The 55729-nt window shown below is 72.0% G+C and carries 53 protein-coding genes (2 of these 53 running past the window's edge); 21 read left to right on the top strand and 32 right to left on the bottom strand.

What is annotated here, in order from left to right; genetic code table 11:
* Window positions 1–594: the 5' portion of an SDR family NAD(P)-dependent oxidoreductase gene (locus ACWD1Z_RS10970; protein WP_451117498.1), read on the bottom strand. Its footprint begins 282 nt before the window's first position; 594 of the gene's 876 nt are visible here — the first part of the coding sequence; its start codon is at window positions 592–594; its stop codon lies off the left edge, out of view.
* A gap of 85 nt (window positions 595–679) precedes the next feature.
* On the opposite strand from ACWD1Z_RS10970, the gene ACWD1Z_RS10965 reads away from it, so the two are divergent.
* The gene (locus tag ACWD1Z_RS10965; protein WP_451117497.1) at window positions 680–1606 is read left to right on the top strand and encodes a cyclase family protein; all 927 of its coding nucleotides are present in this window, start codon (window positions 680–682) and stop codon (window positions 1604–1606) included.
* A 411-nt stretch (window positions 1607–2017) separates the two neighbouring features.
* Here ACWD1Z_RS10965 and ACWD1Z_RS10960 read toward each other — a convergent pair whose 3' ends face one another.
* From ACWD1Z_RS10960 to ACWD1Z_RS10950, 3 genes are all read right to left on the bottom strand, one after another.
* Entirely contained in the window at window positions 2018–2494 is a 477-nt protein-coding gene (locus tag ACWD1Z_RS10960; RefSeq protein ID WP_451117495.1) for an ATP-binding protein, read from the bottom strand.
* A gap of 502 nt (window positions 2495–2996) precedes the next feature.
* Entirely contained in the window at window positions 2997–3860 is an 864-nt protein-coding gene (locus ACWD1Z_RS10955; protein ID WP_451117493.1) for an acyl-CoA dehydrogenase family protein, read from the bottom strand.
* Between the two features lie 2 nt (window positions 3861–3862).
* Window positions 3863–4993, bottom strand: coding sequence for an acyl-CoA dehydrogenase (locus ACWD1Z_RS10950; protein WP_451117491.1), 1131 nt, complete (start codon window positions 4991–4993; stop codon window positions 3863–3865).
* Between the two features lie 123 nt (window positions 4994–5116).
* On the opposite strand from ACWD1Z_RS10950, the gene ACWD1Z_RS10945 reads away from it, so the two are divergent.
* Window positions 5117–6625, top strand: a complete 1509-nt coding sequence (locus tag ACWD1Z_RS10945; RefSeq protein WP_451117490.1) for a class I adenylate-forming enzyme family protein — start codon at window positions 5117–5119, stop codon at window positions 6623–6625.
* Here the strand turns inward: ACWD1Z_RS10945 and ACWD1Z_RS10940 are convergent.
* Window positions 6604–7116, bottom strand: a complete 513-nt coding sequence (locus tag ACWD1Z_RS10940) for an EF-hand domain-containing protein (RefSeq protein WP_451117489.1) — start codon at window positions 7114–7116, stop codon at window positions 6604–6606. The two genes, ACWD1Z_RS10945 and ACWD1Z_RS10940, sit on opposite strands and share 22 nt — an antisense overlap.
* Window positions 7117–7268: 152 nt before the next feature.
* Complete coding sequence (locus ACWD1Z_RS10935) at window positions 7269–7649, bottom strand: STAS domain-containing protein (protein ID WP_451117487.1); 381 nt, start codon at window positions 7647–7649, stop codon at window positions 7269–7271.
* A 307-nt stretch (window positions 7650–7956) separates the two neighbouring features.
* Between ACWD1Z_RS10935 and ACWD1Z_RS10930 the strand changes: the two genes are divergently transcribed.
* Together ACWD1Z_RS10930 and ACWD1Z_RS10925 are read left to right on the top strand one after the other, a co-directional pair.
* Window positions 7957–8529: a sigma-70 family RNA polymerase sigma factor gene (locus ACWD1Z_RS10930; RefSeq protein WP_451117485.1), complete on the top strand. Its 573-nt coding sequence runs from the start codon at window positions 7957–7959 to the stop codon at window positions 8527–8529.
* Window positions 8526–9818 carry a maleylpyruvate isomerase N-terminal domain-containing protein gene (locus ACWD1Z_RS10925; protein WP_451117483.1) on the top strand — a complete coding sequence of 431 codons (1293 nt, stop codon included), beginning with the start codon at window positions 8526–8528 and terminating at the stop codon, window positions 9816–9818. The genes ACWD1Z_RS10930 and ACWD1Z_RS10925 overlap by 4 nt, the downstream gene beginning before the upstream one ends.
* Window positions 9819–9985: 167 nt before the next feature.
* On the opposite strand, the gene purU is transcribed toward ACWD1Z_RS10925, so the two are convergent.
* Window positions 9986–10867, bottom strand: coding sequence for a formyltetrahydrofolate deformylase (purU, locus tag ACWD1Z_RS10920; RefSeq protein WP_451117481.1), 882 nt, complete (start codon window positions 10865–10867; stop codon window positions 9986–9988).
* 47 nt (window positions 10868–10914) lie between these two features.
* Window positions 10915–11415, bottom strand: coding sequence for an SCO4402 family protein (locus ACWD1Z_RS10915; RefSeq protein ID WP_186284491.1), 501 nt, complete (start codon window positions 11413–11415; stop codon window positions 10915–10917).
* Between the two features lie 117 nt (window positions 11416–11532).
* On the opposite strand from ACWD1Z_RS10915, the gene ACWD1Z_RS10910 reads away from it, so the two are divergent.
* A complete protein-coding gene (locus tag ACWD1Z_RS10910) occupies window positions 11533–12840 on the top strand; it encodes an ABC transporter substrate-binding protein (protein WP_451117479.1) in 1308 nt (435 codons plus the stop codon).
* A 4-nt stretch (window positions 12841–12844) separates the two neighbouring features.
* Here the strand turns inward: ACWD1Z_RS10910 and ACWD1Z_RS10905 are convergent, their stop codons facing one another.
* Both ACWD1Z_RS10905 and ACWD1Z_RS10900 read right to left on the bottom strand, forming a co-directional pair.
* Window positions 12845–14497 carry a hypothetical protein gene (locus ACWD1Z_RS10905; RefSeq protein ID WP_451117477.1) on the bottom strand — a complete coding sequence of 551 codons (1653 nt, stop codon included), beginning with the start codon at window positions 14495–14497 and terminating at the stop codon, window positions 12845–12847.
* A gap of 212 nt (window positions 14498–14709) precedes the next feature.
* Window positions 14710–16095 carry a transcriptional regulator gene (locus ACWD1Z_RS10900; RefSeq protein ID WP_451117476.1) on the bottom strand — a complete coding sequence of 462 codons (1386 nt, stop codon included), beginning with the start codon at window positions 16093–16095 and terminating at the stop codon, window positions 14710–14712.
* A 285-nt stretch (window positions 16096–16380) separates the two neighbouring features.
* On the opposite strand from ACWD1Z_RS10900, the gene ACWD1Z_RS10895 reads away from it, so the two are divergent.
* From ACWD1Z_RS10895 to ACWD1Z_RS10885, 3 genes are read left to right on the top strand one after another with little or no spacing between them, the layout of a single operon-like run.
* A complete protein-coding gene (locus ACWD1Z_RS10895) occupies window positions 16381–17043 on the top strand; it encodes a bifunctional DNA primase/polymerase (RefSeq protein WP_451117474.1) in 663 nt (220 codons plus the stop codon).
* Between the two features lie 21 nt (window positions 17044–17064).
* The gene (locus ACWD1Z_RS10890) at window positions 17065–17835 is read left to right on the top strand and encodes an ABC transporter ATP-binding protein (RefSeq protein ID WP_451117473.1); all 771 of its coding nucleotides are present in this window, start codon (window positions 17065–17067) and stop codon (window positions 17833–17835) included.
* The gene (locus tag ACWD1Z_RS10885; RefSeq protein ID WP_451117471.1) at window positions 17832–19457 is read left to right on the top strand and encodes a transporter; all 1626 of its coding nucleotides are present in this window, start codon (window positions 17832–17834) and stop codon (window positions 19455–19457) included. The genes ACWD1Z_RS10890 and ACWD1Z_RS10885 overlap by 4 nt, the downstream gene beginning before the upstream one ends.
* A gap of 137 nt (window positions 19458–19594) precedes the next feature.
* Here ACWD1Z_RS10885 and ACWD1Z_RS10880 read toward each other — a convergent pair whose 3' ends face one another.
* Together ACWD1Z_RS10880 and ACWD1Z_RS10875 are read right to left on the bottom strand one after the other, a co-directional pair.
* Window positions 19595–20470: an alpha/beta fold hydrolase gene (locus ACWD1Z_RS10880; RefSeq protein ID WP_451117469.1), complete on the bottom strand. Its 876-nt coding sequence runs from the start codon at window positions 20468–20470 to the stop codon at window positions 19595–19597.
* Between the two features lie 434 nt (window positions 20471–20904).
* The gene (locus ACWD1Z_RS10875; RefSeq protein ID WP_389418163.1) at window positions 20905–21597 is read right to left on the bottom strand and encodes a metal-dependent transcriptional regulator; all 693 of its coding nucleotides are present in this window, start codon (window positions 21595–21597) and stop codon (window positions 20905–20907) included.
* A gap of 275 nt (window positions 21598–21872) precedes the next feature.
* On the opposite strand from ACWD1Z_RS10875, the gene ACWD1Z_RS10870 reads away from it, so the two are divergent.
* Window positions 21873–22628: an SIS domain-containing protein gene (locus ACWD1Z_RS10870; RefSeq protein WP_451117467.1), complete on the top strand. Its 756-nt coding sequence runs from the start codon at window positions 21873–21875 to the stop codon at window positions 22626–22628.
* A gap of 4 nt (window positions 22629–22632) precedes the next feature.
* Here the strand turns inward: ACWD1Z_RS10870 and ACWD1Z_RS10865 are convergent, their stop codons facing one another.
* The 3 genes from ACWD1Z_RS10865 to ACWD1Z_RS10855 form a co-directional block, all read right to left on the bottom strand.
* The gene (locus ACWD1Z_RS10865; protein ID WP_451117465.1) at window positions 22633–24030 is read right to left on the bottom strand and encodes a PAS domain-containing protein; all 1398 of its coding nucleotides are present in this window, start codon (window positions 24028–24030) and stop codon (window positions 22633–22635) included.
* Window positions 24031–24173: 143 nt separating this feature from the next.
* Complete coding sequence (locus ACWD1Z_RS10860) at window positions 24174–24398, bottom strand: hypothetical protein (protein WP_451117463.1); 225 nt, start codon at window positions 24396–24398, stop codon at window positions 24174–24176.
* Between the two features lie 413 nt (window positions 24399–24811).
* Window positions 24812–25912: a citrate synthase 2 gene (locus tag ACWD1Z_RS10855; RefSeq protein ID WP_451117462.1), complete on the bottom strand. Its 1101-nt coding sequence runs from the start codon at window positions 25910–25912 to the stop codon at window positions 24812–24814.
* Between the two features lie 298 nt (window positions 25913–26210).
* On the opposite strand from ACWD1Z_RS10855, the gene pdxH reads away from it, so the two are divergent.
* Window positions 26211–26879: a pyridoxamine 5'-phosphate oxidase gene (gene pdxH, locus ACWD1Z_RS10850; protein ID WP_389418159.1), complete on the top strand. Its 669-nt coding sequence runs from the start codon at window positions 26211–26213 to the stop codon at window positions 26877–26879.
* 65 nt (window positions 26880–26944) lie between these two features.
* On the opposite strand, the gene ACWD1Z_RS10845 is transcribed toward pdxH, so the two are convergent.
* The 8 genes from ACWD1Z_RS10845 to ACWD1Z_RS10810 all read right to left on the bottom strand — a co-directional run bounded on the left by ACWD1Z_RS10845 (window position 26945) and on the right by ACWD1Z_RS10810 (window position 36997).
* Window positions 26945–27562, bottom strand: a complete 618-nt coding sequence (locus tag ACWD1Z_RS10845) for a TetR/AcrR family transcriptional regulator (RefSeq protein ID WP_451117459.1) — start codon at window positions 27560–27562, stop codon at window positions 26945–26947.
* Window positions 27550–28284, bottom strand: a complete 735-nt coding sequence (locus ACWD1Z_RS10840; RefSeq protein ID WP_451117458.1) for an enoyl-CoA hydratase family protein — start codon at window positions 28282–28284, stop codon at window positions 27550–27552. The genes ACWD1Z_RS10845 and ACWD1Z_RS10840 overlap by 13 nt, the downstream gene beginning before the upstream one ends.
* A complete protein-coding gene (locus ACWD1Z_RS10835; protein ID WP_451117456.1) occupies window positions 28281–29849 on the bottom strand; it encodes a 4-coumarate--CoA ligase family protein in 1569 nt (522 codons plus the stop codon). The genes ACWD1Z_RS10840 and ACWD1Z_RS10835 overlap by 4 nt, the downstream gene beginning before the upstream one ends.
* Before the next feature lie 17 nt (window positions 29850–29866).
* The gene (locus ACWD1Z_RS10830; protein ID WP_451117455.1) at window positions 29867–31000 is read right to left on the bottom strand and encodes an acyl-CoA dehydrogenase family protein; all 1134 of its coding nucleotides are present in this window, start codon (window positions 30998–31000) and stop codon (window positions 29867–29869) included.
* Between the two features lie 82 nt (window positions 31001–31082).
* Window positions 31083–32927 (bottom strand): ATP-binding protein, encoded by a 1845-nt coding sequence (locus tag ACWD1Z_RS10825; protein ID WP_451117454.1) that lies wholly within the window; start codon window positions 32925–32927, stop codon window positions 31083–31085.
* 10 nt (window positions 32928–32937) lie between these two features.
* Complete coding sequence (locus tag ACWD1Z_RS10820; protein ID WP_451117452.1) at window positions 32938–34536, bottom strand: acyl-CoA carboxylase subunit beta; 1599 nt, start codon at window positions 34534–34536, stop codon at window positions 32938–32940.
* Window positions 34533–36206 carry an acyclic terpene utilization AtuA family protein gene (locus ACWD1Z_RS10815; protein WP_451117450.1) on the bottom strand — a complete coding sequence of 558 codons (1674 nt, stop codon included), beginning with the start codon at window positions 36204–36206 and terminating at the stop codon, window positions 34533–34535. Before ACWD1Z_RS10815 ends, ACWD1Z_RS10820 begins: the two co-directional genes overlap by 4 nt.
* A complete protein-coding gene (locus ACWD1Z_RS10810) occupies window positions 36203–36997 on the bottom strand; it encodes a TIGR03084 family metal-binding protein (protein WP_451117448.1) in 795 nt (264 codons plus the stop codon). The genes ACWD1Z_RS10815 and ACWD1Z_RS10810 overlap by 4 nt, the downstream gene beginning before the upstream one ends.
* Before the next feature lie 120 nt (window positions 36998–37117).
* Here ACWD1Z_RS10810 and ACWD1Z_RS10805 point away from each other — a divergent pair, with 120 nt between their 5' ends.
* Window positions 37118–37966: a helix-turn-helix domain-containing protein gene (locus ACWD1Z_RS10805; protein ID WP_451117446.1), complete on the top strand. Its 849-nt coding sequence runs from the start codon at window positions 37118–37120 to the stop codon at window positions 37964–37966.
* Complete coding sequence (locus ACWD1Z_RS10800) at window positions 37926–38204, top strand: DUF397 domain-containing protein (RefSeq protein ID WP_451117444.1); 279 nt, start codon at window positions 37926–37928, stop codon at window positions 38202–38204. The genes ACWD1Z_RS10805 and ACWD1Z_RS10800 overlap by 41 nt, the downstream gene beginning before the upstream one ends.
* An 11-nt stretch (window positions 38205–38215) precedes the next feature.
* Here the strand turns inward: ACWD1Z_RS10800 and ACWD1Z_RS10795 are convergent, their stop codons facing one another.
* Window positions 38216–39154 (bottom strand): EamA family transporter, encoded by a 939-nt coding sequence (locus ACWD1Z_RS10795; protein WP_451117443.1) that lies wholly within the window; start codon window positions 39152–39154, stop codon window positions 38216–38218.
* 82 nt (window positions 39155–39236) lie between these two features.
* Window positions 39237–42110: an FAD-binding and (Fe-S)-binding domain-containing protein gene (locus ACWD1Z_RS10790; RefSeq protein ID WP_451117441.1), complete on the bottom strand. Its 2874-nt coding sequence runs from the start codon at window positions 42108–42110 to the stop codon at window positions 39237–39239.
* Window positions 42111–42189: 79 nt separating this feature from the next.
* Between ACWD1Z_RS10790 and serC the strand changes: the two genes are divergently transcribed.
* Complete coding sequence (serC, locus tag ACWD1Z_RS10785; RefSeq protein ID WP_451117439.1) at window positions 42190–43308, top strand: phosphoserine transaminase; 1119 nt, start codon at window positions 42190–42192, stop codon at window positions 43306–43308.
* Between the two features lie 84 nt (window positions 43309–43392).
* Here serC and ACWD1Z_RS10780 read toward each other — a convergent pair whose 3' ends face one another.
* Window positions 43393–44214, bottom strand: coding sequence for an ABC transporter permease (locus ACWD1Z_RS10780; RefSeq protein ID WP_451117437.1), 822 nt, complete (start codon window positions 44212–44214; stop codon window positions 43393–43395).
* The gene (locus tag ACWD1Z_RS10775) at window positions 44211–45173 is read right to left on the bottom strand and encodes an ATP-binding cassette domain-containing protein (protein ID WP_451117435.1); all 963 of its coding nucleotides are present in this window, start codon (window positions 45171–45173) and stop codon (window positions 44211–44213) included. The genes ACWD1Z_RS10780 and ACWD1Z_RS10775 overlap by 4 nt, the downstream gene beginning before the upstream one ends.
* 88 nt (window positions 45174–45261) lie before the next feature.
* Here ACWD1Z_RS10775 and ACWD1Z_RS10770 point away from each other — a divergent pair, with 88 nt between their 5' ends.
* Entirely contained in the window at window positions 45262–46029 is a 768-nt protein-coding gene (locus ACWD1Z_RS10770) for a TetR/AcrR family transcriptional regulator (protein ID WP_451117433.1), read from the top strand.
* 10 nt (window positions 46030–46039) lie between these two features.
* Here the strand turns inward: ACWD1Z_RS10770 and ACWD1Z_RS10765 are convergent, their stop codons facing one another.
* A complete protein-coding gene (locus ACWD1Z_RS10765) occupies window positions 46040–47011 on the bottom strand; it encodes a WD40 repeat domain-containing protein (protein ID WP_451117431.1) in 972 nt (323 codons plus the stop codon).
* Between the two features lie 94 nt (window positions 47012–47105).
* Between ACWD1Z_RS10765 and ACWD1Z_RS10760 the strand changes: the two genes are divergently transcribed.
* The 4 genes from ACWD1Z_RS10760 to ACWD1Z_RS10745 all read left to right on the top strand — a co-directional run bounded on the left by ACWD1Z_RS10760 (window position 47106) and on the right by ACWD1Z_RS10745 (window position 50119).
* Window positions 47106–47792 carry an SGNH/GDSL hydrolase family protein gene (locus ACWD1Z_RS10760; RefSeq protein ID WP_451117429.1) on the top strand — a complete coding sequence of 229 codons (687 nt, stop codon included), beginning with the start codon at window positions 47106–47108 and terminating at the stop codon, window positions 47790–47792.
* A 72-nt stretch (window positions 47793–47864) separates the two neighbouring features.
* Window positions 47865–48449: a Uma2 family endonuclease gene (locus ACWD1Z_RS10755; RefSeq protein WP_451117427.1), complete on the top strand. Its 585-nt coding sequence runs from the start codon at window positions 47865–47867 to the stop codon at window positions 48447–48449.
* Window positions 48450–48463: 14 nt separating this feature from the next.
* Complete coding sequence (locus ACWD1Z_RS10750; RefSeq protein WP_451117425.1) at window positions 48464–49084, top strand: maltokinase N-terminal cap-like domain-containing protein; 621 nt, start codon at window positions 48464–48466, stop codon at window positions 49082–49084.
* Window positions 49085–49129: 45 nt separating this feature from the next.
* Window positions 49130–50119 carry an aldo/keto reductase gene (locus tag ACWD1Z_RS10745; RefSeq protein WP_451117423.1) on the top strand — a complete coding sequence of 330 codons (990 nt, stop codon included), beginning with the start codon at window positions 49130–49132 and terminating at the stop codon, window positions 50117–50119.
* 159 nt (window positions 50120–50278) lie between these two features.
* Here ACWD1Z_RS10745 and thpR read toward each other — a convergent pair whose 3' ends face one another.
* The 3 genes from thpR to ACWD1Z_RS10730 are packed head-to-tail and all read right to left on the bottom strand — an operon-like array spanning window position 50279 to window position 52673.
* Window positions 50279–50851: an RNA 2',3'-cyclic phosphodiesterase gene (gene thpR, locus ACWD1Z_RS10740; RefSeq protein ID WP_451117422.1), complete on the bottom strand. Its 573-nt coding sequence runs from the start codon at window positions 50849–50851 to the stop codon at window positions 50279–50281.
* Window positions 50852–50867: 16 nt separating this feature from the next.
* The gene (locus tag ACWD1Z_RS10735; protein WP_451117421.1) at window positions 50868–52208 is read right to left on the bottom strand and encodes an MFS transporter; all 1341 of its coding nucleotides are present in this window, start codon (window positions 52206–52208) and stop codon (window positions 50868–50870) included.
* A 27-nt stretch (window positions 52209–52235) separates the two neighbouring features.
* A complete protein-coding gene (locus ACWD1Z_RS10730; protein WP_451117420.1) occupies window positions 52236–52673 on the bottom strand; it encodes a MarR family winged helix-turn-helix transcriptional regulator in 438 nt (145 codons plus the stop codon).
* Window positions 52674–52826: 153 nt separating this feature from the next.
* Here ACWD1Z_RS10730 and ACWD1Z_RS10725 point away from each other — a divergent pair, with 153 nt between their 5' ends.
* A complete protein-coding gene (locus tag ACWD1Z_RS10725) occupies window positions 52827–53009 on the top strand; it encodes a BrnA antitoxin family protein (RefSeq protein ID WP_250071919.1) in 183 nt (60 codons plus the stop codon).
* Here the strand turns inward: ACWD1Z_RS10725 and ACWD1Z_RS10720 are convergent.
* Window positions 53002–54453 carry an NCS2 family permease gene (locus ACWD1Z_RS10720; RefSeq protein ID WP_451117417.1) on the bottom strand — a complete coding sequence of 484 codons (1452 nt, stop codon included), beginning with the start codon at window positions 54451–54453 and terminating at the stop codon, window positions 53002–53004. The genes ACWD1Z_RS10725 and ACWD1Z_RS10720 overlap by 8 nt on opposite strands.
* Window positions 54454–54564: 111 nt before the next feature.
* On the opposite strand from ACWD1Z_RS10720, the gene ACWD1Z_RS10715 reads away from it, so the two are divergent.
* Window positions 54565–54816 (top strand): DUF2530 domain-containing protein, encoded by a 252-nt coding sequence (locus ACWD1Z_RS10715; protein WP_451117415.1) that lies wholly within the window; start codon window positions 54565–54567, stop codon window positions 54814–54816.
* Window positions 54817–54928: 112 nt separating this feature from the next.
* Window positions 54929–55729 carry the start of a cation-translocating P-type ATPase gene (locus tag ACWD1Z_RS10710; RefSeq protein ID WP_451117413.1) on the top strand. It continues 1593 nt past the right edge of the window, so the window shows 801 of its 2394 coding nt (coding positions 1–801); the start codon lies at window positions 54929–54931; the stop codon falls past the right edge of the window.

Genomic DNA, 55729 nt, shown 5'->3' with positions numbered 1-55729 from the left:
CGTACGGGCGACGGGGGCCACCGCGTTGGCGGTCACGCCGTACTTGTGCAGCCCCAGCGCGGCGCTGCGCACCAGCGAGATGATGCCGCCCTTGGCCGCGCTGTAGTTGGCCTGCGAGAAGGACCCCTGATGGTTTCCGCTGGTGAATCCGATCAGGGTGCCGGAGCGCTGTCCGCGCATCACCGCGCAGGCCGCGCGGAACACCGTGAACGTCCCCTTGAGATGAGTGGCGATCACCGGATCCCACTCCTCCTCGGTCATGTTGAACAGCATCCGCTCCCGCAGGATCCCGGCGCCGCACACCACCCCGTCGATCCGCCCGTACGACGACACGGCCACGTCCACGACCCGCTGCCCGCCCGCCATGGTGGAGATGTCGTCGGCCACCGCGACCGCCTCTCCCCCGGCCGCCTGGATCTCCTTGACGACGCCCTCGGCGACCTCGCTGGCGGGCGAGGCGCCGTCCACCGCCACCCCGTAGTCGTTGACGACGACCCGCGCCCCCTCGGCCGCCGCCGCCAGCGCCACCGCCCGCCCGATCCCCCGCCCCGCGCCGGTCACGGCGACGACCTTGCCTGCCAAGAAGTTCCCCATGCCCGGCCCCTTCCCGCGGTTTCTGACGGACCGTTAGATTTTATGACCCGCCGGACAGTCGGAGACAAGCCCCGGGGAGGGACCGATGTCACTGCCGGACGCGTTCCACGAGATCGCCAAGCGCGTGAACAACTGGGGCCGTTGGGGAGCAGACGACGAGATCGGCACCCTGAACCTGATCACCGACGAGGTCGTGCGCGAGGCCGCGGCCTGCGTCCGCAGCGGTCGGCGGGTCCCGCTCGCGCTGCCCTTGTGCCAGGACGGCGTACAGACCGGGATGATCCCCGGGCGGGTGAATCCGCTGCACGTCATGGTGCAGATCAACCAGGAGATCTTCGGTCCGGGCACGGTCGCGTGCAGCGACGACGCGGTGACCATGGGCCTGCAGGCGGGCACCCATTGGGACGCGCTGCCGCATGTCTCGCACGCGGGGCGGCTCTACAACGGCCGCCCGGCGGGCACCGTCACCGCGCACGGCGGCGCCGCCTTCGCGGGGATGGCCACCGCGCGGCACATCGTCTCGCGCGGGGTGCTGCTCGACGTGGCACGCGCGCGTGGCGTGCAACGGCTGGACGGCGCGCACGCCGTGACACCCGAGGACCTGGAGGCGGCCGAGGAACTCGCGGGCACGCGCGTGCGGGCGGGGGACATCGTGCTCGTCCGCACCGGCCAGATGCGGCTGTGCCTCGCCGGGGACAGGCACGGCTACGGCCATCCGTCGCCGGGGCTCTCGATCCGCACTCCGGAGTGGTTCCACGCGCGCGATGTGGCCGCCGTAGCCAACGACACCCTCACGTTCGAGATCTTCCCGCCGGAGATCGAGGACCTGTGGCTGCCCGTGCACGCGCTCGACCTGGTGGAGATGGGGATGCCGCAGGGGCAGAACTGGAATCTCGAAGAGTTGTCCACAGCCTGTGGACAAGAAGAGCGGTACGTCTTCCTGTTGTCGGCGACGCCCGAGCCGTTCGTCGGCGCGACGGGGGCCCCGGTGGCACCGGTCGCCGTCCTCTGAGCCTGAAGTGCGGCTGGCGGCGCGCGATCTGCCCGCCCCGAGCACGGCAGCGCGCACCGCCATCCGACTTCCGGCGCTCCCGCCCCGGCTGCCCCTCGGGCCCTGAGGGAGCCGACGCCGAATCACGACCCACACTCGTCGAGGGCTCCCGTCACCGGAACCCTCGTCGTCCCCTCGCGGCGAATCGCTGACCACAAGCGTGATCAAACGGACACGTCTCGTCAACACCCGCTCGGGGATTTATGGCGTACGCCCTATATGCCACGGGCGCACGTGGAAGCATGTCCCGGCGCACCGCACCGCGTCCGGCGCAAGGGCCTCCGGCCCGGTCCGCACGGACAGTGCCGCGTCCTCCGCGAGAACTGCGCCGCGCACTCCGCGAACACCCTCACACCGACCGCGGGCGCGCCCTCACACCGCCTCGAAGGCCAGCCCTTCAAACGCTCCGCCGCCATACGCCACCACCGGCTCCCGCCCCTGGGCGCACTGGTCCAGTTCGCACCAGATCCGCTTGCCGGGCCCCTCGGGCATCCAGCCCCAGCGGTCCGCGAGACCGTCGACCAGGGCGAGGCCACGCCCGCCCGTCTCGCCGCCGCCCGCACAACGCGGCACCGGGGCCCGGCCGCTGGCGTCCACCACTTCCAGCCGTACGGTGACCGGCTCGGCGCCGGCCGCCATCCCCGGCAGGAACAGCCGCAGCACGGCCGGACAGCCGGTGTGCACCACGGCGTTGGTGACCAGTTCGGACACGAGCAGGATCAGGGTCTCCGACAGCGACTCGTCGACCCCTATCCCGGATCCGGCGAGCCGCGAGCGGGCCCACCTCCGGGCTCGCCCCACTTCAGCGGGGTCGGGCCGGATCTCCAGCTGCACTTGAAGCACCTGCACCGCTCACACCATCCGAACCGGCGGACTCATAGCCCCGCGCTTCACGAGGGCCACGATCGTAGCCATTTTTTGCATGACCAGAACAATGGCCGGAGCCAGGGTCACGGAACGTGAATCCCTTAAGGGAAAGCATGGTTGACGTACAGTCACCCCAACAAGCGCTTCGGGCATATTCCAGCGCGAAGGAGTACCCGTGCGGGATACTGTGCGACGCTCTTGACGGGGAGTCGAACAGGCGGGGGCGGAAACCGCGCCCGTCCTGCGAGAACCGGCGCGCACCGCCGGATCCGGAGCCGCCTCCAGGGCAACTCCGGCATGGCTCGTGCTCGGAACCACTCGCATCTCACACAAGGTACCGGAGCACGGCGCCGACTCCGGGCCGTGACGAGTCACACCTAGGACACAACCCGATCTCAACGCTCCGTAGTTCCGGTGCGCCACGATCCGCGACACCTCCGGCCACCGCGTCCACGGTTCCGCAGGCGGGCGCCCTTTTCGCTTTTCATGCGAGCAGATCGACGGCCAGCAGTTCCTCACTCTCCGTGCCGCCACCGGCACGCTGGGCCCGCACCCACGCCCGCTTGAGATGCAGATGCACCTCGCATTCCCAGGTGAAGCCCATACCGCCGTGCACCTGGAGGCAGTCGCGGGCGCCGCGTACGGCGGCCTCGTCGGCCAGCAGCCGGGCTGCGGCGATGTCGGCGGGGTCCTCGGTCACGGCGGCCGCGTAGACGGCGGCACGGGCCGTCTCCGCCCGCACCAGCATGTCGGCGCACAGATGCTGCACCGCCTGGAAGGCGCCGACCGGCCGTCCGAACTGTTCCCGGGTCCGGGCGTGTTGCGCGGCGAGTTCGCACGCGCGCGTGGCGGTGCCCAGTTGCTCGGCGGCCGTGAGGAGGACGGCGAGGGGATCCGCCCCCCGCCCGCCGGGCACCCGGTGGAGCGGCGTCAGCGGGTCCACCGACCGCAGGGGTACGGCCTTCGCCGCGTCGCCGAGGACCACGTCCGCCTGCGTCAGCCACTCCACGGTTCCGCCGTCCACGGCCGTCACGACCGTTTCCCCGCCGGCCGCCCCCGGCACCGAGCCCGCCGCGAGATGCGTGGCGACCAACGGCCCCGGCAGCAGCGCCCGCCCCGTCTGTTCGAACGCCAACACCGCCTCGGGCAGCCCGAGTCCGACCCCGCCGTCCGCCTCCGGCACCCGCAGCGCGAAGAACCCCGCCTCCCCCAGCTCCCGCCACAGCGCCCGGTCCAGTACGGGCCCGGCCGCCGCCGCCCGCAGCGCCTCGGCACCGAACCGCCGGTCCAGCAGCTCCCGTACCCCCGCCCGCAAGGCCCGCTGGTCGTCGGTCAGTTGGAAACGCATGCTCATCGCCCCTTCGGCAGCCCCAGGATCCGCTCGGCCACGATGTTCCGCTGGATCTGCGAGGTACCGGCCGCGATGGTGTACGACAGCGACGAGAGCCGGTCGAGGACCCAGGGTTGGTCGAGATCGAGGGCGTCGGGTCCGAGGACGTCGGCGGCGGCGTCGTAGAGCTCCTGGCGGGCGTGCGAGTACCTCAGTTTGAAAACCGAACCCCCGACACCGGGTACCCCGCTCGCCGACGCCTCGCTCACGTTCCACTGCGTCAGCCGCCACAGCGCGCGGAACTCGGCGTTCAGGCGGCCGAGTCTGCGCCGCAGCGCCGGGTCGTCCCAGCGGCCGTTCCCGCGGGCCCGGGCGGCCAGTTCGCGCAGGACGCGGCGGCAGGCCACCACCTCGCCCACGAAGGCCGTGCCGCGCTCGAAGGACAGGGTGACCATCGTGACGCGCCAGCCGTCGTTCTCCGCGCCGACCCGGTGCGCGACCGGCACCCGCACCTCGTCGAGGAAGACCTCGGCGAACTCGGTGGACCCGGCGAGGGTCCGCAGCGGCCGTACGGTCACGCCGGGCGCGTCCATCCGCAGGGCGAGCCAGGTGATGCCCCGGTGCTTGGGCGCCTCGGGGTCGGTGCGCACCAACAGCTCGCACCAGTCGGCGACTTCGGCGTGCGAGGTCCAGATCTTGGACCCGGTGACCACATAGGCGTCGCCGTCGCGCCACGCGCGCGTGCGCAGCGCCGCGAGGTCGGATCCGGCGCCGGGTTCGCTGAAGCCCTGGCACCAGACCTCCGCCCCGCGCAGGATCGGCGGCAGCCAGCGCGCCCGCTGCTCGGGGGTGCCCTCGGCGGCGATGGTGGGGCCCGCGTGGAGCAGCCCGACGAAGTTGGCGCCGACATAGGGGGCGCCCGCGCGCTCGGTCTCCTCCAGGTAGATGAGCCGGGTGGTCGGGGAGGCGTCCCAGTGGACGTCGGCGTACCCGGCGTCGTGGAGCATGCGCTGCCAGCCGAGGTCGTAGGCGCGCCGTCCGGGCCAGTCGGAGGGGGCGGGCGCGGAGGGCAGCTTCGGCAGCACCTCGCCGAGCCACCGCCTCAGGCGCGCCCGGAACTCCTCCTCCTCGGGCGTGTACGTGAGGTCCATGCCGGCGAGCCCCCATCTGACGGTCCGTCAGTTCAGGCTAGCCCCGCACCCCTGGACCGACAAGGCGGTCCGCCCTACGCTCTGTCCACCATCTGACGAGCCGTCAGCAAGGGGGTCGCCGCCGTGACCGACACCGCACTCGACCTGAGTTCCGCCCGGACCCTGTGGGACCTGCTCGCCCGCCGCGCCGCCCGCACCCCGGACCGGCCCGTCCTCCTCCAGGAGGACCGCTCCGTGAGCTTCGGCGAGCTGCACGCGCGGGCCGAGCGGGTGGCGGCGGGCCTGCACGACCTGGGCGTGCGCCCCGGCACGGTCGTCGCCTGGCAACTGCCCACCCGGATCGAGACGGTCCTGCTCTCCCTCGCCCTGGCCCGCCTCGGCGCCGTGCAGTCCCCGGTCATCCCCTTCTACCGGGACCGCGAGGTCGGCTTCGCCCTGCGCGAGTCCAGGGCCGAGTACGTCGCCGTACCGGGCACCTGGCGCGGCTTCGACCACACGGCGATGGCGCGGCGGCTCGGCGCGAAGGGCGTCTTCGAGGCGTACGACCGGCTCCCGGACGGCGATCCCCGGGTGCTGCCCGCCCCGCCCGCCGAGGGCACTTGCGTGCGCTGGATCTACTGGACCTCCGGCACCACCTCCGACCCCAAGGGCGTGCTGCACACCGACCGTTCGCTGATCGCCGGCGGCTCCTGCCTCGCCCACGCCCTGCGCCCGACCGGCACCGACGTCGGCTCGATCGCCTTCCCCTACGCCCATATAGGCGGCCCGGACTACCTGGTGATGCTGCTGCTGTACGGCTTCCCGGCCGTGCTGTTCGAGCAGTTCGCGCTGCCGGACGCGCTGGCGGAGTACCGCCGGCACGGGGTGACGATGGCGGGCGGATCGACGGCGTTCTACTCGATGTTCCTGACCGAGCAGCGCAAACGGCCCGGCGCCAAGGTGGTTCCGACGCTCCGGCTGCTGGCGGGCGGCGGGGCGCCGAAGCCGCCGGAGCTGTATCACGCCGTGGTCCGGGAGATGGGCGTGCAGCTGACCCACGGGTACGGCATGACCGAGGTACCGATGATCACGATGGGCGACCCGGACGACGATCCGGAACTGCTCGCCGGCACGGAGGGGCGCCCGCCCGAGGGGATGGAGATCCGGATCGTGGACGGGGAGGTACGGCTGCGCGGGGAGGCTGTGTGCCGGGGCTATCTCGACCCGGACCAGACCGCGCGCGCCTTCGACGAGGACGGCTTCCTGCGCACCGGCGACCTGGGGCGGCTCACCGGCACCGGGCATCTGGTGCTCACCGGGCGGCTGAAGGACGTGATCATCCGCAAGGGCGAGAACATCTCGGCGCGGGAGATCGAGGAGCTGCTGCACCGGCATCCGGCGGTCGCGGACGCGGCCGTCGTCGGACTGCCGGATCCCGAGCGCGGGGAACGCGTGTGTGCCGTGGTGGAACAGCCGCAGGGGGCCGAGGAGTTGAGCCTCGCGCAGGTGACGGCGTATCTGCGCGCGGAAGGGCTGGCCGTGCACAAGCTGCCGGAGCGACTGGAGGTGGTGGACGCCCTTCCGCGCAACGACACGCTGCGCAAGGTGCTCAAGTACAAGCTCAGGGAGCGCTATTCGGGGACGGTGAAGTAGCGGGCGAAGGCGGTCACGATCTCGGACTCCTCCACCCGGCCGTCGCTGTCCGCGTCGAGGGTGGCCGCCGCGGCCTTCGCGGTGTCCGCGTCCACGCCGAGGGCGGTCAGCACGCGCGCGGTGTCCGCGACGGTGGCCGCTCCGTCGCCGTCCGCGTCGGCCACGGCGAGCGCCGCGTGCAGGAAGGGGCGGGCGATCTCGGCGAATCGGTCGGGGTTGTCGCGCAGCCGCTTGACCGCGCCGTCCACGAACTCGCCCCGGGTGATGCGCTGGTCGCCGTCCCGGTCCGCCATTCCGGCCATGCCCTGCCAGAACGCCTCGGCGCCGCTGTACAGCGCCTGGCCCTTGTCGGACCGGGCCGCCGTGCCGAACTCGGCGAGCAGCGCCTTGGCCGCCCCCATGAAGTCCGCACGGTCGATGTAGCCGTTGCCGTCCTGGTCGAAGGTGGCGAAGCGGGCGGCGATCTTGCCCTCGTACTCGCTGCTGACCATGTCTTTTCGTGCCGCCTTTACGTCACGGGGGGCGTGGGGCCCCGGCCTTCCCAGGGAGCGTACGACGTCAGGGGCCGTCCGGGAGCGGGAAAGCCACGGTTGTGCCAAGACCGGGGGAATTTCGGGACAACGGTGTGGCTGAGCGGGGGGAACTACGCCGACAGGGGTCCCGACTCGTCGGTGGTGGCGGAGTCCACGTCGGGATGGACCTCGAAGAGGCGGCGGACGCCGAGGGCGCCGAGGACGCGGTTGACGTGGGAGCCCTCGACGGCGCCGTGCGCGGGCAGTATCAGGCGCAGCCGGCCCCGGCAGGAGCGGACGAGCCGGCGGGAGGCGATGAGCACGCCGACGCCGCTGGAGTCGCAGAAGAAGACCTCGGACAGATCGAGCACCAGGCTGTGCCGGCCCTCGGCCACTTCGTCGTGCACGCGTTGGCGCAGCGCGGGCGACGTCACCAGATCCAGTTCGCCGGACACCCGCAGGACAGCCCAGCCGTCCTGCTCTCCGCAGGTCACCTTGAACGCCACCGCCATGCCCTTCGCTCGCCGGACCCCCCGCAAACGGAAGTCGTCCCTACGCTTCCATGCAGCGCGGCTGCCCAGCGGCTGTGCCCTGAAACACCGGGCCAGAAACAGAAAGAGAGCGGAAAAGGCTTGTTTCCGCCATCTCCGGTCTTGTTCGATCAGCAGGGGACCGGGTAGGCGACGGTTCACTATCACCCGGGGCCCGTCAGGGGGCGCACATTGCGACAAAGGGGCGTGCGCTGTCAGAGGTGCCGACTACATTCGAGGAGACAGTGGGAGCAGGCTTGACCAGGCACAGGCACGGTGAGGGGGCCGCATGGCGAAGAAGGACGCACCGCCCCGCTGGGACCGCAAGATGCAGCAGCGGCTCGCACGCGGTGAGGCGGCCGCCCTCGGCGAGCTCTACGACCGTTTCGCCTCCCTGGTGCACGGCCTGGCCCACACCGTCCTCGCCGACGAGCGCGGCGCCGACGCCGTGACCCGCGAGGTCTTCACCCACCTCTGGGAGCACCCCGACGCCTACGACCCCAGGCAGGGCCCGTTGCGCTCCTGGGTCGCCACCCTCACCCACCGGCTCGCCGTGCAGCGCCTGCGCGCCACCGAGACCGCGGCGCTGGCCCAGGGCGGCCAGGGCACCACCGAGGAACTGGAGCGCAAGGTGCGGCACGCCTCCGTGGCCGCCCGCGCCGACTACATCGTCCAGGCCATGCCGGTGCCGCTGCGCGCCGCCCTGGAGCTGGCCTACTTCCAGCGCCGCGACTACCGCCAGACCGCCGCCGACCTCGGCGTCACCGAGGACGAGGCCCGCCGCCGGCTCCGCCTGGGACTGCAACTGCTCTCCACCGCCCACGACGCCGGCGCCCCGCCGGGATACGGGGGTGCGGTGTGAACGACCCGGAGCGGTTCGAGCCGTTCGACGAGGGCGAGCCCAAGGACGGGCCGGAGGCGGACGACAGCGGCACCGGCAACGGCCCGGAGCAGCCGCCGCCCCGCATACCGTTCCCCCGCGCCTCCGTGGAGGACACCGGCAGGCCCCTGCCCGACCTCGCCGTGGACCCGGTGCCGCTCGTCCTGGAGCACCGGGTGCTGAAGTCGCTGCTCGGCGCCTGGGCGCTGGCCGCGTGCTCGGCGGAGGAGACGACCGCCGTCGAGGTCCACCTCGGTGACTGCGGCTCCTGCGCCGACGAGGCGCTGCGGCTGCGCGAGGCCGTGGGCCTGCTGCACCCCTCCGAGAGCCTCGACCTGGACCCCGCCCTGCGCACCCGCGTCCTGTCGACCTGCCTGGAGCGCCGCCCGCCGCGCATTCCGGTGCCGGGCTGGGCGGCGGCGTACGACGCGGAGACCGCGCGTCTGGACGCGCTGCTGCAGGACTTCGGGGACGCGGAGTGGCACGCGCCCGTGCGGCTGCGGTGGTTCAGGTCCGACGAGGCGACGACCCGCCGTACGACGGTGGCCGGGGTGATCGCCCATCTGCTGACCGTCGACGGCCTGATCGCCGTCGCCCTCGGCCTCGACGACCCCCTGGGCGACATCCCGGCCGACCGCCCCACCCCGTCCTCCCGCACCGAGGCGTACTGGCGCGCCTCCCACTTCCCGCCCACCCGCTCGGTGCGGGCGCCGTGGCGGGAACAGAGCCACGACCTGGTCCGCACGGTCTCCTTCACCGGCGGCCAGGCAGGCGGAATGCCGGTCTCCTACGGCGACTTCGAGCTGCCCCTGCACGACGCGATGCTGGACCGGGCCTTCGAGTGCTGGGTGCACGCGGAGGACATCGCGGAGGCGGTGGACTACCCGTACGCGGCGCCCTCGGCACGCCATCTGCACGACATGATCGACCTCGCCGCCCGCATGCTGCCCGCCGTGCTGGCCGAACGCCGGCGCGAGGGGCTGGCGGCGCCGTCGCACGGCCGCCACCTGGGCGTGGCCGGCGGCCCCGGCCGGAGCCTCCGGCTGGAGATCGAGGGCTCTGGGGGCGGCGAGTGGCTGATCCCCCTGGACTCCCCGGCGGCCGTGGGCTCCACGGAGTGGGAGGTGGCCCATGTGGCGCTGGACGGCGTGGAGTTCTGCCACCTGGCCGCGGGCCACGTGTCTCCGGCGGAGGCGGCAGCGGGGCAAGTGGGCGACCGCGAGGCGATCAGAGACGTGCTGTTCTCGGTGGCGTCGCTGAGCCGGATGTAGGGGTGGGCGGCGGCTTCGTCGGCGGCTGCGGGTGGGAGGGGGCTGGTCGCGCAGTTCCCCGCGCTCCTAAGAGGTCGGGCCGGTGGACGAACCCTCAGGGGCGCGGGGAACTGCGCGAACGGCCACGACGGGCCCGCAGCCGCCATCGAACAGCCGCTCCCCGCCCTTCAGGCGAAAACGACCGTCCTACGCCCGTTCAACAGAATCCGCCGCTCCGCATGCCACTTCACGGCCCGCGCCAGCGCCTGGCACTCCACATCACGCCCCACCGCCACCAGCTGATCCGGCGTGACACCGTGCCCGACCCGCTCGACCTCCTGCTCGATGATCGGCCCCTCGTCGAGATCGGCCGTCACGTAGTGCGCCGTCGCCCCGATCAGCTTCACACCCCGCGCATGAGCCTGGTGATACGGCTTCGCACCCTTGAAGCTCGGCAGGAAGGAGTGGTGGATGTTGATGATCCGGCCGCTCAACTGCTTGCACAGGTCGTCCGAGAGGACCTGCATGTAGCGGGCGAGCACGACCAGCTCGACGTTCTCCTCGCGCACGATCTCCAGCAGCCGCGCCTCGGCCTGCGACTTCGTGTCCTTCGTCACCGGAATGTGGTGGAAGGGAATGGCGTACGAGCCCACCAGCTCGGCGAAGTCCGTGTGGTTGGAGACCACAGCGGCGATCTCCACCGGCAGCGCCCCGATCCGCGCACGGAAGAGCAGGTCGTTCAGGCAGTGCCCGAACTTGGAGACCATCAGGACGATGCGCATCTTCTCGTCGGCCCGGTTGAGCTGCCAGTCCATCTGGAAGGAGTCACCGATCGCCGCGAAGCTCGCCCGGAGCTTGTCCACGGTCACCGGCGGGTCCGCCGAGAAGTGGACGCGCAGGAAGAACAGACCCGTGTCGTGGTCGCCGAACTGCTGACTGTCCTCGATGTTGCAGCCGGTCATGAAGAGGTAGCTGGACACGGCGTGCACGATGCCCTGCTTGTCGGGGCAGGACAGGGTCAGGACGTACTGGTCGGTGGGGACCGCGGCTCGGCCGGACTGCTCGTTCATGCACCACAGGGTCCCACACCCCGAGCCCGCCGATCACGGTCGTCCCGCTAGGCGGACCTCGTCATGATCCGCAGTACTTCGAGGGTGCGCGGGGGTGCGTCCGGGTCGTCCCCGTCGCTCGCCGCCATCCGTACGTGCGCGTCCCGCGCGGCGCGCACCGCGTCCGGCCACCCCTGGTGCTCCAGGTACGCGGCGACCGGCGCGTCGGGTCCGACCTGGTGCATGATCCGCAGCACCCGCAGCACGGCGGTGTCGACGAGCGCCGCCTCCTGGGAGTCCCGGAAGATCGTGCCGACGTACTTCTCGGCGGACCAGTTGTCCAGCCAGGTGTCCTCGACCAGGCGGTACACGGCGTCGGTGACGTCTCCGTAACCGTCGACGCCGGCCAGCCAGGCGTCGCGCTGGAACACCGGGTCGGAGAGCATGTGCAGCGCGGAGCGCACATTGCTGCGCCAGCGCCACCACGGCATGTCGTTCAGTGGCATGCCGCCCATGGTGGAGGAGCGACGGCCGCGACGGGAAGAGTTCTCCGAACCTTGCACGGTCATCGATCGTACGTTCCCGCCCGGCCGCTGGTCACGGCCCCCCGTAATTCACCGTGATGTCACCTTCCGTCGACCGTGGATCACTTCCGGGTTAGCGGTGTGAGGGAATCGTGCGTGTGCATGACCGGCAGGCGTCGTTTCCGCAGTACGCACCTCCCCGCGCTCACCCGACCCGTCAGAGCCACCGCCGGCAGAGCGGCGGCCCTGGCCGTGTGCGCGTCCCTCGCCGTCGGTTGCGGGGTCATCCCCGGTGTCTCGGGGGGCGCCGGGGACGATCCCATCACCGTCATGACCTGGGCACCGCAGGACACCACCGCCACCAACAAGCCCGGTATGCCCGCGCTGGCGCTGGCGTACGCCCGCTGGATCAACTCCCAGGGCGGCATCAACGGCCGCAAGCTGCGCGTGCTGAACTGCAACGACCACAACGACAGCGTCTCGGCGGCGAAGTGCGCCGAGCGCGCCGTCGACGAGAAGGTGGTCGCCGTCGTCGGCTCCTACAGCCAGCACGGCGACTCCTTCTTCCCCACGCTGGAGAGCGCCGGAATCCCGTACATCGGCGGCTACGGCGTCACCGGCGCCGAGTTCACCAGCCCGCTGTCCTACCCCGTCAACGGCGGCCAGCCCAGTCTCCTGGCCGGTCTCGGCCGGGAGCTCGCCAAGGACTGCGGTCCCGTCGCGCTCGTACGGCCGGACAGCATCGCGGGCGACGAGCTGCCCGCCCTGCTCAACTCGGGCCTCTCCGCGGGCGGCCACGCGGACGCGGGCGACCAGCTGGCGGCGGAGGACGCCACCGAGTACTCGGAGCACTCCAAGAGGGCCCTGGAGTACACCGGCACCGACCCGGCGCGGCCCGGCTGTGTGGTGCCCGCCCTCGGGGACCGCACCAGCACCTTCATGGACTCCTTCCGGCGCGACCGCGAGGACTATCCCGGCGTGCGCACGGCGACCGTGCTGGGCAGCGTCGACCAGACCGTGATCGACGCCTCCGGCGGCAAGTCCGGGCCCTACGAGGGCGCGTACATCACCGGCTGGTACCCCGTCGCCAGCGACCAGCGCTGGGACGAGATGAAGAAGGTGATCAGCGCGCACGCCTTCGGCGACAACCGCATCGACGCCGCGGACGCCGGAGTGCAGACCACCTGGATCGCCTACACCGTGTTCAGGTCCGTCATCGATTCCCTGGGCGGCGGCGAGGTGACCGCCCGCTCGGTCCGCCGGGCCCTGGACAACGGTCTGGAGATCAGCACCGGCGGTCTCACCCCGCCGCTGAACTGGGACTACACCGAGAGCCTCGCCTCGGTGGGCTTCCCGCAGCTGGTCAACGCCGACGTGACCCTTCAGGTCGTACGGGACGGCCGGCTGGTGTCGGCCCGGAAGGGCTTCGTCGATGTGACGAAGACCCTCCAGCAGGCCGACCTCGGCTGAGCGCTCAGAGCTGGGTCGGCTGGCGCTCGGTCAGGCCGTACGACTTGGCGATCGAGTTCCACAGGCCCGCGGCCTTGGCCTTCTCGGCGCTGGCCGTGCCGCTGGCCGTGTTGCCGGCCTGGGTCTGCGGGGTGGACCGGGCCTGCCCCTTCTTGCAGAGGTTGCCCTTGCGCTGCGCGACCTGGTCGGCCCAGGCCGCGTAGTGGTTGTCGGCCGACGCGGACGCCTGCCAGGCCTTGTTGAGGGCGGCGGTCAGCTCGGTGTGCTGCGGCAGCTTGTCCACGGCCAGCGTGGACAGCTTGGTCACCAGGTCGGTGCGCTGCTTGGCCGCGTCCCTGAGGTCCTTGGCCGCCTGGGCGAGGTTGGTGCAGGCCTTCACATCGGCCACCGCGTTGATGACCATGGTCCGGCTGTTGCCGCTGTCGGCCAGCAGCTTGTCCAGCTCCACGGCCTGCTGCCGGACGGGGTCGACGGACGGGGAGGGCGAGGCGGCGGACTCGCTCGCCGGCGCCGCGGCGGCGACGGGCTTGTTGTCGCCGGTGTCGTCCCCGCCGCCACTGGCCAGCAGCGCGCCCGCGCCGATGCCGACGACCGCGATGGCGACGCCGATGGCGGCGAAGAGCGTCACCCGCGAGCCGGTGCGCCCGCCCTGGCGGCGGTCCTCGTCGTCGTGGGTCTCACGCCGCGGGATGAATGCCGGCGGCCGGCCGCCGTGAGGCCCCGGCTGGGGCTGCTGGAACCGCGGCATCTGCTGGGTGGCGGCGGCCGGGGGCTCGCCGCCCGGCTCGCTGCGGAAGAGGCTGTCGAACTCGGCGGGCGGCTGCCGCTCGCCGCCCTCGCCCGCGGGCACGGGCGCGATGTACTGCGTGGCCTCGGCGTCCGGGCTCGGCACGGGATTCGGCACCGGGCCCGCGTTCCGCCGGACCCGGCCGAGCACCTGGGTGCTCTCGGCGGGGGCCTCGGGGGTGATCTCGGGCGGCAGGGCGCCGCCGCCGACCGGCGGGATGTACTGGGTGGCCGCGTCGCCGGCGACCGGCGGTATGTACTGCGTGGGGCCGTCCGCGACGGGCGGGAGGTACTGGGTGGCCCCGTCGTCACCGTAGGGCGCGGGCGCGGCGGGCGGCAGCGCTCCGGCGCCCTGGGGGTCGTAGCCCGGGGAGGGAGTGCCGTAGTCCTGCGCGCGGTAGTCCTGGGTGCCGTAATCCTGGGTGCCGTAGCCCTGCTGGCCGTAGTCCTGCGGGCCGTGGTCCTGTGTGCCGTGGTCCTGTGTGCCGTGGTCCTGTGTGCCGTACGACGGTGCCGGGGCGTTCTCCGGCGGGAGCGGCTGGGAGGCGGCCGGCGGCCGGTCCGGGGTGCCCCAGGCCGCCGCGGGCCGCTCCGGCCCGGCCCACGGCTGGGCGGGATCGGGCGTCCAGCCCTGGCCCGGGGGCGGGGTCGCCGGGGGCTGGTGCTGCTCGGGGCCCCAGGCGCCGTTCCAGGCCTGGCCGCCGGGCGGGGCCGCCGGGGCGGGCGGCGGGGCCGGCTGGGCGTACTGCCGGGGGCCGCCGGGGCCGCCCGTCATGCCCGGGAGCAACGGCTCGCCTCCGTCGGAGGGCAGCACGATGCCTTCGCGCGCGGGTCGCGCCGAGGGCTCCTCGCCCTGTCCACTCTGCGTCACCGGGACTCCTACCAATGGGGGACCTTCGGGATCGTCGGCTCACGCTACCGGGTCCCGAGAGCCGCGTGCCACGCAGCGCAGACCGTGACGCCCGTCCCTGTGACCGCCGTTACAGAGCGGCCCCCCATTCCCTGTCCCCGCCCTCCTCTCCCTTTCCCTTCCCTTTCCCTGCCGCCGTTTCCGCTGTGTTCACGGCAGGGTTTCCGGGCCGTTCACGCAGCCGCCTGAAGCTCCAGCCGGGCGCCGAACTCCCTTACCACGGGCTCCTCCCGGTACGGCTCCAGCCGCTGCTGGAAGTCCTCGAGATAGTCGGCGCCCCGGTTGGACCACAGGGTCTCCAGCAGCTCCACGGCCTTCAGGCCGGTGTGGCAGGCCTGTTCGACCTCGCGCTGCTGGACCTGCGCCGTGGCGAGCAGCACATAGCCGATCGCGCGCCGCCGCGCCTTGCTCTCCGGCAGCCCGGCCAGCGACTCCTGCGCCCGCCGCGCCGCAGCCTCGGCCTGCCCGAGGTCGCGGTGGCAGTGCGCCAACTCGTCGGCCAGATATGCCTCGTCGAAGTGGGCGATCCACACCGGGTCGTCCCCGGCGGCCGGATCCGCCGCCTCCAGCGCGCTCACCGCACGCCCGGACGCCGTCTGCGCCGCCCGTACGTCGCCCAGCAGCGCGTGGCCCCGGGCCTCGGCCGCGTAGAACATCGACTCCGCGCGCGGGGTGACGCGACCGCGTGCCCCCTCCTGCGCCGCCCGTGCCAACTGCGCGATCTCGCGCGGGTTCCCGAGCTGCGCGGCGAGATGGCTCATGGAGGCGGCGAGGACGTAACCGCCGTAGCCGCGGTCCCCGGCCGCCTGGGCGAGCCGCAGGGCCTGGATGTAGTACCGCTGGGCGAGGCCGGGCTGGCCGGTGTCGATCGCCATGTAGCCGGCCAGCTCGGTCAACCGGGCGACCGCGGCGAACAGTTCACGGCCCACGGCCTCCCGGTACGACCCGGCGAGCAGCCCCGAGACGACGCTGTTGAGGTAGTGCACGACGACCGGGCGCACATGCCCGCTGCCGTACTGGTGGTCCAGGTCGACCAGGGCCTGGGTCATCGCCTTCACGGCGGCGACGTCGGACTGCCCCACCCGCGCGCCCGCCGCGCGCGCCACCTGGGAGTCGGGCGCCGAGATCAGCCAGTCCCGGCTGGGTTCGACGAGCGCGGAGGCGGCGACGGACGAGCCGGACAGGAAGTCCCGGCGCCCCACGTCACTGCGCCACAGCTCACACACCTGCTCGATGGCGCCCAGGACGGTCGGCGAGAACTGCAGCCCGACGCCGGAGGCGAGGTTCTTGCCGTTGGCCATGCCGATCTCGTCGATCGTGACCGTACGGCCGAGCTTGCGGCCGAGGGCCTCCGCGATGATCGCCGGAGCGCGTCCGCGCGGCTGCTGGCCGCGCAGCCAGCGGGCCACGGACGTCTTGTCGTAGCGCAGGTCGAGGCCGTGCTCGGCGCCGCACATGTTGACCCGGCGGGCCAGCCCGGCGTTCGAGCAGCCCGCTTCCTGGATGAGCGCCTGCAACCTTTCGTTCGGCTGCCGCGCGACGAGCGGCCTTGCGGCCATGGCGTACCCCCTGTGGCTGCGGTGCCTGCCGAAGCACCGAGTTGACGTGTCTTCGCACCGAAAAGATCCGGCCGGGAAGATCAATGCCCCGCGGACATACCGAAAATGCGAGACATGCGAGGATTGCCGGGGTAAGACCTGTGTCCGACCCCACTCGTGGCTACCCACCTCCCGCCGAGGATCCTCCTGCGCGCCCCCACACATGCATCCATGCGCCCCAGATGCCGAATCGATGCTCCTCCCCCGCGCGCGCTACGCCCGTAACCCGAGGTGGGTGCGGGAGTTGTGATGTGCGTGGAAGAGACGATCGCGGGCACTGAAGCCGCTCAGATTCCGAAGCAGCGCGGGGAATCGCTGCTGGAGACCGCCGTTCGCTACGCCGAGGAGCGCCACTGGGACGTGTTCCCCGGCACCTGGCTGGAAGCCGTCGATGGGATGCAGCGCTGCTCGTGCGGCGACGCCTCGTGCGATGCGCCGGGGGCGCATCCCGCGCGCGCGGACTGGGGGACGCAGGCCACGGGCAGTGCGACGGTCGCCCGCCGGATGTGGTCCAAGCAGCCGCTGGCGTCGATCCTGCTGCCCACCGGGCGCACCTTCGACGCGATCTCGGTGCCGGAGACGGCCGGGTTCCTCGCGTTGGCCCGCATGGAGCGCATGGAGCTCACGCTCGGCCCCGTGACGCTGACGCCGGACCGCCGGATGCACTTCTTCGTGCTGCCGGGGGCCGGGGTGAAGGTCCCCGACCTGGTGCGCAAGCTCGGCTGGTCGCCGTCCTCGCTCGATCTCCTCGCACTCGGCGAGGGCAGCTGGGTGGCCGCTCCGCCGACCCGCTTCGGTTCCCGGGGCGCCGTCCAGTGGGCCTGCCGCCCCACCCCCGCCAACCGCTGGCTGCCGGACGCCGAGGAGTTGATCTCCCCGCTCGCCTACGCGTGCGGACGGGACCGCTAGCCCTGCCCGTAGGGTTCGGGCATGACGTCAGCTGTGGTCGTGCGGGGGCTCTGGAAGCGGTTCGGGCAGCAAGTCGCCGTCGCGGGGATCGATCTGGAGCTGCCCGCCGGGAAGTTCATCGGCCTGGTCGGGCCCAATGGGGCCGGCAAGACCACCACGCTCTCCATGGTGACCGGCCTGTTGCGGCCCGATCAGGGGTCCGTAGAAGTCGTCGGGCACGACGTGTGGCGGGATCCGGTCCAGGTGAAGGCACGGATCGGGGTGCTGCCCGAGGGGCTGCGACTGTTCGAACGGCTGTCGGGGCGCGAACTGCTCGCCTACACCGGCCGGTTGCGCGGTCTGCCCGGCGCCGAGGTCGACAAGCGGGCCACGCAGCTCCTCGACGTGCTGGACCTGGCCGGCGCCCAGCACAAGCTCGTCGTCGACTACTCGACCGGCATGCGCAAGAAGATCGGGCTCGCCGCCGCTCTCCTCCACAACCCCGAAGTGCTCTTCCTGGACGAGCCGTTCGAGGGGGTCGACCCGGTCTCCGCGCAGATCATCCGGGGCGTCCTGGAGCGGTACACCGCCTCCGGCGCCACCGTCGTCTTCTCCTCCCACGTCATGGAGCTCGTCGAGTCGCTGTGCGACTGGGTGGCCGTCATGGCGGCCGGCCGCATCCGGGCGCACGGCACCCTCGCCGAGGTCCGCGGGGACGCGCCCTCCCTCCAGCGGGCGTTCCTGGAGCTGGTCGGCGCCCAGGGCCGCGATGCCGGGTCCGACCTCGACTGGCTGGGCGGCGGGGCCCGATGAGCGCGCCCACGACCGCGCCGGCCGCCCCGGCCGCCTCCGTCACCTCCGTCACCTCCGTCTTCGTACGGCTGAAGCTGTCGCTGCTGCGCAACGGGCTGCGCCAGTCCAGCGGCCGGCGCGCCGCCTACGTCGCCTCGGTCGTCGTCACGCTGCTGTTCGCCGCGTTGCAGCTGATCGGCCTGATCGCGCTGCGCGGCCACGCGCACGCCGCGTCCCTGGTCGTCCTGCTGGTGGCGGTGCTGGCGCTCGGCTGGGCGGTGATGCCGCTGTTCTTCCCCGGCGGCGACGAGACCCTCGATCCGACCCGCCTGGTCATGCTCCCGCTGCGCCCCCGCGCCCTGGTGCGCGCCCTCCTCGCGGCCTCCCTGGTCGGCATCGGCCCGCTGTTCACCCTCTGCCTGCTGACCGGTTCGGTGATCGCGGTCGCGCACGGCCCCCTGGCGTACGGGGTGGGCGTCGTCGGAGTCGTCCTGGCGCTGCTGGTGTGCGTGGCCCTCGCGCGGGCCGTGGCCGCCGCCAACATCCGCCTGCTGACCAGCCGCAAGGGCCGGGATCTGGCGGTCCTGAGCGGTCTGGTCATCGCGGTCGGCGCACAGGTCGTCAACTTCGGCGCGCAGCGGCTCGGTTCCTCGGGGCTCGGGGAGCTGGACCCGGCGGCCGACGTGGTGCGCTGGCTCCCGCCGGCGTCGGCGATCGGCGCGGTGGACGCGGCGAGCGAGGGTTCCTGGGGTGTCGCGCTGCTGCAACTGGGCCTGGCGGCCGGGGCGCTGGCGGCCCTGATCGCCGTATGGTCCCGGCATCTGACCCGCCTGATGACCGAACCGGACGGCTCGACCCTGCAAGCGGCCACCGAGACGGCCGTACGGGAGTCCACGGGCCTCGCCCGGCTGCTGCCCGCCGGGCGCACCGGCACGGTCATGGGGCGCGGCCTGCGGTACATGTGGCGGGATCCGAAGACCAAGGCGGCCTGGGTGACCTCGCTGGCCATCGGCCTGATCGTGCCGGTGTTCAACGCCGTGCAGGGCACCGGCTCGATCTACTTCGCCTGCTTCGCGGCCGGGATGCTCGGGATCCTGATGTACAACCAGTTCGGGCAGGACACCTCGGCGTTCTGGATGGTCGCGTTGACGATCTCGTCCCCGCGGGACGCCTACGTCGAACTCCGCGCGCGTGCGTACGCGCTGCTGCTGATCACCCTGCCGTACGCCACGCTGGTGACCGTCCTGACGGCCGCCCTGCTGGGCGACTGGTCCCGGCTGCCCGAGGCGCTGGGCCTGTCCTTCGCGCTGCTCGGCGCGATGCTGGCGACCGGCGCCTGGACCTCGGCCCGCTTCCCGTACTCGATTCCGCAGGAGGGCTACAAGAACGTGGCCCCCGGGCAGGTGGGGCTGGCCTGGATCTCGATCTTCGGCGGAATGGTCGCGGCGGCGCTGCTCTGCGCGCCCTTCATCGCCCTGACGATCTGGCTGAACGTATCGGCGAACGGCGAGAACTGGACCTGGCTGCTGCTGCCGGTCGGAGCGGCGTACGGGGCGGGCATCACGCTCCTGGGCCTACGCCTGGCGGCCCCGCAGACAGCGGCAAGACTCCCGGAAATCCTGACGGCGGTGAGCAAGGGCTGAGGGGGAGAACAACTCCCCCAGGGACACGGGGAACTCGGGGCAAGGACAACTCCCCCAGGGGCGCGGGGAACTGCGCGACAAGCCCCCACCGCCCCGCAGCCGCGAGACGATCCGGACCACCCCTGCGAGCGCGCCCCTCAAACCGCCCGTACCGCGTCCAAGAACGGCTCGATCGCGCCCCGCCAAGCCTCCGGCTGGTCGTAATGGACGAGGTGCCCGGCATCCGCCACTTCCGCGTACTCGCCCCGCGGCAGCACCCGGACCATCTCCTGCGCCTCGGCCCGCCCCAGCTCCCCGTCCAGCCCGCGCACGACCAGCGCCGGGCACTGGACCTGCGCCAGTTCCTCCCAGTGCGCGTCGTACACCCAGGTCTCCCGGGACTTCAGCATCTGCTCGGGCTCGAACACCGGCCGCCAGCCGTCCTCGCCCTCCTGCATGACCTCGGCGTAGAACTCCCCGCGCGCGGGATTGGGCCGCTCCACCCAGGGATCGTCCTCGCCGAACCACTTGCGTACGTCGGCCAGCGTCGCGAAGGGCAGCGGCCATGACCTGAACCAGTCGGCCCACTCCCGCTGCGAGGCCGCGCCGAGCGCGGAGGCCCGCATGTCGCAGATGATCACGCCCGACACCAGGTCGGGCCGTTTCGCGGCGAGCTGCCAGGCCGTCAGCGCCCCCATCGCGTGCCCGATCAGGACGGCCGGCGCGAGGCCGAGCTGCTCCAGGGCGGCCTCGGCGTCCTCCACGTATGCCTCGCGGGTGAACGCGGCCTGCGCCGGCTTGTCGCTGCGGCCGTGCCCCCGCTGGTCCAGGGCGACCGCGCGGTGCCGCTCGGAGAGCCAACGGGCCGTGGCCGCCCAGTGCGAGGCCCGGCCCATCAGCCCGTGCAGTAACAGCACGCCGTGCCCCGGCTCGCCCTCCGCGGACGCCGGCCGGTCGTGCTTGGGTGGGTCGCCGAACTCCCAGGCCGCGAGGCGTACCCCGTCCGTCCCGGTCACGTCGAAACGCCGCGCCATAGGTCTGGCACCCCCCTAGCTCCGCCTGTCGTGCCGTTGCGTCGGTGTCACCCGGAGATTATCGAACCTCTATTCGAAAATGCGGTCTCGGCGGACAACACCCCTCGTTCGAGTGACCACCCTCAGGGATTGACCGCCGCAGCCGAGGGGAGATCTTCAACGGGAGGCGGACCGCTCGGGGAAACCGGTCCGAGGGGAACGACCCTGGGAGCTCGGGGCTCCGGGTCGACACAGGGGAGGACAGGCCCCGGCGCCGCGAGGCGCCGGGGCCCTCCACACGTCTGCGGCGCATTCTCCGCCCCCTCAGGTCATATGCCCCTCGCGACAGCCTTGCACGCGAAGCGCCGGAGCGCTGCGATTCGGCGGACTGAATCTCGGAAACGACGAGATCGCGTCGTTCGCCTCAACTTCCCCCGTGGTCCCGGCAGTTACGGTCAGCGCTTGGCGACGAACACATGCGAGGCGACGTCCGCCGCCAGCTCGGCCGCCTCGCCGCCGCTGCCCACCAGCACGCCACCCGGGGACTCGGTCACGCTCACCACCGAGCCGGGCTGCACGCCCGCCCGGCGCAGCGTGTACATCAGCTGCGCGTCCGTCTGGATCGGCTCGCCGATCCGGCGCACCACGACGGTCTTGCCCTCCAGGCCCGGGTCCAGCTCGGCCAGCGAGACCATGCCCTCGTCGAGGAAGGGGTCGGCGCCGTCCTTCTCGCCTAGCTCCTCCAGACCGGGGATCGGGTTGCCGTAGGGCGACTCGGTGGGGTGCCGGAGCAGCTCCAGCACGCGGCGCTCCACGGCCTCGCTCATCACGTGCTCCCAGCGGCAGGCCTCGGCGTGCACCTGCTCCCACTCCAGGCCGATCACGTCGACGAGCAGACACTCGGCCAGGCGGTGCTTGCGCATCACGCGGGTGGCGAGCCGGCGCCCCTCGTCCGTCAGCTCCAGATGGCGGTCGGAGGCGACGGACACCAGTCCGTCCCGCTCCATCCGCGCCACCGTCTGGCTGACGGTCGGCCCGCTCTGGTCGAGCCGCTCGGCGATCCGGGCACGCATGGGGACCACACCTTCCTCCTCCAGCTCGAGGATGGTGCGGAGATACATCTCCGTGGTGTCGATCAGTCCGGACATACGTGCCCCTTGATGAGATCTGCCGGAAGCGCGACAGCTTCGCGGCGCGTGCGCTGGCCCTGGCCCTGGCCTCAATTCTGACGCATAGCGCTGACAACCGTGCCGCGCCGTTGAAACCAGGGGGTTTCGCGCTCCCGGCCGGGGGTGCGAGGCGGTCCCCGCCGGGCGCCTGGGACCGCCGTACCGCCGTATTGACACCGCAGTGGTCCAGACCGCACGGTGATCCGCGACACAGATCACCACCACCGCACTTCGCAGGCAAAGGGGCCCCGCGCATGAGCGACCGCAAGCTGGCCGGCCAGTTCTTCGACGCCGCGATCGGGCTGCTCCAGCGGGTCCGCGACGAGGAGGCCGGCACCATCGAGGCGGCCGGCACGCTGCTCGCCGACACGGTCGCCGACGGCGGGCGGCTGTTCGCGTTCGGCGCCGGACACTCCTCGCTCGCCGCGCAGGACGTCGTCTACCGCGCGGGCGGGCTCGCCCTGATGAATCTGCTGGCCGTGCCGGGGGTGGTGGGCGTGGACGTGATGCCCGCCACGCTGGGGTCCGCGCTGGAGCGGGTCGACGGGCTGGCCGCCGCCGTGCTGGACACCTCGCCGCTGCGCGCGGGGGACGCCCTGGTGATCGTCTCGCTGTCCGGGCGCAACGCGCTGCCGGTGGAGATGGCCATGAACGCCCGCGCGCTGGGCGTGAAGGTCATCGGCGTGACATCCGTGGCGTACGCGTCCGAGACCACGTCACGGCACGTGTCCGGGACGTATCTGAAGGACCACTGCGATCTCGTCCTCGACTCCAAGATCGCCGTCGGGGACGCCGAGCTGACCCTGGACACCGTGCCGGCGTCGTTCGCGCCCGCGTCCACGGTCGTCACCACGGCCCTGCTCCAGGCCGTCATGGCCACCGCGGCCGGCGCCCTGGCCGAGCGGGGCATCGAGCCGCCGCTGCTGCGCTCGGGCAACGTGGACGGCGGGCACGAGTGGAACGGACGGGTGCTGGCGGAGTACGGCGACCGGATCTTCTACCGGCGATGAGCCCTCACAGGGCGTTCGCCAGGTCCAGGGCCGTCGCGATACGGGCCGCCACGTCCTCCGCGTAGGCCGCGTCGGAACGCTCGAAGGGGGTCCGGCCGCCGCCCCGCAGGAACGTCACCACGCCCAGCGTGCGGCCCCGGCTGCGCAGGACCGCGCACAGGGCGTGCACCGCGTCCGGCGGCCACTGGCGGGCCTCCGCCCAGGCGCGGGCCTGTTCCGGCGGTACGGTGCCGACGCTGGCCCGGACCGATCCGGCGCGCGCCACGCACTGCAGCGCCGGGTGGCCCTCCGTGTAGCGCACGGGCAGACCGGCGGCGCCGGAGGGCAGGCTCGGGCCCGGTGCGCCGGAAGGCGTGGCCGCGGATCTGACCAGGCGGACCGGACCGGCCGAGTCGGCGTCGCTCAGGGTGCCGCCCGCGATCCGGTCGACCAGGGCGTGGTCGGCGAACCCGGCGAGCGCGAAGTCGAGGTGGACGGTGGCCGCCTCCGCGGGGTCCTCGCACTCGGCAGCGGCCCGCGCGGCCCGGTGCATCTGGTTGGAGCGGAACCGCAGCTGCGCCGCCTCCTGCTCGCCCTGCTTGGCCTCGGTGACGTCCTGGAAGAGCCAGCCCACACCGAGCGGCACCGGCTCCTCGGCCAGCGGCGAGGCCAGCCGTACGAAGCCGCAGCGCCAGCAGCGCCGCTGCTCGCCGTCGGGGGTGCGCACACTCACCCAGATCTCCGCCGGGGCCGGAGGCGCGCCTTCCGCGAGGACGTGGGTGAGGGCGCTCTCCAGTTCCTCGACGCCCCGGGCGAGCAGCTCGCCGAGCGGGCGGCCCAGGACGGACGTACGCCCGATGCCCAGCGCGCGGGCGGCGTGCGCGTTGACGACGGCGGGGCGCAGGTCGGCGTCGACGAGGACGACGCCCCAGCTCGCGTCCTCGAACAGGGCCTCGCTGAGCGCGATGGACCGCTCCAGGTCGATCTGCGCGTGCACCTCGCTGAAGGCGCAGTAGACGCCCGCGGGCTTGCCGTCGGGTCCGCGGACGGCCGCGGACTGGGTGCGCACGAGGACCCGGCCGCCGTCCTTGGTGAGCAGCGCGAACTCGTTCACCTGCCGTCCGGGGGCGTCCATGGCGGACATCAGCCGCCCCTCGACCTCCTCGGCGTCCGCGCTGCGCACGGCCCAGCCGGCGAAGCCCTGCCGCCCGACCGCCTCGGCGGCGGTCCAGCCGAGGATCCGCTCGGCCTCGCGGTTCCAGTGCGTGACGACGCCGTCGGCGTCGAAGGCGCACAGCGCCGCGTCCATCCCGTCCAGCAGCGCGGCGAGCAGATCGGAGCCGCCGGAGCCCTCGGGACCGGTCCCCTCGGGTTCGTCCGGCCCCAGCTCGTCGGTGGTCCCACTACGCCGGGAAGCACTCACCTGGACCCCCTGCCAAGCCGCGTCCGCACGCGTACGGTGCGGACGTTCGCCCACTAACAATCATTCAACTCGAACGTGACGCAGCACACACCGGGTTCCCACAAGATTGAGAGAATCGTTGTACGCCGGAAACGTCGTACCACTCACGGCTCAAGCCGCAGCGTGAGCCACACCTCGCTCTCGTCCTCGGGCGCCACATACCGCTCCACCTCGACGAACCCCCGCCCCTCGGCGAACCGCAGCCCGTCGGTGTCGGCGGCTGGTACGACGGTCTCGATGCCCCGGGCACCCAGCCCGCGCGCGCAAGACAGTGCTCGTGCAGCGCCATGCCGAATCCGCGCCGACGGTACGACATGAAGATCATTCACACGAGCCGTCTCCCCGCACCACACGCCCCTCAATCTCGATGCCCGGAAGATTCACCGCAATCTGCGGCTCCTTCAGCGGGGCGACGGATACGGCTACAGCGTCCGCCTTGAAGCAGCCCGGTCACCTTCCCGAAAAATCGGTTGAACGCTCCCCGGCCGCTTCCTAGGGTGATGTCCATCGCTGAAAGGAGGTGATCCGGTACATGTATGAATCCCGGGCGCGCGAGGTGACTGCGGGCTAGTAGTCCGCCGTCGTACTCAGTTCGGCGCCGGACCAGCGGGTGCGAGATACCCGCAGCCGGCCAATCCAACGCAGTCACCCGACCCGCGAGCTCGCCGGTGCGTCCGGCCGGCTTCTCCGCCTGATGGTGGAGGAACCGAGCTCGCGGGTCGTCTGCGTTGGCGGCCCCGTCTCAGGGGGTGATGTCGGCGTAGCCATCGACCTGTCGGGGATCGCGCGAGCCCGGGCCGACGTACCGTGCGGACGGCCGGACCAGGCGGCCGGTGCGCTTCTGCTCCAGGATGTGCGCCGACCATCCGGCGGTGCGCGCGCAGGTGAACATCGACGTGAACATGTGGGCCGGCACCTCGGCGAAGTCGAGGACGATCGCCGCCCAGAACTCCACGTTCGTGGCCAGCACCCGGTCGGGACGCCGGGCGTGCAGCTCGGCCAGCGCCGCCTTCTCCAGCGCCTCGGCCACCTCGAAGCGCGGCGCACCCAGCTCCCGGGCCGTACGCCGCAGCACGCGCGCGCGGGGGTCCTCGGCGCGGTAGACGCGGTGCCCGAAGCCCATGAGCCGCTCGCCCCGGTCGAGGGCCTGCCTCACGTACGCCTCGGCGTCCCCGGTCCGCTCGATCTCCTCGATCATGTACAGCACGCGCGAGGGCGCACCGCCGTGCAGCGGCCCGGACATCGCCCCTACGGCGCCGGAGAGCGCGGCGGCGACATCCGCGCCGGTGGAGGCGATCACGCGGGCGGTGAAGGTGGAGGCGTTCATGCCGTGCTCGGCGGCGGAGGTCCAGTACGCGTCGACGGCGGCGACGTGCTTGGGGTCCGGCTCGCCCCGCCAGCGGATCATGAACCGCTCGACGACGGACTGCGCCTTGTCGATCTCGCGCTGCGGCACCATCGGCAGGCCCTGCCCGCGGGCGGACTGGGCGACGTAGGACAGGGCCATGACGGCGGCCCTGGCGAGGTCCTCACGGGCCTGGTCGGCATCGATGTCGAGCAGCGGCTTCAGGCCCCACACGGGCGCCAGCATGGCGAGCGCGGACTGGACGTCGACGCGGATGTCGCCGGAGTGCACCGGGATCGGGAACGGCTCGGCGGGCGGCAGGCCGGGGTTGAAGGCCCCGTCGACGAGCAGGCCCCAGACGTTGCCGAAGGAGACCTGGCCGACGAGGTCCTCGATGTCGACGCCCCGGTACCTGAGTGCGCCGCCCTCCTTGTCGGGTTCGGCGATCTCCGTCTCGAACGCGACGACTCCTTCGAGTCCGGGTACGAAGTCGGACATCAGGCGGCTCCCTCGTGATGTGTGGGACAGATGGTGTTGTGGGGGTGATGGTGCGGACCGTGTTCTGGTGCGGCAGGGACGGCTGCGCGCCCGGTGGATCCGCGGTCGTGGCTCGAAGGACTCGCGGTCCTGGGCGGTACCCCAGTGATGCCCCGTGCGACTGGCGGTCACCCAACCGAACGGCATCAGAACGATATCCCCGAGTGCCACCTTTGGGGAGGGCTTGCGGCACTGAGTGCCACGCAGTGATGAAGGACACCGTGCCGAACGCGCCGCGCGTATACGGCAAGATGACCGCGTGACCGACCGAGACGCCGTACCGCCGGACCCCGCCGTGATGCGCCAGCAGTACCGGGCCGCGGGCCTCGCCGAGCACGAGCTGGCCGCGACCCCGGTGGAACAGTTCGCGCGGTGGTTCAAGCAGGCCGCGAGCGAGGCTCATCTGTTCGAGCCGAACGCCATGGTCGTCTCGACCGCGGACGCCGAGGGCCGACCCAGCTCCCGCACGGTGCTGCTGAAGCAGTTCGACGAGCAGGGCTTCGTCTTCTACACCAACTACGACTCCCGCAAGGCCCGTGACCTGGCGGAGAACCCGTACGTCTCGCTGCTGTTCCCCTGGCATCCGATGGCCCGTCAGGTCATCGTCCAGGGCATCGCGCGGCGCACCGGGCGGGACGAGACGGCCGCGTACTTCCGTACCCGCCCGCACGGCTCCCAGCTCGGCGCGTGGGCCAGCGAGCAGTCCACGGTCATCACGACGCGGGCCGACCTGGACGCCTCGTACGCGGAGCTGGCCGCCCGCTACCCGGAGGGCGAGCAGGTGCCCGTGCCGCCGAACTGGGGCGGTTTCCGGGTGGCGCCGCAGTCGGTGGAGTTCTGGCAGGGCCGCGAGAACCGGCTGCACGACCGGCTGCGGTACGTGATCCGGCCGGACGGCGGCTGGCGGGTGGAGCGGCTCAGTCCCTGAGCGGTGCCGGACAGCGTCCCGTCCAGCAGGCGGGTCAGGTCCCAGGTCAGTCCCCAGGTCAGTCCCTAAGGGGTCCCGCCCAGCGTCCCGTCCAGCAGGGCGGCCCACTGCGCCACGACTCGCTCGCGCCGCCCCTGGTCGTCCGTCAGCAGGTTCGCCAGCCCCAGCCCCCGGGCCATGTCGAGCAGCCCCTGCACGGTCTCCCGCACCCCCGGCGCGGACTCGTCCGCCCCGAGCAGCTCCACGGCGATACGGTGCGTCTCCCGGCCGACCCGGGCCTCCAGCTCGGTGACGCGCGGGCGCAGCTGCTCCTCGTTCGACGCGGCGACCCACAGATGCAGGGCGGCACGGAACAGGGGCCCGGTGTACAGGTCGACCAGCGCCGACACCACCGCCCGCCGGTCCTCCGCCGCGCCCGTCGGGAACAGCGCCCGCAGGGCCGTGGAGCGTTCCTCGGCGACGTATTCGACGGCGGCGGTGAACAGGTCCTCGCGGGTCGGGAAGTGGTGCTGGGCGGCGCCCCGGGAGACCCCGGCGCGCTCGGCGACGACGGACACCGTGGAGCCCGCCCAGCCGTGTTCGGCGAGACAGGCCACGGCGGCCTCCAGGAGCCGCTGCCGGGTCGCCCGGCTGCGGTCCTGCTTGGGAACGCGGTCGCGTTCGGCCGTACTCACACCACCCATGAGGGATCCCGTCGCTCCAGGAAGGCCGTCATCCCCTCGCGGGCCTGCGGGGCGGAGAACAGCCGGGCCGAGAGCGCGGTGAGGTCGGCCGCGTCCCGGTCGAATGACTCCAGCACCCTAGCCGTGAGCAGCCGCTTGGTCTCGGCCAGGGCCTCGGGGGCGGAGCGCCGCAGGCCGTCGAGGACGGGCTCCAGTACGGCGTCCACGTCGTCCCCGGCGGCCGTCAGCAGGCCGATCCGGGCCGCCTCGGGGGCGTCGAAGCGCTCGCCGGTGAGGTAGTAGCGGGCGAGGGCGCGGGGGTCCGTGCGCGGCAGCAGCGGGAGCGAGATGACCGCGGGGGCCACCCCGATCCGTACTTCCGTGAACGCGAAGGTCGCCGAGTGCGCGGCGGCCGCGATGTCGCAGGCGGCCATCAGGCCCAGGCCGCCCGCGCGTACGTGGCCGGTGACGCGGGCGACGACGGGCCGGGGCAGTTCGACGATCCGCCGCAGCAGGCCGACCAGCGCGTCCGGGTGGGGCGGGTCGCGCAGGTCGGCGCCCGCGCTGAAGGTGTTGCCGGTGTGGGTGAGGACGACCGCGCGGACGGCCGGGTCCTCGGCGCAGTCGGTGAGCGCGTCGGTGAGTTCGCCGACCAGCTTGGCCGACAGGGCGTTGCGGTTGTCCGGCGAGTCGAGGGTGAGCGTGTGGACGCCCCGCGCGCGTGTACGGCCGATCAGTGTCACGCGCGCTCCCTGAGCTCGCGCCGCAGGATCTTCCCTGAGGCGGCCCGGGGCACGCCGTCGATGAAGGAGACCTGGCGGATCCGCTTGTAGGGGGCGACGCGTTCGGCGACGTGCATCATGACCTCCCCCTCGGAGAGGTCCGCGGCCGACGGCTGGCGGACGACGTACGCGCGGGGGACCTCGTTGCCGTTGTCGTCGGGGACGCCGATGACGGCGGCGTCGGCGATGCCGGGGTGGGTCAGCAGCAGTGCCTCCAGTTCGGCGGGGGCCACCTGGAAGCCCTTGTACTTGATGAGCTCCTTGACCCGGTCGACGACGAACAGCCAGCCGTCGGTGTCGACCCGGCCGACGTCGCCGGTGTGCAGCCAGCCCTCCTCGTCGATCATCGCGGCGGTGTCCTCGGGGCGCTTGAGGTAGCCCTTCATCACCTGCGGGCCCCGGATCAGGATCTCGCCGGCCTCGCCGACGTCCAGGTCCTTGCCGGGGTCGTCGAGGGAGACGATCCGCATCTCGGTGCCGGCGATGAGCTTGCCGACGGTGCCGGGGGGCGCCTCGCGCATGCTCTCCAGGGGTACGACATGGGTGCCGGGGGACAGTTCGGTCATGCCGTACGCCTGGCCGATCGGGGGCAGGTTCAGGCGCCGTGAGCAGGCCGCGGCGAGCTGGGCGTCCAGGGGGGCGGCGGCGCTGACGATGTGCCTCAGGGACGACAGGTCGTACTGGGCGACCAGGGGGTGCTTGGCGAGGGCGAGGACGATCGGAGGGGCCACGAACAGGTCGGTGATGCGGTGGTCCTGGATGGCCGCGAGGAAGGTCTCCAGCTCGAAGCGGGGCAGGACGACGACCGTGGCGCCTTTTCTGAGGGGGGCGTTCATGAGGGCGGTGAGGCCGTAGACGTGGAAGAAGGGCAGGACGGCGAGGATGCGGTCGCCGGGTTTCGCCGGTATCGACGGTTCGAGCTGGGCGAGGTTGGTGGCGATCTGCCGGTGCGTGAGCATCACGCCCTTGGGGACACCGGTCGTGCCGGAGGAGTAGGGCAGCGCGGCGATGTCCTCGGCGGGGTCGATGTCGACCTGCGGTTCGGGGGCGGTGGAGGCGAGCATGTCGATCAGCGAGCGGTGGCCGGGCGCGCTGTCGCAGACGAGGATCTCCTCGATGCCGCCCGCGAGTCCGGCGGCCCGCCGGGCGACCTCCAGCAGCGGGGAGACGGTGACGATCCAGCGGGCCTCCGCGTCCTTCAGCTGCTTGGCGAACTCCTCGGGCGTGGCGAGCGGGTGCACGGTGGTGACGGAGGCACCCGCGCGCGTGGCGGCGTAGAAGGCGGTCGGGAAGGCCACCGTGTTGGGGCTGTGCAGGGCGAGGACGTCACCCTTGCGGACCCCCGCCTCGGCCAGCGCGGCCGCGATGCGCCGGTGGAAGTGGTCCACCTGCGCGTAGGTGAGGGTCATGCCGTTCGTACCGTCGATCAGCGCGGGCGTGTCGCCGAACTCGGCGGCCCTGCCGAGCACGGCGTCGTGGATGGGGAGTTCGACGGGCGGGACGTCTGCGTACTCGCTGCGGAACATCGTTCCTCCAAGACGGCCTAGTACGACTTGGGCAGGCCCAGGGTCTGGTGGGAGACGTAGTTGAGGATCATCTCCCGGCTCACCGGGGCGATGCGGGCCACGCGCGCGGCGGTGATCAGGGACGCGAGCCCGAATTCGCGCGTGAGGCCGTTCCCGCCGAGCGTGTGCACGGCCTGGTCGACCGCCTTCACACAGGCTTCCCCGGCCGCGTACTTGGCCATGTTGGCGGCCTCCCCGGCCCCCATGTCGTCGCCGGCGTCGTACAGATGGGCCGCCTTCTGCATCATCAGGCGGGCCAGTTCCAGCTCGATGTGCGCCTGCGCGAGGGGGTGCGCGATGGCCTGGTGGGAGCCGATCGGGGCCTTCCAGACGGTGCGGTCGCGGGCGTACGCGATCGCTTGCGCGAGGGCGTAGCGGCCCATGCCGATCGCGAACGCGGCGGTCATGACGCGTTCGGGGTTGAGCCCGGCGAACAGCTGGAGGAGTCCCGCGTCCTCGTCGCCGACGAGCGCGTCGGCGGGGAGCCGTACGTCGTCCAGGGTCAGCTCGAACTGCTTCTCGGCGGCGTTGAGTTCCATGTCGATCTGCCGCCGTCGGAAGCCTTCGGCGTCGCGCGGGACGATGAACAGGCAGGGCTTGAGGTTGCCGGTGCGGGCGTCCGCGGTGCGGCCGACGATGAGGGTCGCGTCCGCGATGTCGACGCCGGAGATGAAGACCTTGCGGCCGGTGAGCAGCCAGTCGGCGCCGTCCCGGCGGGCGGTGGTGGTGATGCGGTGGCTGTTGGAACCGGCGTCGGGTTCGGTGATGCCGAAGGCCATGGTGCGGGTGCCGTCGGCGAGGGCGGGGAGCCACTCCTGTTTTTGGGCGTCTGTTCCGAAGCGGGCGATCACTGTGCCGCAGATGGCGGGGGAGACGACCATCATGAGGAGGGGGCAGCCGGCGGCACCCAACTCCTCCAGCACGATGGAGAGTTCGGCGATGCCGCCGCCTCCGCCGCCGTATTCCTCCGGCAGGTTGACGCCGAGGTAGCCGAGTTTGGCTGCGTCTTCCCAGAGGGCTTTGCGGTCGTAGTGGCGGCCGTGGCGTTTGCCGAGGGCGGCGACGGCTGATCGGAGGGCCTTGTGTTCTTCGGATTCGAGGGTGGGGTGCATGGGGATCCTTCCCGGGTGCGGGTCTTGTGTGGTTGCTCGCGCCCACGCGGCGGTAGCCGCAAATTGACACGGCCCCGCGCCCCTAGGTGGGCTCGACGACCGCCAGCAGAGCGCCCACCGTCACCTGTTGTCCGCGCACGGCCTGCAAGGCCGTCAGCGTTCCCGTGACCGGTGCTGTGATCTTGTGTTCCATCTTCATCGCCTCCAGCCACAGCAGGGGCTCTCCGGCCCGTACGGCGGCTCCTACGGCCAGTCCGTCCGCGAGGCGGACGACCGTGCCCGGCATGGGGGCGAGGAGGGAGCCCGGGGCGAGCTGGGCCGTGGGATCGGGGAAGCGGGGCAGGGGTTTCAGGGCCGTGTCGTTGACGTACAGGGCGTCGCCGTAGCGCGCCACCTCGAACCTGCGCTGTACGCCGTCCACTTCGAGTACGACCCGGCCGGCGCCCGTCTGTACGACGCGTACGCCGTCCGCCTCCAGGCCCGCCCTGGTGTGGCGGTAGCGGACCTCGTGCTCCTCGCCCGCCATGGCGTAGCGCTTGATCTGCGGCTGGGAGGGCACGTTGCGCCAGCCGCCGAAGCGGGAGCCCGTGCGGTGGGCGTCGGCCAGGGCGGCGGCCAGGGGGGCGTGCGGGTCGGGGGCGGGGTCGGTGAGGGCGGGGAGGTGGCGGTCGTAGAAGCCGGTGTTCATCCGGGCCGTGGTGAACTCCTCGTGGCGCAGGGAGCGGACGAGGAGGTCGCGGTTGGTGACCGGGCCGTGGATCGTGGCCCTCTCCAGGGCGCCCGCGAGTTTTCGGAGCGCGCCCGCGCGGGTGGGGGCGTGGGCGATCAGCTTGGCGAGCATCGGGTCGTAGTGGACGCCGATCTCGTCGCCGTCGCCGTAGCCGCTGTCCAGGCGCACGCCGTCGGGGACGGCGAGCCGGTGCAGGGTGCCGGTCTGCGGGGCCCAGTCGCGGGCCGGGTCCTCGGCGTAGAGGCGGGCCTCGATCGCGTGGCCACGCGCGCGTGGGGGCTCGTCGGCGAGGGGCTGCCCCTCGGCGACGCTCAGTTGCAGGGCGACCAGGTCGACGCCGAACACGGCTTCGGTCACGGGGTGTTCGACCTGGAGGCGGGTGTTCATCTCCAGGAAGTGCGCGGTGTCGTCGGCGACGAGGAACTCGACGGTGCCCGCGCCGACGTAGCGGACGGCACGCGCGGCGCGTACGGCCAGCGTGCGCAGCTGCTCCTCGAGCCGGTCCGAGAGGCCGGGTGCCGGTGCCTCCTCGACGACCTTCTGGTGGCGGCGCTGGAGGGAGCAGTCGCGGGTGCCGAGCGCCCACACCGTGCCGTGCGTGTCCGCGAGCACCTGCACCTCGACGTGCCGGCCGTGCTCCACATAGGGCTCGACGAAGACCTCGCCGTCGCCGAAGGCGCTGGTGGCCTCCGCGCGGGCGGCCTCCAGGGCGGCGTCGAGTTCGTCGAGGCGGCGCACGATCCGCATCCCGCGCCCCCCGCCGCCCGCGGCGGCCTTCACGAGGACCGGCAGGTCGCCCGACGTGACCTCGCCCAGCGGCGCGAGCCCCATCAGCTCCTTCGCGCGGGTCTTGGAGGCCATCGCCTCGATGGCCTCCGGCGGCGGCCCGATCCAGATCAGGCCCGCGTCCAGCACGGCACGCGCGAAGCCGGCGTTCTCGGAGAGGAAGCCGTAGCCGGGGTGCACGGCGTCCGCGCCGGCCGCGACGGCGGCCTTCACGATCAGATCGCCGCGCAGGTACGTCTCGGCGGGCGTCGCCCCCGGCAGCCGTACCGCGGTGTCGGCCACGCGCGTGTGGAGGGCGTTGTCGTCGGCGTCCGAGTGCACGGCGACGGTCCGGATCCCCGCCTCGTGGCAGGTGCGGAAGACCCGGCAGGCGATCTCGCCCCGGTTGGCGACGAGTACAGAAGTGATCACTGCTGATCCCTCACATCCGGAAGACGCCGAAGCCACCGCGCGCGCCCTGGTAGGGCGCCGTGTGGACGGCGGACAGGCACAGGCCGAGCACGGTGCGGGTGTCGCGCGGGTCGATGACGCCGTCGTCGTACAGCCGCCCGGACAGGAACATGGGCAGCGACTCGGACTCGATCTGCTGCTCCACCATGGCCCGCAGGGCCGCGTCCCCCTCGTCGTCGTACGGCAGCCCTTTGGCGGCCGCCGACTGGCGGGCGACGATGGACAGGACACCGGCGAGCTGCTGGGGGCCCATGACGGCCGACTTGGCGCTGGGCCAGGCGAACAGGAAGCGCGGATCGTAGGCCCGCCCGCACATGCCGTAGTGTCCGGCGCCGTAGGAGGCCCCCAGGAGCACGGACAGGTGCGGGACGCGGGAGTTGGACACCGCGTTGATCATCATCGCGCCGTGCTTGATGATCCCGCCCTGCTCGTACTCCTTGCCGACCATGTAGCCGGTGGTGTTGTGCAGGAAGAGGAGCGGGATGTCCCGCTGGTTCGCCAGCTGGATGAACTGGGCGGCCTTCTGCGACTCCGCGCTGAACAGCACGCCCTGGGCGTTGGCGAGGATGCCGACCGGGTAACCGTGCAGCCGTGCCCACCCGGTGGCCAGGCTCGTCCCGTACAGCGGCTTGAACTCGTCGAAGTCGGAGGCGTCGACGATGCGGGCGATGACCTCACGCGGGTCGAAGGGTGTGCGCAGGTCGCCCGGGACGATGCCGAGCAGTTCCTCGGCGTCGTACTCGGGCGGCTCGGCCGGCCCCGGATCCGGGTACGCCTTGCGGTGGTTGAGCCGGGCGACGACCCGGCGCGCCTGCCGCAACGCGTCCCGCTCGTCCACGGCGAAGTAGTCCGCGAGCCCCGACACGCGCGCGTGCATCTCGGCGCCGCCCAGCGACTCGTCGTCGCTCTCCTCACCGGTGGCCATCTTGACCAGCGGGGGCCCGCCGAGGAACACCTTGGCGCGCTCCTTGACCATGATCACGTGGTCGGACATGCCGGGGACGTAGGCGCCGCCGGCGGTGGAGTTGCCGAAGACGACGGCGACGGTGGGGATCCCGGCGGCGGACAGCCGGGTCAGGTCGCGGAAGATGGCCCCGCCGGGGATGAAGATCTCCTTCTGGGACGGGAGGTCGGCGCCGCCGGACTCCACCAGGCTGATGCAGGGCAGCCGGTTGGCGAGCGCGATGTCGTTTGCGCGCAGGGCCTTCTTCAGCGACCAGGGGTTGCTGGCACCCCCGCGCACGGTCGGATCGTTGGCGGTGATCAGGCACTCCACGCCCTCGACGACCCCGATGCCGGTGACGAGGGAGGCGCCGACGGCGTAGTCGCTCCCCCAGGCGGCCAGCGGGGACAGCTCCAGGAAGGGCGTGTCGGGATCGAGCAGCAGCTCGATGCGCTCCCGCGCGAGGAGCTTGCCGCGCTTGCGGTGCCGCTCGACGTACTTCTCGCCGCCGCCCGCGAGGGCCTTGGCGTGCTCGGCGTCGAGGTCGGCGAGCTTGGCGAGCATGGCCTCGCGATGGGCCCGGTAGTCGCCGCCCCGGGGGTCGAGGGCGGTGCTGAGAACCGTCACAGGAGGGCCTCCGGTATGTCCAGGTGCCGGGAGCGCAGCCACTCGCCGAGCGCCTTGGCCTGCGGGTCGAAACGGTGCTGGGCGGCGACTCCGGCGCCGAGGATGCCCTCGACGACGAAGTTCAGGGCACGCAGTGCGGGGAGCGCGTGGCGGCGCACGGGCAGCTCCGCGCACTCGGGGAGCAGTTCCCGGAACCGGTCGACGGTCAGCTCGTGCGCGAGCCAGCGCCATGCCTCGTCGGTGCGCACCCACACGCCCACGTTGGCGTTGCCGCCCTTGTCGCCGCTGCGGGCCCCGGCGACGAGGCCGAGCGGGGCGCGGGTACGGGGTCCGGATACCGGCGGGTCGGGAAGCGCGGGCTCCGGCAGGTCGTCGAGTACGCGGGTGTCCTGGGGCGGCGCCACATGGATCCGCCGGCCGTCATGGAGGACGGCCACATGTGCGGCGGCGCCATGGGGGACGTACACATCCTCGAAGACCCCGTAGGGAGCGCCCTTTCCGGGTGGTGCGAGCACATGGAACCCGGGGTAGCTGGCGAGGGCGAGTTCGATGGCGGCCCCGCTGAGCGCCCGCCCGACGGCCGTCTGGTCCGGGTCCCGGACGACGAGCCGGAGCAGGGCGCTGGCCGTCTCCTCGGTCGGGGCGTCGGCCCGGTCGGTACGGACGAGATCCCACCGGGCCTCGGCGGGCGGCGACTTGGCCAGCGCGTCGGTCAGCTGCGCGCGCACCAGCTCGGCCTTGGCCTCGATGTCGAGCCCGGTGAGCACGAAGACGACCTCGTTGCGGAACCCGCCGAGCCGGTTGACGCCGACCTTGAGGGTGGGCGGCGGGGCCTCGCCGCGCACCGGGCCGATGCGGACGCGGTCGGGGCCGTCCTGGGAGAGCCGGACGGTGTCCAGCCGGGCGGTGACGTCGGGCCCGGCGTACCGGGCGCCGGAGGTCTCGTACAGGAGCTGGGCGGTGACGGTGCCGATGTCGACGAAGCCGCCCGTGCCGGGGTGCTTGGTGATGACGGCGGTGCCGTCCTCGTGGATCTCGGCGAGCGGGAAGCCGGGCCGGCGGACGTCCCGGCCCTGGAAGAAGGCGTAGTTCCCGCCGGTGGCCTGCGCCCCGCACTCCAGCACATGTCCGGCGACGACGGCGCCCGCCAGCCGGTCGTGGTCCGTGGGGGCCCAGCCGAAGTGCGCGGCGGCGGGCCCGGTGACCAGGGCCGCGTCGGTGACCCGTCCGGTGACGACGACGTCGGCGCCCTCCCGGAGGCAGGCGGCGATGCCGAAGCCGCCGAGGTAGGCGTGCGCGGCGAGGCTGCCGGGGTGGGCGGCGGTGAGGTCGTCGCCCTCGACGTGGGCGACCCGCACGGGGATGCCGAGCCGGTCGGCCAGTTCCCGTACGGCGGCGGCGAGTCCGGCGGGGTTGAGCCCACCGGCGTTGGTGACGATCCGCACGCCCCGCTCGCGGGCGAGCCCGAGGCACTCCTCCAGCTGCCGCAGGAAGGTGCGCGCGTATCCGGCGCCGGGGTCCTTGAGCCGGTCGCGTCCCAGGATGAGCATGGTCAGCTCGGCGAGGTAGTCGCCGGTGAGGACGTCGAGTTCACCGCCGGTGAGCATCTCGCGCATGGCGTCGAAACGGTCGCCGTAGAACCCGGAGGCGTTGCCGATACGGAGGGTCACGCGGCGTCTCCCTCGGGCTCCCGATCGGCACCGGGCGGCCCGGCGAAGGCCTGGGCGATGTCCAGCCACCGCTCGGCGTCCTCCCCCTCGGCCCGCACCGCGAGGTCGGCCCGGTGGGCACGCCGGGTGACCAGCAGGCAGAAGTCGTGGGCGGGCCCGGTGACTCGCTGAGGGGCGCCTTCGGGGCCGTAGGCCCACACCTCACCGCTGGGAGCGGCGAGTTCGACGCGGAACTCCTCGGCGGGCGGGGTGAGTCCGCGGATCGCGAAGGCGTAGTCGCGGGCGCGCACACCGATGCGGGCCACATGCCGGAGGCGGTCGGTGGGTGTGCGCACCACACCCAACGCGTCCGCCACGTCCTGGCCGTGGGCCCAGGTCTCCATCAGACGGGCGCTCGCCATGGAGGCGGCGGCCATGGGCGGGCCGTACCAGGGGAAACGGGCACCGTCCGGGGCGGCGCGCAGGGCGTCGTCCAGGGCCTTACGTCCGGCGCGCCACGCGGCGAGGATCTCGGCGGGCGGTTTCTTCGCCCCCTCCTCGGCGCCCTCGTCGACGAAGGTCTCGGGCGCGGCGAGCGCCTTCTCGACCTCCTTGGCGAAGGCGTCGGCGTCGGTGACGGCGAGCAGGGCGGCGTGATCGGTCCAGGCGAGGTGAGCGATCTGGTGGGCGACGGTCCAACGGGGGGCGGGCGTGGCGAGGGACCACTGGTCCGGGCTCAACTCGGCTACCAGCCGGTCGAGTTCATCGCTCTCTGCACGCAGGTCGTCGAACACGGGCGTCGGGTCGGCCATGGGGTGGAGCATGGCAGTGGGCCGAGAATCAATCAAGCGTGCTTGCATGATTTCTTTTCCCGCAACTCCCGTACCCGTGCGCATCCTTGTGGCTACTCTCGGTGATTGGAGGTGGTCGCTGTGTCCAATATCCGGCAACTTGATCCGAGCGCGTCGCCCCTGGACTACTACGGCTACGAGCTGCGGCGGTCACGGGAGGCGGCGGGGCTGACGCTGGCGCAGCTGGGGTCGATCGTGTTCTGTACGGGGTCGTTGATCGGGCAGATCGAGACGGCGCTGAAGGTTCCGCAGCGGGAGTTCTCCGAGCGGGTGGATGCGGCGCTGGGGACGGGCGGGACGTTTTCGCGGCTGGTGGGGTTGGTTCTGCGGAGCCAGTTGCCTAGTTGGTTTCAGCCGATCGCTGACTTGGAGGCGAAGGCGACCTTTGTCTCCACGTATCAGGCGCAGCTGGTGTACGGCCTGCTACAGACGAAGGCGTACGCCCGCGCAGTCCTCAGCACGAGGGATGACGGGGACGTCGAGGACAAGGTAGCGGCGCGCCTGGAGCGCCAACGCATCCTGGACCGGGAGCAACCACCTGTCATGTGGGTGGTGTTGAGTGAGGCAGTCCTGCATCAGGAAGTTGGCAGCCGTGAGGTCATGCGCGAGCAACTGGCGCACTTGTTGACCCTGCAGAGGCGCAAGTGGCTGGAGATCCAGGTGCTGCCTTTCGGAGCGGGTGCACACACGGGCCTGATGGGCTCGTTCACCCTCCTTCGCTTCCACAACGACCCCGACATCGTCTACACGGAGGACTTCGTTCAGGGGCACATGACGGCCAATCCTGAAGCCGTCAGGGAGGGTTCGGTCCGTTACGATCATCTGCAAGCGGCCGCCCTCTCCGTGGACGACTCGGCGGCCCTCATCGCCCGTGTGATGGAGGAACGGTATGGAATCGAACCTGAACGTGACGGGCACGACCTGGCGTAAGTCGACGTACAGCGGAAGCACGGGCGGCGACTGCGTCGAGTGCGCGCCCCTCGGGGCTGCCACCTGGCGCAAGTCGTCGTACAGCGGCGACACCGGAGGCGAATGTGTCGAAGTCGCCGACCTCGTCCCCCACATAGCGATCCGCGACTCCAAGAACCCCGCCCACGGAACTCTCACCGTCACCCCCGAGACCTTCACCCGGTTCGTTTCCGCGACCGCTGCCGGCGTCTTCGGCTGATCCGGACCGGTTCAGGCCTCGGGCGCCACCCTCGGCGTCTTCGCCCTCCCCCGTCCCACCTGTGTCCGTACCGCGCCCATGCTTGCCGCGATGACCAGGGCGATGGCGATCGCCTCCGTCGTGGCGAGGGCCTGGTCGAGGATGAAGAAGCCGGCCGTCGCGGCGATGGCCGGTTCCAGGCTCATCAGGATGGCGAAGGTGGAGGCGGGCAGGCGTCGTAGCGCCAGGAGTTCGAGGGTGTAGGGGAGCACCGAGGACAGGATCGCCACCGCCGCTCCCAGCGCGATCGTCACCGGCTCCAGGAGCTTCCCGCCCGACTCCGCCACCCCCAGCGGCAGGAACAGCACCGCCGCCACCACCATCGCCAGCGCGAGTCCGTCCGCCTGCGGGAAGCGCCGGCCCGTACGCGCGCTGAAGATGATGTACGCCGCCCACATGGCCCCGGCGCCCAGGGCGTAGGCGACGCCCACGGGGTCCAGGCTGCTGAAGCCTCCCCCGCCGAGGAGGAAGACGCCCGCGAGTGCGAGACCGGCCCAAACCAGGTTCACCGCCCGGCGGGAGGCCAGGACCGACAGCGCCAGCGGGCCCAGCACCTCCAGCGTCACCGCGGGGCCCAGCGGGATCCGGGCCACCGCCTGGTAGAAGAGGCCGTTCATCGCGGCCATGGTGATGCCGAAGACGACGACCGTCCCCCAGTCGGTGCGGGAGTGGCCGCGCACGCGCGGGCGGCAGATCAGCAGCAGGACCACCGCCGCCACCGCCAGCCGCAGCGTCACCACGCCCAGCGCGCCCGCCCTCGGCATCAGGGTCACCGCGAGGGCGCCGCCGAACTGGACCGAGATCCCCCCGGCGAAGACCAGCCCGACCGGACCGAGGGAACCCCCGCGGCGCGGCGCACCGGCCGGGGCGGGGGCGGCAGAGGCGGCGGTGGTCGGCGCTGGCGAGGTCACGGGCAGTCCTGGAGGCTCGGGTTATCGTTCATCGTGCTGTACTTCTGAGTCCAGGGTAGTGGACTATGTCAGGTGTGTGAAGCTAATTAGATACTGACCCCTGGTCCAGCCCTTCCGCCAGCACCTCCGCCAGATGCCGGCCCCGCACCCCCGCCAGCTGCTCCAGCTGAGTCCGGCAGGAGAACCCGTCGGCCAGGACCACCGCCCCCTCCGGGGCCTGCCGCACGGCCGGCAGGAGCTGGTCCTCCGCGCAGGCCGCCGACACCTCGGCGTGGCCCTTCTCGAAGCCGAAGTTGCCCGCGAGGCCGCAGCAGCCGCCGCTCAGTTCGCCGGAGAGCGTGGCGGCCTGGCGCAGGCGGCGGTCGGCCGCGTCCCCGAGGACCGCGTGCTGGTGGCAGTGGGTCTGGCCGGTGACCGGGCGGTCCACGTGGGGCGGGGTCCAGTCCGGGGCCAGGCGTTCCAGCGCCTCCGCGAAGGTCAGCACCTGGCCCGCCAGAACGGCCGCCCGCGGGTCGTCGTGCAGCAGCTCCGGCAGATCCGCGCGCAGGGCCGCCGCACAGCTCGGCTCCAGGACCACCAGCGGGACCCCGACCGCCAGTACCGGTTCCAGCAGGTCCAGCGTGGTGCGCAGCACCGTCCGGGCGCGGTCCAGCTGGCCCGTGGACAGGTACGTCAGCCCGCAGCACACCCTCCCCCGGCGCCCCGCCCCGAGCAGCGGCACCGCCCACCGCGTACGGCCGTCCCCCACCGGCCGCCCTCGCATCCGCAGGGTCGGCGGCAGCGCCACCCGCAGCCCCGCCGCCTCCAGCACCCGCACCGCCGCCCGTCCGACGGCGGGCGAGAGATGCTCGGTGAAGGTGTCCGGCCACAGGACCACCAGCGGGCCATCAGCACCCGCGGACCGCCTGCGCCGCCACCATCCGCTGAACGTCTGCGCGGCGACCCGGGGGATCTCCCGCTCCGCCGCCACCCCGCCGAGCCGCTTGCCCACCGACGCCAACACCGGCACGGACGCGAGCGAGTTGACGACCCGGGCCGCCCGCAGCCGCGCCACCCAGCGCAGCCACACCGGTAGCCGGCCCATCGTGTAGTGGGCCATCGGGCGCCGCCGCCCGGCGTAGTGGTGGTGCAGGAACTCCGCCTTGTACGTGGCCATGTCCACGCCGACCGGGCAGTCGGAGCGGCAGCCCTTGCAGGACAGGCACAGGTCGAGCGCGTCGCGGACCTCCGTCGAGCGCCAGCCGTCGGTGACGACCTCGCCCGCGAGCATCTCGTGCAGCAGCCGGGCCCGCCCGCGCGTGGAGTGCTCCTCCTCGCCCGTCGCGCGGAAGGAGGGGCACATGACGGCGGGACCGGTCGCCGCGGCCGTACGGCACTTGGCGACGCCGACGCAACGGCGTACGGCGGCGGAGAAGTCACCGGCGTCCGCGGGGTAGCCGAAGGCCACGTCGACGGGTTCGCGGGGCAGCACGGAGAAGCGCAGGCCGGAGTCCAGGGGGGCCGGGCGGACGAGCATGCCGGGGTTCAGCAGCCCGTCCGGGTCCCACACGTCCTTCGCCCGCTCGAACAGGCCGACCATCCGCTCGCCGTACATCCGCGGCAGCAGCTCCGCCCGCGCCTGTCCGTCCCCGTGCTCCCCGGACAGCGACCCGCCGTGCGCCACGACCAGGTCGGCGAGCTCCTCCGAGAAGCGCCGGAAGCGCCCGACGCCCGCCTCGGTGAGCAGGTCGAAGTCGATCCGGACGTGGATGCAGCCGTCCCCGAAGTGGCCGTACGGCGTGCCGCGCAGTCCGTGCTCGGTCAGCAGGGCGCGGAAGTCGCGCAGATACGGTCCCAGTCGCGCGGGCGGCACCGCGCAGTCCTCCCAGCCGGGCCACGCCTCGCTGCCGTCGGGCATCCGGGTCGCCGTACCGCTCGCGTCCTCACGGACGCGCCACAGGGCCCGCTGCCCGGCCGGGTCCGTGACGACCAGGCCGTCCACGGCGTCGGCGGCGCGCACGATGGTCTCCGCACGCGCGCGTGCCTCCTCGGGCGTCTCCCCGCCCGTCTCCACGAACAGCCAGGCGCCGCCCCGGGGCAGCGTGACCGCCGAGGGCACCAGGTCCGCGGCCATGCCCTCCACCGTCAGCGGGCCGTACGGCAGCAGCCCCGCCGCCGCCTCGGCCGCCGCCGTCTCGTGCGCGTATCCCAGGACCGCGAGGGCGCGCGCGGGTGGCGCCGCCACAAGGTCCACGACCGCCTCGGTCAGCACCCCGAGCGTGCCCTCGGAACCGCAGAAGGAACGGGCCACGTCGGCGCTGTTCTCCGGCAGCAGCGCGTCCAGGGCGTAGCCGGAGATGCGGCGGGGCAGCTCCGGGAACCCGGTGCGCAGCAGGGCGAGTTCGCCGTCCACCAGGCCGCGCAGCCCGTCCGGCGCCCCGGACCAGTCCCGGCCGAGCCGCAGCCGCCGCCCGCGCGCGGTGACGACGTCCAGTTCGCGCACGCTGTCCGCGGTCGTCCCCCAGGCCACCGAGTGCGCGCCGCAGGAGTTGTTGCCGATCATGCCGCCGAGCGTGCAGCGGCTGTGGGTGGAGGGGTCGGGGCCGAAGCGCAGGCCGTGCGGCGCGGCGGCCTCCTGGAGCCGGTCGAGGACAAGACCCGGCTGGACGACGGCGGTACGGCTCTCCGGGTCGAGGGAGACGAGACGGTTCAGGTACCGCGTGAAGTCCAGCACGACGCCGGTCCCGGTGGCCTGTCCGGCGATGGAGGTGCCGCCGCCGCGGGGGACGACGGGGACGGCGTGGGCCCGGCAGACCTCCAGCACGGCGGCCACGTCGTCGGCGTCGCGGGGTGCGACCACGCCGAGCGGGACGCGCCGGTAGTTGGACGCGTCCATGGTGACGAGCGCGCGAGCGGTGGCACCGAAACCGACGTCACCGCGGACAACCTTGCGCAGTTCGGCCTCCAGATCCGTCATGCCTCCACTCAACCAGCGAAACGTCTCAGCCGACGGACTGCATTTCGCCCCGGTTTCCCCCAGCCGCTAACCTCACCCCGTGGCTGAGATCCAGATTCCCTCTGACATCAAGCCCGCGGACGGACGTTTCGGCGCGGGCCCCTCCAAGGTGCGGACGGAGGCGCTGGACGCCCTCGCCGCGACCGGCACCTCCCTGCTGGGCACCTCTCACCGCCAGGCCCCGGTCAAGAACCTGGTCGGCCAGGTCCGCGAGGGCATCGGCGAGCTGTTCCAGCTCCCGGACGGCTACGAGGTCGTCCTCGGCAACGGCGGCTCGACCGCGTTCTGGGACATCGCCACCCACGGCCTGATCGAGAGCAAGTCGCAGCACCTCACCTTCGGTGAGTTCAGCTCGAAGTTCGCCAAGGCCGCGAAGCTCGCCCCCTGGCTGGCGGAGCCGACCGTCATCGCGAGCGACCCCGGCACGCACCCGGAGCCGCGGGCCGAGGCGGGCGTCGACGTCTACGCCTACACCCACAACGAGACCTCCACCGGTGTCGCCGCCCCCATCAAGCGGGTGGCCGGTGCCGACGAGGGCGCGCTCGTCCTGGTCGACGCCACCTCGGGCGCCGGCGGTCTGCCCGTCGACATCGCCGAGACGGACGTCTACTACTTCGCCCCGCAGAAGTCCTTCGCCTCCGACGGCGGCCTGTGGGTCGGCGTCTTCTCCCCGGCCGCGATCGAGCGCGCCGAGCGCGTCCACGCGTCCGGCCGGCACGTCCCGGAGTTCTTCAGCCTGCCGACGGCGATCGACAACTCCCGCAAGAACCAGACGTACAACACCCCGGCCCTGGCCACCCTCTTCCTGCTGAACCAGCAGCTGGAGTGGATCAACGGCCAGGGCGGTCTCGCCTGGTCCACGGCCCGTACGAAGGACTCCTCGACCCGGCTGTACGGCTGGGCGGAGGAGAGCAAGTACGCGACCCCGTTCGTCACGGACCCGGCCAAGCGCTCGCAGGTCATCGGCACGATCGACTTCTCCGACGAGATCGACGCCGCCGCCGTCGCCAAGGTGCTGCGCGCCAACGGCATCGTGGACACCGAGCCCTACCGCAAGCTCGGCCGCAACCAGCTGCGGATCGCGATGTTCCCGGCGATCGACCCGGCGGACGTCGAGGCGCTGACGAAGTGCGTCGACTACGTGATCGAGAAGCTGTAAGCAGTCTCCGTACGGCAGTGCAGGGCGCCCGGCGAACACCGCCGGGCGCCCTCTCTTTTGACCGCCAGCTTTCTGGAAGATCCTTCAGCGGCCGAGCTTCTGGAACCGCCGCACCGCGAGCGGCAGGAAGATCGCCGTCAGGACGAGGGGCCAGACGCCCGCCATCAGCAGGGCGTTCTGCTCGATCCAGGAGTCACCGCCGCCGACCGGGGTCCCGAAGAGGTCGCGGGTGGCCGCGGCCGTGGAGGAGATCGGGTTCCAGGCCGCGACCCAGCCCAGCCAGTCCGGCATCAGCTGCGGCGCGACGAAGATGCTGGAGATCATCGTCAGCGGGAAGGCGACCGCGAACAGTCCGCCCGCCGCCTCCGGGTTGGGGACGAGCAGACCGAGCCACACCCCGATCCAGATCAGCGAGAACCGCAGCCACAGCAGCAGCCCGAACGCGGCCAGGAAGTTGAGCCCGCCGTCCGGCCGCCAGCCCATCGCGACCGCGGTCAGCATCATGATCGCCAACTCGGCGCAGGCGCCCAGCAGATCGGTGACCCCGCGACCGGCGACCACCGCCGAGGAGGCCATGGGCATCGAGCGGAACCGGTCGAGGACGCCCTTGGTGGAGTCGTAGACCACCACGGTCGCGGTGTTGATGAAGCCGAAGGCCATGGTCATCACGAACATGCCGGGCATCAGGAAGTCCTTGTAGTCCCCGCCACCGGGCACCTGCATGGCGCTGCCGAAGACATAGCCGTAGAGCAGGACGGAGAGGATCGGGAAGCCCAGCTGCCAGGCGATGTTGACCGGCTGGCGCTGATAGTGGGTCAGTCCGCGGCGGACGATGTTCCATACGTCGGAGAGCAGCCAGTACGTACGGCCGCCCGGGGCCTGCGTGTTCAGGTCCACGGCGCTCATGCCGCCGCCTCCTTCTCGGTGCGGTGTCCGGTCAGGCGCAGGAACACGTCGTCGAGGCTCGGCCTGCGCAGCCCGATGTCCTCGACCCGCACGCCCTCGTCCTGGAGGGTGCGGGCGACCTCGGTGAGCGCGCTCACCCGGTCGGTCACCGGGGCATGGACCCGCAACTCGGCCTCGTCCGCCTCGGGTTCACCGTCCGAGACCCGGGAGACGACCTTCACCACCCGCGGGATCTCCGACCGCTCGGCGACCACGACCTCGACCCGGTCCCCGCCGACGAGGTTCTTCAGCCCGTCGGGGGTGTCGTCGGCGATGGCCCGCCCCTGGTCGATGACGGTGATCCGGGAGGCCAGCTTGTCGGCCTCCTCCAGATACTGCGTGGTCAGCAGCACGGTCGTGCCGCTCGCCACCAACGCCCGCACCGACTCCCAGACTTCGCCCCGGCTGCGGGGGTCGAGCCCGGTCGTCGGCTCGTCCAGGAACAGCACAGCGGGGGCGAGGATCATCGAGGCGGCGAGGTCGAGACGGCGCCGCATGCCGCCGCTGTACTTGGCGACGCCCTTCCCGGCGGCGTCGGTCAGGTCGAACTGCTCCAGCAGCTCGGTGGCGCGCGCCTTGGCCCGCTTGCCGCCGAGGTGGAACAGGCGGCCGAACATCTCCAGGTTCTGCCGGCCGGTGAGCACCTCGTCCACGGCGGCGTACTGCCCGGTGAGCCCGATCCTGGCGCGCACCTGGCGCGACTGACGGACGACGTCCAGGCCGGCCACCGTCGCCCGGCCGCCGTCCAGCCTCAGCAGCGTGGACAGGATGCGCACGGCCGTGGTCTTGCCCGCGCCGTTCGGGCCGAGCAGTCCGTGCACGGTGCCCTCACGGACGGCCAGGTCGAAGCCGTCCAGGGCACGCTTGTCGCCGTAGCGCTTCTCCAGCGCCTCGGCCCGTACGGCGTATCCGTCGCTCATGGGGTCCCCTTCTCCGTAACTGAGTACACCGTACCCGATTGCGCGTACGCCGTACCCAGTTTTTTTCGGAGGACCTAAACTGAAGGGCATGACCAGCGGCAAGGGCGGTACGGAGACCAGTGGCAGCGGTGACATCGCCCGCACCATGGAGCTGCTCTGGGACACCGGCAGGCGCCCCAGCCGCGGGCCCAAACCGGCCCTCACCCTCGACCAGATCGTGGAAGCCGCCGTCCGGGTGGCGGACGGCGAGGGCCTGGAGGCGGTCTCCATGCGCCGGGTCGCCGCCGAACTCGGCACCGGCACCATGTCGCTGTACCGGTACGTCCCCGGCAAGGGCGAGCTGCTCGACCTGATGCTGGACCGCGTCCAGCGCCCCTCCGAGAACCCCGCCGACCTCGGCGACGGCAGCTGGCGCTCGGCGCTGGAGGCGCTGGGCCGCGCCACGCTCGACCTCTACCGCCGCCACCCGTGGCTGCTCCAGGTCAACCAGTCCCGTCCGCTCCTCGGCCCGAGCGCCCTGGACGGCATGGAGAAGATCCTCGCCCGGCTCAAGCCGATGGGCCTGAGCGACCCCGAGACGGTCTCGGCGATCATCATGGTCGACGGCTATGTGGTGGGCGCCGCGCGCACCCAGCTGTACCAGCGGGAGGCGGAGCGGCGCACCGGCCTGACGGACGCGGAGTTCTGGCAGGCGCAGACGCCGATGCTGGAGAAGGTCCTGACGTCCGGCCGCTACCCGCTGCTCTCCTCGCTGGCCGAGGACACCTGGAGCTCCGACTTCGACCACTTCGAGTTCGGGCTCCAGCGGATCCTGGACGGTCTCGAAGTGTTCGTGGCCCGGCGCCGGGAGGAGTGAGAGCGGGGGGTCAGCGCCGCCGCAGCCGCCGGAAGCCGAGCGCGACGGCGAGGACAGCGGCCACGGCCAAGGCGCCGACCTTGTAGTCCCCGCCGCCCTCGCCGTCCTCGCCGGTCGCCGAACTCCCCTCCCCCGAGGGTGACTTGCCGGTACCCTCCGCGTCCCCCGGGGCGTCCTCCGGTTCCACGGAGCTCTCGGCGCCCTCGGCGCCGTACATGAGCGTCGAGCCGTCGGCGGTGTAGGTGACCGACTCGCCCTGCCCGAGGAACGGCACGCTCAGCCGGCCGGTCTTCTTCAGGTCGCCGCCGTTCCAGTCGTAGGCGGCGGCGCCGAAGTAGCTGCGGACGACGAGCGTGCTCCCGTCGGGCGCGAGGGTGGCGTCGGTGGCCTGGAGGTTCGCGACGGTGGCGCCGGGCTTGAAGACGTTGGTGCCGGAGGCGGAGAGCTCGGCCGGGCCCTCGTAGAGGCGGCTGTCCCCGTCCTGCTTGTCCACGATGTAGACGCGCCCGGTCTTGGGGTGCACGACGAGCGACTCGGCGTCCCGCGCCCCGTCCTGGTACTTCACGACGTACTGCGTGGCCCTGACCGTCAGGTCCCGCAGCTCCTCGGGCTCGGGCAGCCGGTAGATCCACACGTGCGGCCAGGTGCCGCCGAGGTTGTCGCCGATGTCCCCGACATAGAGCTGGTTGCCGGGCCCGACGGAGATCGCCTCGACGTCACGGGGGGCGCCGACGCCGGTCATGGTGATCGTGGCGACGGTGTCGCCGGTGGCGCTGTCCACGGCGTAGAGGTAGGCGCCGTCGTCGCTGTCGTTGTGGGTCCAGTAGATGCCGGGGTGCTGGCGCGAGGCGGCGAGACCGCTGGACTCGGTGATGCGCGGGTCCTTGATGGTGAAGCCGTCGTCGCCGTCGGCTGCGGCGGCGGGCACGGCGCACGCGCCCGCGAGGAGGGCGGCGGCGAGGACGGCGAAGGGTCGGCGCATGCCGTCAAGCCTGCCATCCCGCCCCGCCGTTCGGGCGGGCGGGCGTGTCCGGCCTCACACCCCACCCGTCCCGCGGATCGTTCATCATGAGCGGATGCTCAGGTTCATGCCCGTCGGTGACTCCCAGACGATCGGAAGCGCGGGCGAACACACCTGGCGCCACCGGCTGTGGCGGCACCTGCGCGACACCTGCGGCGGCCCCTTCACCCTCGTCGGCCCGCGCGAGACGCTGTACGACAAGGCGACGGACGCGCCCACGTCGTACGCGTACGCCGACCCCGACTTCCCCCGGGCCCACCTCGCCGGGTGGGGCGAGGGCTGGCTGCACATGGCCCCGCTGATCGGCGAGGCGGTGCGCACCCACCGGGCGGACGTGCTCCTGGTCTCCCTGGGCCTGATCGACCTGGGCTTCTACACGAACCCGGAGCAGACGGCGGAGAACGTACGCGCCTTCGTGGCCGAGGCGCGGGCGGCCCGGCCGAAGGTGCGGATGGCGATCCTGCCGGTCGTCCCCAACGTCCGGGCGGAGTCCGAGCCGGATTTCGGCGCCCAGGTCACCCGCTTCAACGAACTCCTGGCGAAGACCGTCGCCGACCTGGACGAACCCCGCTCACCGCTGCTGCTGACCTCGCCCCCGCCGTCGTACGACATCACCCTCGACACCTACGACGGCACCCATCCGAACGCGAGCGGCGAGCACAAGATCGCGCAGGCGTTCGCGACGGCGATGTGGCAGGGGTGGGGGATCGGCGGGGAATACGTTCCTGAGTGCGGCTCGTGACCTCGTGACCGCTCGTATCGTTGTACTGCGCGGCTGACCGTGTTCGAGCGGCAGCCGGGGAGGAGCGCCACGATGACCGTCCTGGAAGACAGGATCGAGATGGCCGAGATGAACCACGGGCCGACTCTGGACGACCTGTTCGAGTCGCTTGAGCGGATCACCCCCGATGGATACAGGGTCGAGATCGTCGAGGGGACCGTTTTCATGTCGCCGCAGCGGGACACGCACTGGGAACTCATCGCCGACATCTACGACCAGCTTCGCACCAAATACCCGCGCCAGCGCATCAAATCCGACGTCCGCATCGACTACCCAGGCCACCTCAACGGCTTCGCGACCGACGTGACACTGCTGGCCGAGGGAGCCGAGAAGACGGAAGAGGGCCGCTGGCGTTGCAAGGACGTCGTTTTCGTAGCCGAGGTGATCTCCAAGGGAACCGCCGCCAACGACTACGGCCCCAAGAAGTCCGCCTACGCCGTCGCCGACGTCCCCCTCTACCTGGTCGTCGACCCCTACCAGGGCCGGTGTCACCTCTACACGAACCCCAAGGGCGACGACTACGCCACCGAGACCAAGGTCCCCTTCGGGGACGAGGTGGACCTCACCGGCACCGTCGTCGATCTCACCCTCAGGACCGACGAGTTCCCCCGCGACTGACACAATCGGCCGACATGGCGATCATTCATCACACCACCCTGAAGCCCACCAAGCTCGACCTGCTCACCACCTGGCTGCCCACCCGCCCCTGGTACGCAGGCACCGGCACCCCGGAGCTGACCAAGGCCGGCGGCTTCCGGCTGGACGATCCGGCGGGCGAGGTGGGGATCGAGTTCATGGTGGCGGCCGATGCCGACGGGGCCGCCTACCTCGTCCCCCTCACCTACCGCGGCGCCCCGCTGGACGGCGCCGAGCACGCCCTCGTCGGGACCATGGAGCACGGCGTGCTGGGCAAGCGCTGGGCCTACGACGGCTGCCAGGACCCGGTGCTGGTCGCCGAGTTGTTCGCCCTGGTCGAGGGGAGCGCCCAGGCGCAGGCGCAGAGCGTCGACAACACCCCGGACCCTGACATCGCCCGCTCCTTCACCGGCACCGGCGGCCTGCGGGCGCACGGCCCCGCCGTGGACGACGAGTCCGGCACCGAGCTGCCCGCCGAGGACGGCACCACCCTCCGCCTCCACCGGCGCCTCGGCCTGCCCGACACCCCTCCCCCGGGCGCCGCCGGCCATGTCGCCGGGCCCTGGACGGCCCGGGACGGCAGCCGCGTACGGGGCCTGTTCGCCGAACTGCGGTAAGGGACGCTTGCTTCGAGTCCGCTCTACGGCGTTGGCTGGACCGTCATGAAGTACACGCAGCTCGGACGCACGGGTCTCAAGGTCAGCCGACTCGTCCTCGGCACCATGAACTTCGGACCGCAGACCGACGAAGCCGACAGCCACGCGATCATGGACGCGGCGCTGGACGCGGGCATCAACTTCTTCGACACCGCCAATGTGTACGGCTGGGGCGAGGACAAGGGCCGCACCGAGTCGATCATCGGCAGCTGGTTCGCCCAGGGCGGCGACCGCCGCGACAAGGTCGTCCTCGCCACCAAGGTGTACGGCAACATGGGCGCCGACGGCCCGGCCTGGCCGAACCACGACAAACTCTCGGCGCTCAACATCCGCCGGGCCGTCGACGCCTCGCTGAAGCGGCTCGGCACCGACTACATCGACCTCTACCAGTTCCACCACATCGACCGGGACACCCCGTTCGAGGAGATCTGGCAGGCCATCGACGTCCTCGTGCAGCAGGGCAAGATCCTGTACGCGGGGTCCAGCAACTTCCCCGGCTACAAGATCGCCCAGGCCAACGAGACCGCCGCCCGCCGCGGCTCGTACGGCCTGGTCAGTGAGCAGTGCCTGTACAACCTCTACGAGCGGCGCGCCGAGATGGAGGTCATCCCGGCCGCGCAGGACTACGGGCTCGGCGTCATCCCCTGGTCACCGCTGCACGGCGGTCTGCTCGGCGGCGTGATCAAGAAGGAGGCGGAGGGCGGGCGACGCGGTTCCGGGCGCGCGGCCGACACCCTCGCCGACCCGGCCGCCCGCGCCCGGCTGCAGTCCTACGAGGATCTGCTGGACAAGCACGGCGTGGCGCCCGGTGAGGCGGCCCTGGCATGGCTCCTCACGCGTCCCGGCGTCACCGGCCCGATCGTCGGTCCGCGCACGGCTCAGCAGCTCGACTCCGCGGTGAAGGCGGCCGAGCTGGAGCTGAACGAGGAGCTGCTGACCGGGCTGGAGGAGATCTTCCCCGGTCCGGGGCCCTCTCCGGAGGCGTTCGCCTGGTAGCGCGGGAGCCGGCGGCACGGGGAGGGGAGCGCGCCCGGTCGGGTGCCGGGGCGCTCCCCTCACCTGCCGACTGCGGAGGCCAGGGCCACCACGACGAACATCAGCACAAGCGCACCGGCCATGATCCGGTTCCGGGTTTTCGGGTCCACGCCATCGAGCCTAACCGGCCCCGCCGAGCGGCCGGCGGGCGACCGCCTCGTACCGGGGCTGCTCGCCCGGCACCCCGGACACCGGCAGCTCGCTGCGCATCAGCACCAGCTCCCGCACCGTCCAGGTGCGGCTCGTGAAGGCGTCCAGCGCCGTCCGGCAGGGGCGGGTGTCCACGGCCGCCCGGCTGCGGGCCACGGTCAGATGCGCCGTGTACCGCCGGTGCTCCCCCATCGCCACGCCCGCCTTCCGCCCCGCCGCCTCCGCCCGGTCGGCGAGCAGGCGCAGGGCCGGCAGATCCCCCTCCGCGCCCACCCACAGCACCCGCCCGTGCCCGAACTGCCCGCCCCCGCGCAGGGCCAGCGGGAAGGGCCGCGTCCGGTGCGCCGCCCGCGCGAGCCGCTCCGACAGATCGGGGACGACGGCGTCGTCGACCTCGCCGTAGAAGGCGAGGGTGAAGTGCCACCCGGGGCGGCCGGTCCAGCGCAGGGCGTCCGAGCCGGGCAGATGCTTCAACCGGTTCACCTCGGCGGCCAGTTCACGGGAAACGTCGTCCGGCGGGAGCAGCGCGGCGAAGAGTCTCATGGGCCCACCCTGCCACTCAGGCCACCGGTGCCAGTCGCTCCCGCTCCCTCGGTACGAACCGGACCACCGGGTGGCCGTGGCGCCAGCTCAGCGCCAGCCGGAGGTTGCCGACGCGGGCCAGGACCAGCCCGATCACGACCGCGGCGGCCGCCGCGATCACCCCGCCGGCGGCCAGGCCCGCCCGGACGCCGTAGGCGTCGGTGATCCAGCCGGCGATCGGCGCGCCCAGCGGGGCGCCGCCCATGAACACCATCATGTACAGGGCCATCACCCGGCCGCGCATGGCCGGGTCGGTGCTGAGCTGGACGCTGCTGTTGGCGGTGACGTTGACCGTCATGCCGAACATCCCGATCGGGATCATGAGCAGGGCGAACAGCCACAGCGAGGGGGCGAGGGCGGCCACGATCTCCAGCGCGCCGAAGGCCACCGCGCCCGCGACCAGCACCCGCAGCCGGGCGGTGCCGCGGCGGGCGGCGAGCAGGGCGCCCGCCAGGGAGCCGACCGCCATCAGGGTGTTGAACAGGCTGTAGGAGCCGGCGCCCGCGTGGAAGACGTCGTCGGCGAAGGCGGAGAGGTAGACGGGGAAGTTGAAGCCGAAGGTGCTGACGAACCCGACCAGGACGATCGTCCAGATCAGCTCCGGGCGTCCGGCGACATACCGCAGGCCCTCTCTCATCTGGCCCTTGCCGCGCGGGGCGCGCTCGACGACGTGCAGGTCCCGGGAGCGCATCAGCAGCAGTCCGGCGATGGGCGCGACGAAGGACAGGCCGTTGAAGAGGAAGGCCCAGCCCGTGCCCACACCGGTGATCATCAGGCCGGCCACCGCCGGGCCGACGAGCCGCGCGGACTGGAAGTTCGCGGAGTTCAGGCTGACCGCGTTCTGGAGCTGGTCGGGGCCGACCATCTCGGTGACGAAGGTCTGCCGGGCCGGGTTGTCGACGACGGTCGCGAGGCCCACGGCGAGGGCGGCGAGGTAGACGTGCCAGACCTCGACGTGTCCGTTCAGGGTGAGGAAGGCGAGCGCGAGGCCGGTCAGGGCCATGGACGCCTGGGTGACCAGCAGCGTGGGCCGCTTGGGCAGCCGGTCGACCAGGACACCGCCGTACAGGCCGAGGAGCAGCATCGGCAGGAACTGCAGAGCCGTCGTGATGCCGACGGCGGTCGCGGAGCCGGTGAGGCTGAGGACCAGCCAGTCCTGGGCGATGCGCTGCATCCAGGTGCCGGTGTTGGAGACGACCTGCCCGATGAAGAACAGGCGGTAGTTGCGGATGCGCAGCGAACCGAACATCGAGGACTTGCGGGGGGTGGTAGGGGTGGCCGGTGCGGGGGCGGAGGGTGCTCCGGATCCCGTACTCAACAGGGTTCGCCTCCTTCTGCCTGCTGCTTACAGATGTGCGAGCTTCTCCAGTACGGGGGCGGCGGCGCGGAGTTTCGCCCACTCGTCCTCGTCGAGAGCGTCGATCAGGGTGGCCAGGAAGGCGTTGCGCTTGGCGCGGCTCTCGGCGAGCATCGCCTCGGCCTGCTCGGTCTTCGTGACGACCTTCTGGCGCCGGTCATCGGGGTGCGGCTCCAGCCGGACCAGTCCCTTGGCCTCCAGCAGCGCGACGATGCGGGTCATCGACGGCGGCTGGACATGCTCCTTGCGGGCGAGTTCGCCCGGGGTGGCCTGGCCGCAGGTGGACAGGGTGCCGAGCACCGACATCTCGGTGGGGCTCAGCGACTCGTCGACCCGCTGGTGCTTGAGCCGACGGGACAGCCGCATGACCGCGGAGCGCAGGGAGTTCACGGCGGCAGCGTCGTCGCCATGGGTAAGGTCCGACATGTTCTTTAGGTTAACTCATTACCCTGACTAAGGACCACCCTGACACGCATACGTGCCCGTGACCCTGGCCACTGAACCCCGCCATCACTCGTACGAGTGAGCCGAATCCGGAAAGTGACCCATGGTCCGGCCGCCTGAGGTGACCCTCATGCCATGGGGACCAGCGTGCTCAGCCTGCGGATGGACGGGGAGCTGCTCGAACGGCTCCGGCACCATGCGGCGAAAAGAGGAATGAGCGTCCAGGACTACGTGGTCCGGACGCTCATTCGCGACGACTTCGACGAGCGGTTCCAGACCGCCGTGGAAGAGACAGAGAAGTTCTACGGCCTTACGTGAGGCCCAGCGCCGGCATCAGGTAGTAGAAGCCGAACACCGCCGCCACGACATACATCGCCGCGGGGATCTCCCTGCCCCGCCCGGCCGCGAGCCGCAGCACCACGAAGGTGATGAAGCCCATGCCGATGCCGTTGGTGATGGAGTAGGTGAACGGCATCATCAGCATCGTCACGAACGCCGGGATCGCGATCGTGTAGTCGGCCCAGTCGATCTCCTTGACGGAGTTCGCGAGGATCAGGAAGCCGACCGCGAGCAGCGCCGGGGTGGCCGCCTGGGACGGGACCATGGTGGCGATGGGCGTCAGGAAGAGCGCGACGGTGAAGAGGCCGCCGGTGACGACGTTCGCGAAGCCGGTGCGGGCGCCCTCGCCGACGCCGGCCGTGGACTCCACGAAGGCCGTGGTGGCCGAGGAGGAGCTGGCACCGCCCGCGGCGACCGCGACGCCGTCCACGAACAGGACCTTGTTGATGCCTGGCATCTGGCCCTGGGCGTCGGTCAGCTTGGCCTCGTCGGAGACGCCCATGATCGTGCCCATCGCGTCGAAGAAGCACGACAGCAGGACCGTGAAGACGAACAGCACGCCGGTCAGCACACCGACCTTCTCGAACCCGCCGAAGAGGCTGAACTCACCGATCAGGCCGAAGTCCGGGGAGGCGACCGGGTTGCCGGGCCACTTCGGGGTGGTCAGGCCCCAGGAGGGGATGTCCGCGATCGCCTCGATGATCACCGCGAGGACCGTCATCGCGACGATCGAGATCAGGATGGCGCCGGAGACCTTGCGCACGATCAGGGCCAGCGTCAGCAGCGCGCCCAGGATGAAGACGAGCACCGGCCAGCCGTTGAGGTGACCGTCGCCGCCGAGCTGGAGCGGGACGGTGGTCTGGGCGGCGTCCGGGATGCGGGAGACGAACCCGGCGTCGACGAGCCCGATCAGCATGATGAACAGGCCGATACCGATCGAGATCGCCTTGCGCAGCCCGAACGGCACCGCGTTCATCACGCGCTCGCGCAGGCCGGTGGCGACCAGCAGCATCACCACGAAACCGGCGAGGACGACCATGCCCATGGCGTCCGGCCAGGACATCCGGGGCGCGAGCTGGAGCGCGACGACCGAGTTCACCCCGAGCCCCGCGGCCAGCGCGATCGGCACATTGCCGATGACGCCCATCAGCAGGGTGGTGAAGGCGGCGGTCAGGGCGGTGGCGGTGACCAGCCGGCCGTTGTCGAGCTGGTTGCCGTACATGTCCTTCGCGCTGCCCAGGATGATCGGGTTCAGCACGATGATGTAGGCCATCGCAAAGAAGGTGGCGAAGCCACCGCGCACCTCACGCGCGAGCGTGCTGCCCCGCTCCGAGATCTTGAAGTAGCGGTCGAGCGCACCATGGGCGGGCGCGCCGCCCGGCTGCTCGGGGGCGGGGACCTTGGCGGAGGCCGAGGTGGTCATTGGCGTTTCCTACGAACAGAAGTGGTCAAAGACAAACGGTTTCAGTATGAACATATGAGGGAGGGAGCGCTATCTCCGCGCGTAGACCGGCGTGGCCCGTAAGCTGTGCGCATGGCGAAGTGGACACCCCAGCACGAGGCGCCGGAGCCCCTGGAGGGCCCCGTCGTCGCCACCATCACGGGCGGCACGATCCTCTGGTTCGTCCTCTTCCTGGTCCAGCTCCCCTTCTACGGCTGGCTCGACGACCACGGGCACCTGTGGTGGCTGTGGACCTGCCTGGCCGGCGGCGGACTCGGCCTGATCGGCGTCTGGTACGTCCGCAAGCGGGACGCGGCGCTCAAGCGCGAGGCCGCCGCCGAGTAACCGCCCGGCGTACAACCACGGCACCACTTCGCCCCGTTGTCCGTCCTCCCCAGGTCGGATCTTCCGCGCACTCGGCGGGTGAAGCCGTAAATCCGCACGTACCGTCGAATGCATGACGCACATCGACGCGGGCACCGAAGTCGATCCCGGCCACCCCCTGCCCGCCCCGGTGGGCAAGGGCGGGCTGACCGCCGCCGAAGTGGCCGAGCGGGTCGCGCGGGGGCAGGTCAACGACATCCCGGTGCGCAGCAGCCGGTCCACCGTCGAGATCGTCCGCGCCAACGTCTTCACCCGGTTCAACGCGATCATCGGCGTGCTCTGGCTGATCATGCTGGTCGTCGCGCCGATCCAGGACAGCCTGTTCGGCTTCGTCATCCTCGCCAACACCGGCATCGGCATCGTCCAGGAGTGGCGGGCGAAGAAGACCCTGGACTCGCTCGCCGTCATCGGGGAGGCCCGGCCCACCGTCCGGCGCGACGGGGCCCCGGCCGAGGTCAGCACCTCGGAGATCGTGCTCGACGACCTCATGGAGATCGGCCCCGGCGACAAGGCCGTCGTCGACGGCGTCTGCGTCGAGGCCGACGGCCTGGAGATCGACGAGTCCCTGCTCACCGGCGAGGCCGACCCGGTCGTCAAACGGCCCGGGGACCAGATCCTGTCCGGCAGCTTCGTGGTCGCGGGCGGCGGCGCCTTCCAGGCCACCAAGGTGGGCCGCGAGGCCTACGCCGCCCAGCTCGCCGAGGAGGCCTCCCGCTTCACCCTGGTCCACTCCGAGCTGCGCTCCGGCATCTCCACCATCCTCAAGTACGTGACCTGGATGATGATCCCGGCCGCGCTCGGCCTGGTCGCCACCCAGCTCTTCGTGAAGAACACGGACCTCGACGACTCGATCGCCCGGACCGTCGGCGGCATC

It is taken from the genome of Streptomyces sp. NPDC002784, from assembly GCF_053592135.1.
Note: the sequence above shows the minus strand (reverse complement) of the source record. Positions and strands in the feature narration are given on the sequence as shown.

Bases quoted from the DNA above. Each gene is read 5' to 3' on its own strand.
- ACWD1Z_RS10965 (WP_451117497.1), top strand. From the start codon at position 680: ATGTCACTGCCGGACGCGTTCCACGAGATCGCCAAGCGCGTGAACAAC.
- ACWD1Z_RS10955 (WP_451117493.1), bottom strand. From the start codon at position 3,860: ATGCGTTTCCAACTGACCGACGACCAGCGGGCCTTGCGGGCGGGGGTA.
- ACWD1Z_RS10950 (WP_451117491.1), bottom strand. From the start codon at position 4,993: ATGGACCTCACGTACACGCCCGAGGAGGAGGAGTTCCGGGCGCGCCTG.
- ACWD1Z_RS10940 (WP_451117489.1), bottom strand. From the start codon at position 7,116: ATGGTCAGCAGCGAGTACGAGGGCAAGATCGCCGCCCGCTTCGCCACC.
- ACWD1Z_RS10935 (WP_451117487.1), bottom strand. From the start codon at position 7,649: ATGGCGGTGGCGTTCAAGGTGACCTGCGGAGAGCAGGACGGCTGGGCT.
- ACWD1Z_RS10930 (WP_451117485.1), top strand. From the start codon at position 7,957: ATGGCGAAGAAGGACGCACCGCCCCGCTGGGACCGCAAGATGCAGCAG.
- purU (WP_451117481.1), bottom strand. From the start codon at position 10,867: ATGAACGAGCAGTCCGGCCGAGCCGCGGTCCCCACCGACCAGTACGTC.
- ACWD1Z_RS10915 (WP_186284491.1), bottom strand. From the start codon at position 11,415: ATGACCGTGCAAGGTTCGGAGAACTCTTCCCGTCGCGGCCGTCGCTCC.
- ACWD1Z_RS10910 (WP_451117479.1), top strand. From the start codon at position 11,533: ATGACCGGCAGGCGTCGTTTCCGCAGTACGCACCTCCCCGCGCTCACC.
- ACWD1Z_RS10900 (WP_451117476.1), bottom strand. From the start codon at position 16,095: ATGGCCGCAAGGCCGCTCGTCGCGCGGCAGCCGAACGAAAGGTTGCAG.
- ACWD1Z_RS10890 (WP_451117473.1), top strand. From the start codon at position 17,065: ATGACGTCAGCTGTGGTCGTGCGGGGGCTCTGGAAGCGGTTCGGGCAG.
- ACWD1Z_RS10885 (WP_451117471.1), top strand. From the start codon at position 17,832: ATGAGCGCGCCCACGACCGCGCCGGCCGCCCCGGCCGCCTCCGTCACC.
- ACWD1Z_RS10880 (WP_451117469.1), bottom strand. From the start codon at position 20,470: ATGGCGCGGCGTTTCGACGTGACCGGGACGGACGGGGTACGCCTCGCG.
- ACWD1Z_RS10875 (WP_389418163.1), bottom strand. From the start codon at position 21,597: ATGTCCGGACTGATCGACACCACGGAGATGTATCTCCGCACCATCCTC.
- ACWD1Z_RS10870 (WP_451117467.1), top strand. From the start codon at position 21,873: ATGAGCGACCGCAAGCTGGCCGGCCAGTTCTTCGACGCCGCGATCGGG.
- ACWD1Z_RS10855 (WP_451117462.1), bottom strand. From the start codon at position 25,912: ATGTCCGACTTCGTACCCGGACTCGAAGGAGTCGTCGCGTTCGAGACG.
- ACWD1Z_RS10845 (WP_451117459.1), bottom strand. From the start codon at position 27,562: ATGGGTGGTGTGAGTACGGCCGAACGCGACCGCGTTCCCAAGCAGGAC.
- ACWD1Z_RS10835 (WP_451117456.1), bottom strand. From the start codon at position 29,849: ATGTTCCGCAGCGAGTACGCAGACGTCCCGCCCGTCGAACTCCCCATC.
- ACWD1Z_RS10830 (WP_451117455.1), bottom strand. From the start codon at position 31,000: ATGCACCCCACCCTCGAATCCGAAGAACACAAGGCCCTCCGATCAGCC.
- ACWD1Z_RS10810 (WP_451117448.1), bottom strand. From the start codon at position 36,997: ATGGCCGACCCGACGCCCGTGTTCGACGACCTGCGTGCAGAGAGCGAT.
- ACWD1Z_RS10800 (WP_451117444.1), top strand. From the start codon at position 37,926: ATGGAATCGAACCTGAACGTGACGGGCACGACCTGGCGTAAGTCGACG.
- ACWD1Z_RS10790 (WP_451117441.1), bottom strand. From the start codon at position 42,110: ATGACGGATCTGGAGGCCGAACTGCGCAAGGTTGTCCGCGGTGACGTC.
- ACWD1Z_RS10780 (WP_451117437.1), bottom strand. From the start codon at position 44,214: ATGAGCGCCGTGGACCTGAACACGCAGGCCCCGGGCGGCCGTACGTAC.
- ACWD1Z_RS10775 (WP_451117435.1), bottom strand. From the start codon at position 45,173: ATGAGCGACGGATACGCCGTACGGGCCGAGGCGCTGGAGAAGCGCTAC.
- ACWD1Z_RS10770 (WP_451117433.1), top strand. From the start codon at position 45,262: ATGACCAGCGGCAAGGGCGGTACGGAGACCAGTGGCAGCGGTGACATC.
- ACWD1Z_RS10765 (WP_451117431.1), bottom strand. From the start codon at position 47,011: ATGCGCCGACCCTTCGCCGTCCTCGCCGCCGCCCTCCTCGCGGGCGCG.
- ACWD1Z_RS10760 (WP_451117429.1), top strand. From the start codon at position 47,106: ATGCTCAGGTTCATGCCCGTCGGTGACTCCCAGACGATCGGAAGCGCG.
- ACWD1Z_RS10755 (WP_451117427.1), top strand. From the start codon at position 47,865: ATGACCGTCCTGGAAGACAGGATCGAGATGGCCGAGATGAACCACGGG.
- ACWD1Z_RS10750 (WP_451117425.1), top strand. From the start codon at position 48,464: ATGGCGATCATTCATCACACCACCCTGAAGCCCACCAAGCTCGACCTG.
- ACWD1Z_RS10745 (WP_451117423.1), top strand. From the start codon at position 49,130: ATGAAGTACACGCAGCTCGGACGCACGGGTCTCAAGGTCAGCCGACTC.
- thpR (WP_451117422.1), bottom strand. From the start codon at position 50,851: ATGAGACTCTTCGCCGCGCTGCTCCCGCCGGACGACGTTTCCCGTGAA.
- ACWD1Z_RS10730 (WP_451117420.1), bottom strand. From the start codon at position 52,673: ATGTCGGACCTTACCCATGGCGACGACGCTGCCGCCGTGAACTCCCTG.
- ACWD1Z_RS10725 (WP_250071919.1), top strand. From the start codon at position 52,827: ATGGGGACCAGCGTGCTCAGCCTGCGGATGGACGGGGAGCTGCTCGAA.
- ACWD1Z_RS10720 (WP_451117417.1), bottom strand. From the start codon at position 54,453: ATGACCACCTCGGCCTCCGCCAAGGTCCCCGCCCCCGAGCAGCCGGGC.
- ACWD1Z_RS10715 (WP_451117415.1), top strand. From the start codon at position 54,565: ATGGCGAAGTGGACACCCCAGCACGAGGCGCCGGAGCCCCTGGAGGGC.